Genomic DNA, 57,671 nt, shown 5'->3' on the forward strand with positions numbered 1-57,671 from the left:
ATTTAATGATAGACTCATTAACGCTTTCGCTGTTCAGTTTTCAAAGAGCATTTTGTGTCATTCGCCCGAAGGCGACTTTTCTATCTTATCAAATCGCAACCGTTTTGGCAAGAGGTTTTTTTAACCATTCCGCTTCGTTCAGTAGCGACAAGATCTAATATAACAAAATCACCAGGTATAAGTCAAGTGTTTCTCTCACTTTTTTATCAGTGATTTTTTATGTGTATTGATTGTTTCGAGCAGAATTTAAATATAAATGAAATAAGTGAAGGAGTCAATAGGAAAAACGAATAGCGATTCTCTTTTTATTTCACACTATAACCGCTAGGCGTTTAAGCTGCGTAACCGTGAAGTACCCAACAAATAAACGGCGGTGTTACTATGGATCCAAAACCAACCTATGAAGAATACGAAAACGACAATTACAGTGAATTATCTACTGTAGAGTCGCAGCGCAATGAAATCCTTCAGGAAGAATTCCCCGAGGGGCCATTTGGAGCTGCCACCAACGAAACTCGCTTAGGGAAAGCAACAGGCTGGGAGCCCGGACAACATTCCACCACCACTCGATTCACTTACGAAACACGGCAGATGCATCAAGATCTTCCTCGACAAGACCCATCCGCGCATCCCATTCACGATGATCCGAACAAAGAAGAATAAAATGAAAAAACCAAGCCCCCACTTCACACAAGCAGGGGGCTTGGTCGATCTTATCAAAGAATGTATGACTACTCCTCAACCACTACATGCGTCGTTAAGGTTCCGATCCCTTCAATAGTTACCGAGATTTCATCACCTGGAACAAGCTCACCTACACCAGATGGAGTCCCGGTTAAAATAACATCGCCAGGGCGAAGCGTCATGACCGCAGATACGGCCTCGATCAACTGCGGAATCGAAAAAATCAATTGGTCAGTGCGAGCATCCTGACGCACTTCCCCGTTTACTCGTGTCACGATACGCAAGTTATGATAATCCAGTTTGGCCGCAATAGCAGGCCCAAGCGGACAAAACGTATCAAAGCCTTTTGCCCGTGTCCATTGCCCATCGCTCATCTGCAGATCGCGCGCGGTCACATCAATCGCACAAGTGAATCCCAAAATATAATCGTCTGCATCCGCAGCCTTGATCTTCTTGGCCTCTTTCTTAATCACCACGGCGAGTTCGCCTTCATAATGAAGGTTCTGCGTCAGCTTTGGATAGACGATAGGCTCACCAGGTCCAATGACAGTGGTTGACGGCTTCAAAAACATCAACGGTTCTTTTGGCAGGTCAATCCCCATCTCAGCCGCATGGTCCCGGTAATTCAATCCGATGCATACGACCTTACTTGGATCACTTGGCGCCTTCAACGTGACCTCATCCAAAGGTAGCTCTAGACCCGTCATGATCGGTTTTGCTGTATGGATTTTGTAAATATCCCCTTCAATCACGCGTACTTTGTGATCCTCTTCCACCATCCAGCCATGCTTCACCTTACCATTGCGCTCATAACGGATTATCATGGTTCCTTCTCCCCCGTGTCGCGATTTTCTCTATACCTGTATTTAGAACAGATCGGTTGTCGTTTCTTTTGGCTTCGTTGTAATCTCTTCTATTTCAGTTCTCGCTACCGCATCCTCCACTAACGCTTCTACATCCAGCGCTTCCTCAAATTTTGCGGCGAGGCGAGGCTTCGGTCGTGTCACAGGATTTTTCGGTGTAAACACTGTGCAGCAGTCTTCATACGGCAAAATAGACAGCTCGTACGTATCGATTTGGCGAGAAATGTCCACAATGTCTACCTTGTCCATGGCGACGAGTGGTCGCAGGATCGGAATCGAAATCACCTTGTTGATCGTGTCCATGCTTTCCAAGGTTTGCGACGCGACTTGACCGAGGCTTTCTCCTGTTGCGAGTGCCTTGGCATTGGTATTTTCCGCAACACGCTCTGAAATGCGCATCATGAAGCGACGCATGATGGTGATCAAATAGTCTTCTGGACATTTTTCACGAATAGCGGTCTGAATCTCAGTAAACGGTACGACGTGGAGACGAACAGTTCCTCCCCATTTTGTCAGCTTATGAGCCAAGTCACGCACTTTTTGCAAAGCGCGCTCGCTCGTAAACGGATAGCTGTGGAAGTGGATCGCTTCAAGCGTCACACCACGCTTCAGCATCATCCAGCCAGCGACAGGACTGTCGATTCCCCCAGATAGAAGCAGCAGTACTTTTCCGCTCACCCCAACTGGCAAGCCACCTAGTCCCTTGATGGTTTCACAACTAATGTAAGTACCCTCTGTGCGAATTTCTACATTCACGATGGCATCTGGCTCGTGCAAGTCTACACTAATCGCTGGCAGTGCGCGCAAAATATGCGTTGCCACCATTCGATTCACTTCCATAGAGGGAATCGGATAGCGTTTATCAGCGCGACGAGAAACCACGCGGAATGTACGCGGTTGTGGATTCAATTGACGAACCAACTCCAGCGCTTTTTCCTTGATCGTTTCAATATCAGGATCTACTTGGATCGTCGGACTAAAGGAAGAAATACCAAAAACGCGCTTCAATCGTTCCATAACCGCATAAGCATCCTCACCGTGCAGCTCCACATACATCCGACCGTAATTGCGTCGAACTTTTACTTTAAAAAAAGAGCGCAGTACGTTTCTCACGCTTTTTACAAGTGCCTCTTCGAATTGATCGCGGTTTTTCCCTTTAAGCGCCAACTCACCATAACGAATTAAAATAACGTCGTAGTTCATGTTTATCTCCTTTTAGTTGTCCACACTATTTTCTAAGAGCGGGGGCAGGTTGTTGTTTTATATAGGTACGAAGCACACGGACGCATTCCTCTAACGCCTTCAAAAACTGCTGAATGTCCTCCGCTGTATTTTCACGACCCAGACTGACCCGCAGAGACGACAACGCGCAATCCCGCTCGATGCCAATCGCAGTCAAAACTCTGCTTGGCTCATTGACTTTGGATGAACATGCGGACTTGGTGGATATCAGAAAGCCTTTATCCTCCAAAGCATGCAACAGGACTTCTGCTTTTACTCCTGGTACTGACAAGTTCATAATATGGGGAGCCGTATTCGTTTCCGGGGTATTCACTATGCAACCTTCAATCGTTGCAACCCCTTCACGAAGCTGTTGATTCAATGTTTGTAGCCTAATCATCTCGACGCTGCCCAGTTCTTCTAGAATCCGGATTGCTTTTGCCATACCAGCGATGGCTGGGAGGTTTTCCGTTCCTGAGCGAACACCGCCTTCTTGACCGCCACCCATCATCAACGGGTGAATGATCAAGCCTTCTCGTTTATACAAAATGCCCACTCCTCTGGGGCCGTAAAACTTGTGAGCAGAGACGCTCAACAGATCAATCCCTGAATCCTTGATGCGCAAAGGAACTTTCCCAACTCCTTGGACAGCATCGACGTGAAACAAGACTTTCGGGAATTGCTTCAACCATTGTCCGATTTCCAAGATCGGTTGAATGGTTCCCAGCTCGTTGTTCACATGCATAACCGAAACGAGAATCGTATCCGGACGCATTGCTTTCTGAACAGCTTCTACCGATACGCGACCTTCGCGATCTACCGGCAGATACGTCACAGTAAACCCTAGGCCTTCCAACTGTTTGCAAACATCGTAAACAGCCGGATGCTCTACCTGCGTCGTAATAATATGTTTCCCTCTGTTTTGATATTGAAAGGCTATACCCTTGATCGCCGTATTATTGCTCTCCGTACCACCTGAAGTAAAAATAACTTCACTTTCTTTACAGCCCAAATACTGAGCGGCAACCTTTCGCGCCTGCTTCAGTACATTTTCCGCCTCTACTCCTTTTTGATGCAAAGAAGACGGGTTTCCATAGTAGCTTTCCATCGCGCGTCTAACGGTTTCAATCACTTGAGGATGAGGCCGGGTAGTCGCACTGTTGTCCAAGTAAATCACCAGTACACACCTTCCTAAGGGCAAGATGCCCGAATACTACGCTTCATCATAACATGACTTTTCGTAAAGAACATACAAAGTATTACACTTCTCGACCTTATTTTTCCCCGATTGCGTTGCTCTCAAAAGACCAAATCAGACAATCTGAACAACCGTTCACAGACTATTCACGGATAAAGCGCTTACATCCAAATATAGGCTATTTACATTGGTTTGGCCTTTCGTTAGAATAGTCAATAAATTTAGATAAAAAACGACAACAAGGAGAGAACCACCATGACAGCACAAGCTATGCAAGAAGAAATCAAGAAGATGGAAGCAGAATTGAAAAGACTGCAAGCAGAACTGGCGAAGATGAACAAAAATACCTCACAGTACGATCGCACAGACGTCGCATACCTAAATGAGGTGTACAACGCGTGACGCTCATTCGAATTCGATAGCGTGGTGACGGCATGTAGGATTCGCCGTGACCACGCTATTTTTTGTAAAAAACCGCTCCAGTCGATTTCGACGGAACGGTTTTGGCTTGCTGTTATTTAAATGGGATCTCCCCCAAATACTTACCAGAAAAAACTTCAGTAGCCGGACCCGTCATATGGACGCGGTTATCCGCTTCCTTCCATTCAATAAAGAGATCGCCTCCTGCCAGGTGAACAGTGACTTTTCTACCGGTCTTTCCACTCAAGTGGGCAGCTACTGCAGCAGCGCAAGCTCCTGTCCCACAGGCAAGCGTGACACCTGATCCCCTCTCCCATACACGGAAAAGAATTTCCTCTTGATTCAATATTTGGATAAATTCAACATTAGTTCGTTCAGGAAACCATTCATGATACTCGATCATTGGCCCGTAGTGACGAACATCTTCTTCCTTCACTTCATCCACGAAAAGGATGGCATGAGGATTGCCCATCGAAATAGCTGTCATCGTAAACGCAGTTCCACCGACTTCGATTACCTCTTCTCGCACTTGCTCTTCAGGAATGCCTGTCATCGGAATTGCTGCTCGCTCAAAACGAGGCTCTCCCATATCTATTGTTACTTGATCGACCTTACCGTCTGTTCCAAGTGATACGACAGGAGTAACCGTCCCACCCAACGTCTCCACGGTAAACGTTTTTTGCTGAGTCAAACCGTGATCGTATACGTACTTGCTCACACAGCGCAAGCCGTTTCCGCAATTTTTTGCTTCGCTGCCATCATTGTTAAATACCCGCATGCGAAAGTCTGCTCGCTCAGATGGCATAATGAGGATCAGTCCATCGCCCCCAATGCCAAAATTCCGCTCGCTCACCCTTCTAGCCAATTCGGGTAAATCTACACCCGACAAGTCTTCCTCAAAACAGTTGACGTAAACGTAATCATTACCTAAGCCATGCAGCTTTGTAAATTTCATCGTCCACTCCTCTTTCTCTTTCGTATGCTAGGTCTGACTCTTTTCTATGCATTATCTTATCACAACCTAGAGAATCGCGGTCGAATCAAAAGGTGGTATACTACCACTAGCATTGATGATGGAAAGAGGTGGAACAAACCCTTGGATTATCACATTTTCCGCTATGCGCTCGGAACGAAAAATGAAGCAAAACGTCTCGCTGTACAAAAAGCAACCGGAACGGAACCTTTCTGCTTATCTGTCCCCTCGGGCGTAGCGGCTCAGCCGATGAGTGAAGAAGAAACGATTACAGGAGCCATCAATCGAGCAAAAGCTGCACATAGTCAAACCCCAGAAGCAGACATTGGGCTAGGCTTGGAAGGCGGGCTTATGTACGATGAGCAGTTTACAAAACAGTGGTATTTGATTTCCATCTGCGCAGCCTGGAATGGAAGTGAGCTATTTATTGGAAAAGGATTGGCTTTTCCTATCCCGAATCAAGCCGTTCACCGAATCCAGCAGGAGCAAATTGAGCTCAGTACCATCATAGATGAATGGGGGAAAACCGTCGGCAGTAATCATCGCGGCGGCGCCTATTCCCTGTTAACGGATAATCGCGTACGTCGTTCCGATGTGTTTTGTGACGCCGTTATCGCAGCAATTACGCCTTTCGTCTCCTCCTTGTACAGATAGCAGTGGTGCAACACAAAAACCTCTCCGGCTGAATGAACCGGAGAGGTTTTGCGGTTTGATGCTTCTAGCGAGCCGTATAGAACGGGTAGATGACTAAAGCGCCCAAAATGGCAATAGCACCTACGATCATCGCCCAAGCTCCCAGCGTCTTCGAGTTGCGTCGATACGCCAGGTAGCCAAGCACCATACCAATTGGAGCCACCAAGTACGGCATGAGAAACAGGGACAGGATCGATAAGCCCAAGCCAGTCATCCCAATACCTGTGGCCCCATTTTCCCGGCTGTCCTCGTCTGTGTCGATCTCACTGGCAGCACGACTGGTCGGAAACGGCTCGGCGATTTCCGCCGCCGCCTCGATGTCGTCATCTCTGACTTTGGCGACCGGAGAACGGTCCTCTTTGGTCAGGACAACGCCATCCAAACGCTCCGAAAAGTCGTTACGCTCCTCATCCAGCTCACCTGTATAGCGCTCTGTCAAGGAATGGGGGTCATAGTGAATCCTGCGCCTCGACCGCTCTTCCTCTTCGTCAAAGACGGCCTGTGTCCAAGTATTCGCTGTAAACTCCCTGTCGTGCTGATCAACCGTCTCGGAAAAACCGGTATCTTCCTTCCGCTTCGCATCATTACGTTCGTGTCGATCCAACATAGCATGCTCAGCCCCTTTTTTGGTAAAGGATTAATTAAGTGAAGGAAGTAGCCTTATTGTCTGCCTACGTTGTACAATTTAAACGGGAGGCGAGAGAATGAAACCAGACAAAATCCTAACCATTGGCATTGATATTGACGGTACAGTCACATCACCTAGTAGTATTGTTCCGTTGATGAATGAAAGCTTTGGAAGAGATTTACGATATGAAGATTGTGTGGAGTACAATTTAGCCAACGTGTATCAAATCACGGACGCAGAGTTTGAGATGTGGCTGGATCAAAACGGGGAGCGCCTTTATGATGGTGCGCCTGTTCACGGAGTTGCCGATCAGGTTTTACGCGATTGGTTTACCTCCCACAAGCTGGTATATATAAGTGCTCGTGAGGATCGTCATCGCGATGTGACCTTACAATGGTTTGCTCGCTACAATATCCCTCACCATGAAGTGGATTTGATTGGGAGCCACGACAAGCTGTCAGCTGCTCGCAAATGGGGCGTGGACCTTTTTTTGGAGGATCGTCTGGAGAACGCTTTGCAATTGTCAGAAGCGCTGCAAATTCCCGTGTTCTTGTTTGACACTCCGTATAATCAAGCTTCCCTTCCCCCGCTTGTCCATCGAGTCACTTCTTGGGAAGAGGTTGCCCAAAAGGTCAACGAGCTTTTTCCGGCCACGACAAGCGTATAGGTCAATAGCAAAAAGACGTATCACCATTGAGGGATACGTCCTTTTTGCGCCGAAGCGTTATTTCTTTTCGGATGTCTTCGGCTTGAACGTCAGACAACAGGTTTCAGACGATGTCTTTGCCTGATCCTGATGCTGCGTGTTTTGACCGTACTCGCCCGCGAATTCTTCTTTCAAGTTTACGGTGGCGTGTGCGTCAATTTCTACCATGATCTCTTCGGCGTTGCAAAGGTTTCCCTGCGCCCAGTACTCACAGTTTGCTACAGAACATTTTACTGCTGGCATGTGCATTCACCCCCTAGAGGCTAGCCTTCACAACAACCCGGGGGCTTATACTTTGCCATTCACAGTGGAAATCAAAACTCTACACAAGAAAGAAGTGGATGACATGTCGACTCCCCGTATTGTCGTCATCACCGGGGCTTCTGGTGGCCTTGGTCTAGCTTTGACACGACTTCATTTGGAAAAAGGAGATTGTGTCATTGCCACGAGTCGCAAAGACATCAACGAGAAGCTCGTTTCGTTACAAAACGCTTATCCGAATCATCTCCATCATTACCCGTTAGACGTCAGCAGCAACGAAGACATTCGGCAATTCGCTGCATGGGTGCACATCCGCTTCGAACGTTGCGATTTTCTTTACAACAATGCCGGGATGGCCGTCTTTGAACCGCTGATCGAAATGCGCGTAGAGGCGTTGGAAGAAACACTGCGAACGAATATTTCCGGTGTTCTCTACACGACCCGTGCCTTTTTGCCGATGATGCTTCAACAAAAGCAAGGTCATATTATTACGGTTGCCTCCCTTGCCGGACAGGTCGCAACAGCCAAAGCTGCGGTGTATGCAGCCAGCAAGGCCGCTGTCATCCGCTTTAGTGAAGGATTGCGCCACGAACTGCAAGGCACTGGAATTGCTGTGACGTGTGCGATGCCAGGGCCGATCGACACACCCTTTTTGGATAAGGCAGACAAAACGGGTAGCTATCGCAGTAAAGTGAGTCGGTATTTGTTGACACCGGAACAAACGGCAAAGGCCATTTATCGAGCCGCGGAAGCAAAGCGTCCGGAGGTTGCCATGCCATTTCGTCTGTATGCGCTCTCCCGCATTTACTTCCTATTGCCTGCGTGGCTAAAACACCTCGTCTCACCTCTCCTCAATCGGAAGTGATGAGGAATCCTCCAAGTTTTTCAATGCTCCGAATGCAATAAGGCCGAAAATGATACATACGGCTGCTCCGGCTCCAATGATCCCTTGAACGCCCAAGAAGGGTATGAGGAAGCCAGAGACAGCCGCTCCCGCCGGCATTCCTGTCCCTGTAATCGTGCGAACACTGGTCAATACCCGCCCCAAGAGAGCATCGGGCACCTGCTTTTGCAGATAGCTCCTATACATAATGTTATAAGGAGCAAAGCAAAAGCCCGCCACAACCATCGAAGCCATCGCGATCTCTAACCTCGAGAATAATGCGATCGGCAATGTGGTCAATCCCCACGCCACGATAATCCCCGCTAGCGTCGACCCCAACGGAAGTTTCCACGTAACTGTCGAGAAAAACAGAGAGCCTAGTAATGCCCCGACTGCCAAAGAAGACCACAGCATCCCTAATGCAATAGATCCTCCTGCCAAATCCTGATTCGCATACAAGGGTAGTGCAATTTCAATGGGACCGTACGACATGTTAAACAAAAACGTAAAGAAGACAAGAATAACCAATTGCTTGCGTCCAAATATGTAGCGATACCCTGTCCGCATGTCACTCAAGAGAGAACGAAAGAACACTCCCATTTGGCCTTTTGCAATCGTTGTAGGATTCGCACTTTTCGTAAGCTCACGCGGCAGCCGGGAGAAGCAGAAGGCACATACAAAAAAGCTAGCCGCATCCATCAACAGAACATATGCTTCCCCAATCAACCCGATTAAAACACCCGCGAGTGCCGGTCCAAACATATAAACAATTTGCCATTGCGTTTCCATCACGCCATTCGCTTTGACCAATTGATTTTTGTCCGAGACGATTCTTGGCAACAAAGTCTGCGCCCCAGCTGAGCTCAGCGGAGAAAGAATTCCTGCAATCACAATCAGCACGTATATCACAAATAGCGGAACTTGATCGATTTGCAATAATACGACCAACGCTATAAAAATAAGTCCTCTCGCCACATTGTCCATCATGATGAGCTTGCGTCGATCAAACCGATCCAGCAAAACTCCCGCTACTAACCCAGCAAAAACAGCAGGGAGCATATACGCAAGAATGACCCCACCCATTGCAGCAGGTGAGCCTGTTTTATTCATGACAAACCACGTCAAGCCCATCCAGCCAAACTGATCCCCCAGACCAGATAAGAACATCCCCAGCCAATACCAGCGAAATGAACGCTGCCGCCATAATTCCTTCATGCTGCATCTTCCTTTTTCACTTTTTTCCATTCATTGTATAATTACATTCATACTTTTTCAACAATTATATTTATTAAATCTAAAAGTTTCATTTTGTATAAAAAAAGAGCCTCTGCTCCAAATAAGCAGAGGAATCTCTCCTGAGCCTCACTGTACATCCGCGATCTTTTGCAACTTACGACGGCTCCAAAGCCACAGAAGTCCTGCTGCAACCCCAAAGAAACCAAGCCACACAGAGACAGCGGCACTGCCAATCTGCTCCGCACTGAATCCGAGAATCAAACAGCTCGCAGAAAAGCTTCCCATAGTGGCCATTTCCCGAATGGAAAAAACGCGAGCCAAATAAGCAGGATCAGATAATCGTTGCAACTTCGTTACTGACAATATCGATGAGCTAAACTGAGCCGTTGATGCAAAGAGGATGGCGATTGCCAGTCCAAGTAGTGGTTTCGCATGAAACACGGCGATAATCGAGCATCCCATCGCAACGAGTGCCCAGCCTTGGACACGCCACGTTCCCTTTTCACTCAGGCTGTCAGACAGCTTATTCACGGCAATCCCAGCGATCACACCTCCGAGGCCCAACGGAATATCCAAGAGTCCGAATACGTACAAGCCCTCTCCCCGCTCCGTAAGGACATAGTACATCAGCATAATGTAATAAGCGCCACATACCCGTTCCACCATCTGATAGCCGATCACACTGCCGATTTCCCGATGTTTACCGATGTAACGGAAGCCCTCTTTTAGCCTTTCCATAAAAGATACAGCCGCTTTCGATACGACATTGTTGGCGATATACGGAAGCGGAAGCAAGATGAACAGCGACAACAAATAACAGGCGGCATCGAGTAAAAAGTTGTAACGGTAGGAGAACAAGTAAACCAGAACTGCTGCCACACCCTGACAAACAATAATGAGAAACGAAGTCGTCCCCTGCAAAAGAGAATTGGCAGCCAGCCTATCCTTTTCCTCCACGGATTGTACGATCGCTACTTGCATGGCTGGTTGAAAAAAAGCACTGCAAAAATTGACCAAAATCAATAACAAAAAAGCCACCCATAAGTAGGTCGCAGATGTGATAAAGAAAAACAAACTGACGAGAATGCCGCGAAGCAAATTGACGACAATCATGACCCGCCGTTTATCCCAATTCTCCACAAGCGTCCCTGCGAAAAAACTGGCAAATACATAAGGGATCATGCGAAACACAGTACCTGCCGCAAAAGAAAGACCCGATCCACTTAAATCATGTAAAAGTCCAACGACCGCAATAAATGTAAATTCATTTCCGATGATGTGTACAATGTGGGCCGTATACAAACGGCGAAAGACGGGATGTTGTAAGATCGCCACAGGAATACACCCTCTCACCGTTTTCAATATTGTAGCATTTGTCGAAAAATAAGCGCAAATCCATCTTGCGAAACGGATAGTTTTGTTGTTACAATACGTTCAAATAAAACTGAACGTCTAAAAATATAAAAACATTCACGTTCAGTGAAACGAGGTTGATCGACTTGAAACGATACGTAGTTGTGGAAACTTTGGAGCAATTAAAAGCTGTCAGCGATTCCTTGCGCCTACAGATCATCACAATGCTGGTCAAGGAGGAATCCACAGGTAAGCAGCTCGCGACTCTTCTCTCCCTTTCTCCCTCTAAAGTGCATTATCACCTGAAGGAATTGGAAAGTCACGGCTTCGTTGAGGTCGTGCGTACGGAAGAAAAGAACGGGATCGTGCAAAAGTTTTATCGGGCTGTTGCTTATGACTTCAAGGTTAGTGATGATTTGCTGCCTTCCCTGCGCGAAGACAGTATCCTGTTGCAGGAAACGATGATAAATCACCTGCGCTCCAGTATTAATCGCCTGTATAACGCACCAGACGAGTCATTCATGCTCTTTTCGGATCATGAGGATCGTCCTCCTGCAATTGCAGTTAGCTCCGAAGTAAGAGCACCTCGAAAAGAAATATTTGCTTGGCTCACTAAATATAAAGCTTTACTTGAGGAGCTATCCGAAATGGAAGATCGCTACTTAGAGAGAATTGCTGCTGGAGAAGTGGAGGATACGGTTGAAAACTTTTACATGGTCACAGTCGGGTTCATGACGAATGAACGTTACTACGTCGCAGAAGACGATTCCTTGCCAGATAACTATGAGCACCAACAGTCTGAATTCAAGCATTACACCAGCAAGATTGTCGTGAAGAAAAAGAAGGAGGAAAATGGAGATGAGCACTCTGGCGACAAATAATTCCCTGTGGAAAAATGGATCGTTTGTCCGGTTATGGAGCGGCACTTTATTTTCCGCAATGGCTGACGGAGCTTTCTTCATCCTGCTCAACTGGTATATCGTGAATGCCATGGGCTCAGGAGCAATCCTCGGCACGACTTTGATTTGTCTGTCCATCCCCCGTCTCCTCTTTATGCTGGCGGGCGGGGTGGCTGCTGATCGTTTGAATCGAAAATGGATTATGTTTTCCTCCCTTTTGGTTAGAGGAATTATTTTAGCCTGCTTCAGTTTGCTTATGCTTCAAGGAAATAGCGACTGGTTCCCAATGAGCCTATACGTCATGGCAGCTTTATTCGGAACAGTCGATGCATTTTTTTGGCCAGCACGCAGCTCGATTCTGCCCTCTCTTGTCTCTCGAGAACAACTTGCGCCAGCTAACAGCTTAATGGAACTATGCCATCAGATTAGCATGGTTGCCGGACCGGTAGTTACTGCCTTATTAATTGGAACCGTTAGTTATCCGATCATGTTTATGATCTTGGCATGCACCTTCTTCGTAGGAACACTCTTTGTACTCTCTCTCCATTCACACTCAAACACCAAAGATACGACTTCAGAGTCTACAACAGAATCAAGGGCAAGCTCCTATTTCAAAGATATCGTGGGAGGAATTCGTTTTACGTATTCAATCCCGATCCTCGCACTTATTTTAACAACATCACTGTTCACCAACATGATGTTCTCCGGCCCAGTTAACATGATCATTCCCATTCATGTAAATGACCTCGGATGGGACGGGAGTGCTTTTAGTTCACTCAGTACCTCAATTGGAGTGGGCATGATTGTCGGCGGTATTTTGACTGCATTGTTTAAAGGATTCCGTGGAAAATTTATGTTACTCCCTGTCATTCTCGGATGTATGGGAGTTGGAATCAGCTCGTATTATTTCATTGAGGAGCTTTCCTTTGGACTTGTCTCTCATTTTCTCATCGGAATGGCACTCAGTATGACGAATATTCCGTTTATCACCTACATTCAAAGTATCGTCCCTGCCAATATGCTCGGTCGTGTCATGTCATTGCTTTCCTTGATGTCCGTCGGCTTCGGGCCAGTCAGCTATGCACTGTGCTCCTTTCTTCTCACAAAAAACATCGCAACACCAGGGCTTCTATTATTCTTTGGCGGTATCATCTTTGTGAGTATCAGCCTTAGCCTCTTCTTTTTCCGCTCGTTCCGGCAAATGGAGCAGCACCCGAACTGGAAGCGACCTTTGGTAGAGGAGCGGCAGCTTCCTGCCACCCTTTCGTCTTAAATCTCTTCTATATATAGAAAGAACGCGCACCTCGCGAGCGTGAGCTCTTGCAGGTACGCGTTTTGCTGTATTATACAGTTTGTTCTTTTTCGGCAAGGACCTTTATCAGCTGACGAGCCCCAAAGCTCATCCGTGTTACTACTCCTGCCTCATCGCGAACGAATTGGATAAACATATCCGTTTCTCCCCGCTTCATGACGAAGCTGTCTTCTCCTACTGAACGAAGTGGAATATTCGTTCCATTAGTCTTCGCCACCAGCTCGTTCTCTTCGATTTCTACCGATACAGTAGCACCTTCGGACGAGCGGTACTCCCCTGTAAATGCAGCGAGTGCATCTACAGAAATTTCATAATCCGGATATGGGAACGGCACTGTATTCGGAGAACGGCCATTGGTTGCGTTTAAGATGCCATGCATCAAATCTGCCATTGGCCCGCCATCTGTGTTCATCAGTATGGCTCCTGTCAGGCCCCGCTCCGGTAAAACAAAAATCTGTGCCGCAACTCCCTTGATCGCTCCACCGTGCTCAATGAGTGTTCCATCATGGCAATTGGCTACAAACAATCCATAGCCGTATGCTTGAAACGGCGAAATCGAGAAATGAGGCGCCGTCATGGCCTGCACACTCTCGGGTGAGAGCAAGCGATTCTCACCCACTAATCCACCCGTTCTGAATATTTCGTTATAACGCAATAGATCGTGAATCGTCGATTTCAGAAAACCAGCTGCGCGCATCGATGGTGAATCCCACCATGAAGGGGAACGGTATACCTCACCGCCATCCTTTGGGCTTTTTCGGGTAAACAAGGTAGCTACCTCTGCTTCCTCTGGCAAATCTTCAACGAGAAAAGCACTGTTCTTCATCCCGGCAGGCTCCAAAATATGGTCATGCACAAACTGCTCGTAGGAAACCCCGCTCACTCGCTCAATAATCAGACCGAGCATGGCATAACTGTCGTTGGAGTAGCTAAACTCCGTCCCTGGCGCCCCTAGAAATTCATAATTCAGCTTGCCGATATAGTCCATGAATTCTTCTTTTGTATTGATCTCTTCCGCTTTATCGAGATCAAAAGCAAGACCGGAGCTAGAGGACAGGTCATCCCCTCCCTCCACAATGCTTCTTTTCATTGCACCCGCTAATGTATCCAAAGGGGGAACGCCGGCAGTATGTGTCATCAAATGATGGATGGTAATCTCGTGAGTATACGTTTCATTAGGCGTGCGTAGCTCTGGAAGGTACTTGATCACCGGATCATGAACCGATAGCTTTCCTGCGTCCTGAAGCTGCATAATGGCCACACACGTAAAGGACTTGGTAACAGAACCAATGCCAAACACCGTATCAGGGGTTAATGCTTTTGCATCCTCTGTGTTGTCTGCCAAACCGAAGCCATGGAAATACTTCAGCTCTCCTTGCTCCGCCAATCCGACTGCCGTTCCTGTTACTTTTACCTCTGCAAGCAGCTTTTGCGCGTACTCCTCAAATGATTGAATCCAATCCGCCATGCTCCTTCTCCCCTTTTCATTTTTGGTTAAGGCCGGAAGTTTGCCGTACGAATCACATAATTGCCGATCGCCTTTTGGTTCAGGGTATAACCGATGCCCGGGGTATCTGGAACTGCCAATTGGCCGGGAGCCATCAGCTCTACTCCATTCTCCACGATGTCTTCCTCCCAGTAACGGCTGGAGGCGGCTGTATCACCTGGGATTGTAAAATTCGGCAAAGAGGTAATCGCAATATTATGTGCGCGGCCTACACCCGACTCAATCATGCCTCCGCACCAAACCGGAATGTCGTGTGCCTGACACAAGTCGTGAATGCGTTTTGACTCTGTTAGTCCACCGACCCTCCCCACCTTGATATTAATAATGCCGCAGCTGCCTAGCTCTATCGCTTTTCTGGCATCATCCACATTGTGAATACTTTCATCGAGACAAATTGGAGTGGACAGCTCCCTTTGCAGCTTGGCATGATCAATAATGTCATCATGGGCGAGTGGCTGTTCGATCATCATCAGCCCATATTGATCCAGCTCCTTCATCACATCCAAATGTTCCATCGTGTAAGCGGAGTTCGCATCCGCCATCAGCGGGACACCCTCGCCAAAGCGTTCGCGGATTGCTCGAATCACCTCTACGTCAAAGCCTGGCTTGATTTTTACCTTGATCTTCTTGTAGCCCTCACCGAGATGGCGCTCTACTTTTGCCAAAACTTGATCGACAGTCGGTTCAATACCGATGCTGATCCCTACGTCGATGACAGATTTCTCGCCTCCTAATGCTTTGGCGAGCGAGATTCCTTTTTGCTTGCTGTAGAGATCCCAGATCGCGCCTTCTAAAGCAGCCTTCGCCATGTTATTGCGGCGAATGGGAGCAAACAGCCGATCCACATCCTCCGGGGTCTCGATTTCACTCGTGAACAGCTTCGGTATCATGAACTTTTCCATCATGTGCCATGCTGTCTCTGTCGTTTCTTCACTATAATAAGGAGCCGACATTGCCACACTTTCTGCGTGCCCTACCTCTCCCTCTCCATACACACTGACCAGAATGAGCTCCTTGATGGTCGTATGTCCAAAACTCGTTTCAAAACGGAAACGAAGTGGCATGTGTAGTTGCTGCAATTCAATTCGTTCGATTTTCAATGTACTTCATCCCTTCTGTTCCATATAAATGACAAGCAACATAATGTTGTGGCGAAGCAAGTGTAGCGACAGGACGCACTGTGCGGCAAACATCCGTAGCATATGAGCACCTGGTATGAAACGCACATCCAACAGGAACATTCGCTGGAGAGGGAACATCCCCGGAAAGAACGATTCTCTCCTTCTTCCGAAACGGATTGGCTTTGGGAACTGCTGACATGAGCGCTTCTGTGTACGGATGCAACGGGCGCGTAAACAAATCCTTTTTGCTGGCGATTTCGACGATTCGTCCGAGATACATCACCGCAATTCGGTCGCTGATGTGGCGAACGACACCTAGATCGTGTGAAATAAACAGATAGCTCAAGCCTAGACGTTGCTGCAAATCCTGCAAAAGATTCACGATCTGCGCCTGAATGGAAACGTCAAGTGCTGAAACCGGCTCATCTGCTACGATCAATGAAGGTTCTACAGCCAGTGCTCGAGCGATCCCGATCCGCTGCCGCTGCCCTCCGCTAAACTCATGGGGAAAGCGAGTAGCGTATTGAGTATTTAGTCCGACCATCTGAAGCAGTTCTTTTACTTGATCGCGCCTTTCTTTCGCAGACATCTGCGGATCTTTGACGCCTAACGCTTCCTCCAAAGTCCCTTGCACAGTCATCCGTGGATTTAACGACGCATACGGGTCCTGAAACACGATTTGCATTCGTTTGCGGAGTGGACGAAAACGTGCAGTTGACATATCCAGAATGTTTTGCCCCTCAAATTCAATCGTTCCACCCGTCGGCTCAATGAGTCGCATGATGCTGCGACCAGTCGTTGACTTGCCACAACCGCTTTCTCCTACCAACCCAAGCGTTTCGCCTTTTCGCAACTGGAAAGAAACTCCATCGACTGCCTTGATCACTTCGTCGCTATTGCGAAACATTCCTTTGCTAATGGGAAAATACGTCTTTAAATCGTTTACCGATAACAAGATATCACTCATACCGCCATCTCCTTGTTCTCGTACAGCCAGCATCGAACAGCCTGTGTGCCTGTGCCCGTTGCCTTAAGCGGCGGTTTTTCTTGGTAACATCGCTCTTCGGCCTGGGAGCAGCGGAAGCGGAATGCACACCCTTGTGTCACTTCACCCAGTAGCGGGACACTGCCTTCAATCGGATCGAGGCGCAGCTTCTCCTCCTCATCCAGATCGGGGATGCAGCGTAAAAGCCCAATCGTATACGGATGCTTCGGATTCGAAAACAGACTGGCAACGTCAGCTTCCTCTACGATCTCCCCGTAGTACATGACAAGTACACGATCAGCCATTTCAGCTACCACTCCCAAGTCATGCGTAATGAGCAGCAGGGAGGTATGGTCGTTCTCCTTCAGATCGTTCATCAGTTCCAAAATTTGCGCTTGAATGGTCACATCCAGTGCAGTCGTCGGCTCGTCCGCGATCAATAAATCCGGGTTGCAAGCCATCGCCATAGCAATCATGACACGCTGTTTCATCCCACCTGATAGCTGATGGGGATATTCCCGCATGATGTCTTCTGCCCTCGGCACGCCCACTTTTTTGAGCATCTCAATCGCTTTTGCTTGGCGTTCTTTTTTCGATAAATCGGTATGCAGCTGATACACTTCCTCCAGTTGTCGGCCGATCGTATGAACCGGATTTAGTGACGTCATCGGTTCCTGAAAAATCATCGCGATATCTTTTCCACGAATGTTGCGAAGTTCACTGGCACTCAACTGGTTCAATAAGGTATCACGAAACCGAATGCTTCCCTCCATCTGCGCATTCGCCCGGGACAAGAGCCCCATGATCGCCAAGGACGTCACGCTTTTTCCACAGCCAGACTCTCCTACCAGTGCGACCGTCTCACCTTTTTTCAGTTGAAAAGAAATGCCTTGCAGCGCTGGCAGCTCGCCCTTATCCGTCTTAAACTGCAATTGTAAATCAATTACTTCCAAGAGTACCTCTTTCATCAGCTCGTGCCCCCTTCATCCATTACCTCGTTTTCGGGTCAAATGCATCCCGTAATCCGTCACCTAACAGATTGAAGCCAAGGACAACCAGCATGATGGCCAATCCAGGAAAAATGGACATCCACCAGGCCTGACTCAAGAATGCCTTGCCGACAAAAACCATGGCTCCCCACTCTGGCATCGGCGGTTGCGCACCCAGTCCGAGAAAGCTCAAGGCAGCTGCCGCCAAAATACTCACACCGAATTGAATGGTGGAAAGCACGATGATCGGGGAGAGAATATTGGGTAAAATATGCTTCAGCAAAATCTGCCAATCCCTAATCCCCAGAGCGCGAACAGCCTCAATGTACTCTTTTTCCCTTATGGATAAGACCGCAGAGCGAACGACCCGCACATAGGACGGAATAACGGCAATGACTACCGCGATCATGGCATTCGTTAACCCAGGACCCAAGACCGCAATGACAGCGATCGCCAGAAGCAGTGCAGGAAGTGACATGAGGATATCCATGCCCTGCATGATAAACAGATCCACACGACGATAATAGCCAGCGATAATACCGAGCGTTACACCTACCAAGGTAGAAAGTACAACCGTTATCAAACCCATCAGCAAAGAAATTCGCCCCCCGTGCAACAAACGGGAAAAAATATCTCTGCCGAAATCATCCGTTCCAAGAAGATGTGTCAGACTCGGAGCGCTTAATCGGCTGTTAAAGTTCATTTGTTCGACAGGATGAGGGGCAACGACTGGAGCAAGAAGCGATCCCAGTGTAAAGACGATCAGGATGACCACACCCGCCATTGCTGTTTTATTGCGTCTCAGCCGTTTGCCCATCCCTCCCCAATACGACTCCGGACGATTACTGTTCACCATTCATCCGCTCCTTCCTTAGTCGAAATGGATTCGCGGATCAATCCGGCTGTAGATGAGATCCACGATCAAATTGGTTAAGGCAAAAATCAACGCCATGAAGAACACCATGCCCTGTATAGTCGGCATATCCCGTTTACTGATCGCCTCAATCGCCAGGCTTCCGATCCCTTGCAGAGAAAACACGGTTTCCACCACCACTGCTCCAGCCATGAGCGCACCGAACTGCAAGCCTAACATCGTGACAACAGGAATAATGGCATTCGGCAGACCGTGGCTCAAAATGATTCGGAAAAGCGCCGCCCCCTTGGCCTCGGCTGTCCGCATGTAATCCTGCTTGATGACTTCCAGCATGCTGGAGCGGGTCATACGGGCGATCATCCCCGCTTCCGCCATTCCCAAGGTGATCGCCGGCAATAACAGGGAGTGAATCCCCTCATATCCGGAAATCGGAAACAAGGCTAGCTTGTAAGCAAAAATCCAGATGAGAAACAAGGCAATCCAGAAGCCGGGTGCCGAAATACCGAGTAATGAGGTAAGCACCACAAGCCGATCGATGATGGTGTTTTGCTTGACGGCAGCAATCGTGCCTAACAAAATACCAAATATTGCGGCAATGATCACACTAAGGATGGCAAGCTGCATGGTGATCGGGAAACGGTTCATAATCTGATCCCATACCTTTTCGCCAGTGAATAACGATGTTCCCAGATCGCCAGCGAACAGGTTTCCGACAAACCGCATGTATTGCTGCCACAGTGGTTGATCAAGACCAAGCTTCGCTCTCATTTGACTGATGGCCTCTGGTGTTGCAAACTGTCCGAGTATTTGTGCTGCGGGATCGCCCGGAATGAGGTGTACCATCAAGAAGATCAGGACGGATACGCCAAGCAGTGTACCCACCAGGGAGAGTAATCTTTTTATTACATATCGGCGCATGCCTTCACCTCCGCTGTCTATTTTTCAAGCGTGACATCATGCAACGTAATGCCTTGCGTGTACGGATTGACCGTAAAGCCTTTGACACCACGTGTCGCTATCACCGTCTCGCTCACCCATAACGGAACCCACGGCATGTCATTCACCAAAATCTCCTGTGCATCTTCGTAAATCTTGAGACGCGCCTGCTCATTCATTTCCAAACGTCCTTTGTTCAGTAAAACATCCAACTCAGGGTTGTTGTAATGAGTACGGCTTGTTGAATTGCTCTTTTCAAAGATGAGGTATAAGATATCAGCATCAAACCAGCCGTAGTACATCAAAGCCATGTCATACGACTTTTTCGAAATGCGCTCTTTGATGGTTGTCATTTCTTGCACGCTAATTTTCATATCAATACCTGCTTCTTTCAGCTGGCTCTGCAAAATCTGCACCGCTCGCTGAAACGCTGGCTCTTGAGAGACGAGCATTTCTACAGACAACGGTTTTCCGTCCTTATCTACGATTCCATCCCCATTACTGTCCGTCCAGCCTGCTTCCGCTAGCAACTGCTTGGCTTTGCCTAAATCTCTCGAATACAACTGCTTCGCCTTGCTTTCAATCGCTTCACTGTAGCCATAAATCGTGGGTGCCAATGGACCATAGACCGGCTTGGCGAAGCCGTTCAACGCTACCTGAACTACTGGATCTCGATCTACGGAGAGGGCTACTGCTTTGCGCAGACGGACATCTGAAAACAGCGGGTGCTTATTGTTCAATGCGATGTATTTGTTTCCAACGTCCATCACTTTCTCAATATTGACTCCGGGCAGTGTCTCAAGCTCCGCAACCGAGTTCGGCGGCGCATCATACAACACATGGACCGTACCCTTTTTGAATTCCATCAGGCGCGTATCGTCGTCTTTCATAAACCGGAACATCATGCTGTCGAATTGCAGAGGACCTTTGTTGGCAGCGTACTCCGGTCCCCAGTTATAATCGGGATTTTTCTTGTAGGTGAGCGAAGCACCCCGCTCGCGTTTGTCAAAGATGATCGGCCCCGTTGCAGATGGGTTATCTGCGAAGCCATCCCCTAATTCTTTTGCCTTTTTGGCGTCAAGAGGCGAGACTAATCCACCGACAATGACGTTAACAAACGGGGCAAACGGTTGGCTAAAATGCACCTTGAGCGTATGCTCGTCTGTTGCTTCCACTTTTTCAATCGGACCTGCAAGCCCCTTCACAGGCGAAATGGCTAGCAAACGGTCAAACGAATCTTTTACGGATGCTGCCGTCATTGGATCGCCAGAGTGATAGCGGACATCTTTGCGGAGGATAAATGTCCACACCTTGCCATCCTGCGAGATTTCGTACTTCTCTGCCAAACCCGGATGGAGTTTGCCTGTTGCATCGCGGGTCAATAGAGGCTCGTATATTAAACTGTTTTCCATACTCATCCAGCTCGTTCTGTGCATATCAAGCGAGTCTGGGTCCGTCAAGGAAGCGATGACTAATGTGTTACCTTTGGCCGACGTGTCATTCCCCGCTTGATTGGTCGGCTGTGAGGAGCAGCCTGCAATCAACGCCGTTGCCACAAATACACTCAAGGCCCCTTGCTTCCATCTGTGAATCTTCATGTCCCGTCCCCCTTATCAATTGCCGTTACACTTCGGTCCCTTCCACAAACGGGTATATTTGTCGACTTGTCTCTTCATATTCTTTCAGTCTTTGTTGTACCTGTTCGCCATCAGCCTGAACCACACCACTGATCAAAATATTCAGCATGGAAAAGATCGCCGTCATTCCTTTTAAGGCAGTAGGAGCAGGTGCGGTGACTTTCAAAATTTGGTCGGCTACCGGCCCAATCGGAGATAGCTCATCGTCTGTAATCCCGATGATGTTGGCGCCTCTCTCTTTGGCTGCTTTTGCAAACAGGATGGTTTCACTCGTATAGCGGGGAAAGGAGAGAGCGATCACGAGCCACTCCTGATTGATCTGGGTCAACAGATAATTGACGTCATCAACTGGCCCATTGTACAGATGCGCGTTTCCTCTGACGACATTCAGTGTAAAGGCGAGCCAATGGGCCGGAGCATAGGAGCTGCGAAACCCTACGACGAGAATGTGTTTGGCTGCCATTATACTTGAAACCGCTTGCAAAAGATGGTCCTTTTGCAGCTCCCCTAACGTTTGCCGAATATACGCTACATCCTGCTCCATGTTATAAGAAATCAGGTCTTGTTTCCCCTTCATCTCCACAGCTGCTGTACGAAAACTGCGGATGGCATCAGCTTTTGGTACTTTTTCCAATAAGGAGCTGCGAATCTCGTTTTGCAATTCGCTGTACCCGGAGTAGGCGAGAGCGTAAGATAGTCGGATGATCGTGGTTTCGCTTGTGCCGCTCAAAGCCCCGACAACTTTGGCTGGTTGCAGTGCAACGGTCTTCGGCTCGGCGAGAATGTATTTGGCTGCGAGTTTTTGTTGGTTGGTCAATTCCGGATAATGCTTGCGGATGCGCTCCTGTACGGATTCCATGATCATCTACTTCCTTGTCAATTGATGTAGGTTCCACTCGGTGGCTGGGTCTAACGGATAAATCGGACGAATGGCGCGCTCGTATTTGAAGAAGCGGAAGTTGAGCGTCGTCAATCCCGGCGAATCGACGGTAATGACGCGTGCGCTGATCGGTTCGAATGATGCCCGGAAATGTGTACTTGATTTCAAGGCCACGATCTTGTATTTTGTCACGTCAATTCCGTGCAACAGAAAAATTTGCTCATCCAGCACTTGCGATTTCACGGAGCAAACCAAGACGTCAACTCCGTCGATTTGCAAGCGAACGGATTTGCCAAAATTTTCATGACCCCCTTGCCCCATCGGTGTCGTCGCAATGAATTTTCCATCTGTCAAAGCTTTGACATAGGCTGTTACTTCAAGTGGTTCTCCATGCAAGTAGTCTGTCTTTCCACCCAGTGATAGTTGTATGGTAGCGCCTACTCCAGCCTGATGGGCAATCTGGACCACTTCGGGATCGTAAATAAAACCAAAGCATGCATTTGTCAGCTGGGCTTCCAGCATTGCCCGCAGTAAATGCGTTCCGTCTCCGGGTGTGCCTCCGCCTGGATTATCTGAGGTCTCATTGATTACAATCGGCATCCCTTCCGTTTCCAGTGCCATTGCAATACCCTCGGCAGGAGCAGGCATGTTCAGCTCGAATTCATCCCGCTTTTCCCAAATCAGACTGGCTACATCCTCGCTCACTTTTTTGGCGAGCTCCTGATCGTTATTCGTAACGCTCAAAACAGAGACGCCCAGCTCAGGAATGTCCGTATACGGAAATCCGTGGAAGAATGCACAGTCGATGACGCCTTCTTCCTTTTCCCACGCCCAGCAGGCTTCGTTTATTTCGCGTGCAGGGGAATGATGAGTAGCTGATGTCGGAATCAATAGTGGCAATCGGGTCAAATGCATGGTCGGCTTAATCCCTTCCGTAACCATCTTGTGCGCCAGATCGATCGCTTCAATTCCGCGTTCATAGCAATCCACATGCGGGTAGAGGTGGACACCCAGGAGCGCATCGGCTTCATCTACCATTTTTTGTGTCATGTTTGCGTGGAGGTCGAGCGTAACAATTAAGGGAATGTCATAACCGACCAACTGACGCACTGACGCCAGAATGTCGCCTTCCAGGTCATCCATTCCTTCTACGACCCCCGCTCCGTGAAGCCCTAGACAAATGGCATCTGCACCTTCTGTGGCAGCAATCGTGTCAAGAAGCTCCTTTTTAATCCGGTCATACGCTTCTCGCAAAATCGTCCCCGCAGGATATGTAAAGGTGAGAAAGGTCGGCAGTAGCTCGATGCCCAGCTCTTCGGCGCGATCCACCATCCCACCAGGAAAGTTGCGAACGCCCCGATTGCGATTCACAATCGTTTCATGATAATCCCACTCATAGCTTTGAAACATCTCGAGCGTCGTGGGCACATTGGAAAACGTATTCGTTTCATGCGCAATCCCACCAATAATCACCTTCATTCTTAGACCCTCCATTCGATTTTGAAGTATGAACTTTAAGTTTTTGAATTTTTTGAAGTTTAAACCTTTGTGGACATTATAAATGGAGGAAAATCATTTATTCAATCGCTAAATTATGAACGTTTTATCGATTCTGCTATACTTGTTGATTCATAAATAAAAGCCCTCCCTTTACAGGGAGAGCTTCTGTGTAGTTCGTGCCATTTATGAGGTTTTCCATTTCGCCAATTCAGATGGGAACTTGTCATTCAGCACTTTGATATATGTACCCTTCATCCCTAACGAACGGGACTCCAGCACACCCGCACTTGCCAGCTTGCGAAGAGCGTTCACGATGACAGAACGTGTCAGACCTGCTTGATCTGCCAGTTGACTAGCTACCAGCAAGCCTTCGCGTGCATCCAATTGCTCCATAATTTTTTCAATCGCGATCTGTTCACTGTAGGACAACGAAGAGAGTGCGATTTTGGCAAATGTTTTGTCACGCACTTCATTTTCAATTTGTTCTGTGCGCTGACGAACGATTTTCATACCAATCACGGTAGCACCGATCTCGCCCAAAATCAGATCCTCTGTTTCAAACTGACCGTAAGCACGCAGCAGGACTAGTGTGCCAAGACGGCTTCCCCCTGCATTGATTGGAACAATCGTCGTCATCATTTGCGGGAAGATCGAATTCATCTCTTTTGGAACCAGGCTGTATGGACTGGTAATCGGCTCGTTCGCCAAGGTTTGTGTAGCTTCCAACAGCTTTTGATGTACACCTTCCTGTAGTTGCGTGGATGAACGTCCTTCTTCATGCAGGGAAATTTCCTGATTCATTCCACTTCCCAGGATCGAGCCATCTGCGGTAATGATGTAAACATTTGCAGAAATTACTTCAGATAAAAGCCTTGCGAGATCTTGGAAGCCTACTCCGCTGCCACCCATTGTTTTTTGAAGCATCACATTAATTTTTCTCGTTTTTTCTAACAAATTCATAATAATATCCTCCTCTGGATTCTTCATGCTCACAGTATTGTCAGAAAAATCCAGCCCTATACATGCAAATCGAAAAATTAAAAAGAGAGTTGTGTACAGGAATTTAGGTAGAAGCCCCGACACCGATTCATAGATCAATGACTATTCTATAGGGAATTGACTACATCTTGCGGGTGGGAGGAAAATCGATGAGCTTGTTTAACGGCGGCTTTAATGGTATTGCGCTAATTCTTGTCTTGTTCGTTCTGTTGACAATCGTAGGCGTTGGCGATGATTAAGACCTCCATAAAGAAAAAAGGCTGACAGAGTGGTCACTTTCACTCCGTCAGGCCTTTTTTGTATCATTCTCTAGCGAAGCTGCTGCTTAATGAGCGCTTCAATTGCTTCTGCAATGACATGCGTATGTTTGTTCACATCTGCATTCGTTAAGCGGAAACGGATATAGCGTTCATCGAGATTAAACGCTTCTTCAAAAGCTCCCATAAAGCCTCGCGCGCGTTTATCCAGTTCCAATAAAACTTCTAATTCGCCATCGCGAAGGTAGAAGACTACTTCGAGCTCCTCCAATTGGCTACGGTATGGCCCTGTTGGACGGAATTCAAATTCCTGTACAAACGGATGATTTCGACCAAGGTGGCGATTGTATTCGCAGTCTACCTTATACAGCTGGAATCCGATCTGTTGAACAGCATCCAACACTTTGGACATTAACGGATGTGGGCGAACCTCAATGAAATCGGAATCCCCCGGGTCAATCGCATTTTTAATATCGAGACCTGTCCGTAGGTAAACGGGTTGACGCCCCATCGTCAATGGCGTCTCATACGGCAATTGAAAAGCGAATGGCAGAACGGTTTCTTCTTTCGGTTTCAATTGTACCCGCTCAGACAGACGATATTTTACAAGTGTGCATTCTTCCTTCGTCTTAGAGTCGTTGACTTCTCTTTCATAGTGTGTGACGACATACATGTAGATTTCGTCGATTTCCTGGGCGACATCTCCTCCCTTGATATGGACCTCACCTCTGACCATATCTCCGGGAATGAGTGAATCCTGCTCAAGACGTGCATCTACTTGCGCAGACCCAATACCTACACTAGCCAACAATTTTTTGAACATGGACATGTGTTCGCCTCTCCTTTATACCGACCCAGACCTACATGATCTGGCTATCAGATATTCTATATTGAAATATACGGCGGAAGAAATAGAAAGTTTCGCGCAATCTTTTGCCAAACATCATCGGGTATAACGTCCGCTGTCACGAACACATGCAGCGTTCTACTGATTACGACCGTTTTGATTCGTACCTCCACTGTCGTTCGATCAGACAAAATGTATTCGCGGCGTCGCAGCATTTCATGCAAGACCTGATGGACCTCCGCAACCTGCTCAACCTTCTTCCCTTTTAACGAAGCGAGATCCTTCTCCACACGATCGACTACTTGTACCACAATGGTGGCATGAAGTGGCTGCTTCTGATCCGCAGTGAGTACAGACGCGCGTACGTCTTCGATGACGGTCTCTTGCTTTTTGCGATAGACCCGCTGATTTTGCTTCAGCTCCAGATTTTCCTCGTACAGTTTTTTGTTTTGCAGCTCCAAGCTTTTTTTGATCAGCATCATCTGTTCCATTTCGCGTCCGTATGTAAATAAAATAACGGTACCACCCAACACGCACCCCATGAGCAAAAGAGCGAGGTAACGTTTCCAAAGAATCACCTTCATGAGCGCACCTGTACCAGCCAATGCACACAGATCGTTCCGATATGGGCACCCAAGAATGCGACGACGATCATCACAAGCTGTTTAAAGACAGGTGTCAAATTTCCCATCAGTATTTTTTCGATTTGCAAAAACGAATCAAACGTTCCACCCAATGCCCCAACCAATCCCCATATTTTGAGCTGGTCAGCCAATTGGGCCATGGATAACAGCGGAGGCTTTTCGGTGAGAAATGCGCCCACCCCACCTGAAAGAGCACCGCCAACCACAATGCCATAAGCCACGAAAAACGTCAAAATGACTTGTGCCATGTTGTGCTTCATCCTTTCTTCGAACAAGCAGCCTATGCTTATCCCTACGCTCGTCATCCCGGTTTTATAACAGGACCCGTCAGCGTTCCAAATAAAAAGCGGCATGCTCTATTTGGCAGCATGCCGGATCGGTCAGCGTCGGTTCCTTCTCCATTTCTTCAGTTTCTTTTCAATACGCGGCGAGTTCATGATCATGAGATCTGTAAACAAGTTGACCATTTTCGGATTGCGCAGCATCTGGTTAAAAACCTCTGGATTTTGCTTGAACCATTGCTCATTGGCCTTTATCCATTTCTTGAAAGCGTCGTTTGATTTGTAATAGTGATTCAATTGTCTAACCGGCCGATATCCACTCATCTTAATCTATCCCTTCGTCAAAAAATATAACGAGGAGAAAAACGATCACGATGATCCAGATGATCACTTCGAAACCTTCCTCGTTGAAGAAACCAAATCCTCTCACGTCAGATCCCCCCTTCATCCTGCCGCGCTCCTCGCACCATTCCATATCGCCCATGGTACCTTTCCCTATAGGTATATGTGGTTCCACGCTTGTTGGATTGGACACTTGCCTGCCTTCATATCGATTTTGTGTGCTGGCCTACTTTGGGTTTGTGAAAAACGACTAGACGTTTTTCATAAAAACAGGATGAGCATACTAGAGAGGAATGAATCAAAGAGGAGACGAACATGACAGCCTCTACTGGATCTCTGTTACACAACAAGCCTTACTTGCTGTTACTGACAGTCGTCTTTTTCATGCACATGGCCTCTTATCTGGTCATTCCCGTCTTTCCAGTCTTTTTGCAAAAGGTACGGATTCTTTCTCTCTCCCAAGTCGGCATCATTTTGGCAGCGGGAAGCATCACATACCAAATCGGAAGCTTGGCAGGCGGCTTGATGTCAGATCGCTGGGGCAAACGCTCCATCCTAGCCTTGGGGGCATTCCTTCAAGGTTGTGCCATGGCAGGCTATCACTTCAGCCATTCCTATGGTCTCTTCTTGTTATTCTCCTCTGTCAACGGTTTGGGTCTTGGCCTGCTCGCTCCTACCATTAAAGCCATGATCGCGGATGAAGTGGATGAGAGCCAAAGAACCGCTGCCTTCTCATGGAGAGGGATACTCGCTCATAGCGGGATCATTGTCGCAGGCTTGATCATTACGTGGATGACTGCGGGTGGGAAACAACCGTTTCTCGTAGCTGCCATTGTTTACGGAGCACTTGCTGTCTTTTCCCGCTTCATCCTTCCCGATGATCGCTGTGTGGGAGCTGATTGTAAGCAAACGCCGATCAAGGAGTATCGTCACATCTTGACCCATCGCAGCTTTCTGCTTTTTTCCGTGATCTCGCTCTTAATCTGGGCGGTCTACGCTCAATTCGCCATGATCCTGCCGCTGCGCGGAGAGCATGTCCTGCATTCTGCTACGATGATTGGTCTCATTTGGACGATCAACTCGCTCAGTGTCGTCATCTTGCAAGGGGTTATCTCACGTTTTGTTCTACAGCGCATCAATCCGTACTTGTCTGTCACGATGGGAACGATCTTGTTGGGTGCAGGGCTTACACTCATGGGTTGGGCGAACCACTTCCTCACACTGTGCGGGGCAGCGATTCTTTTCATTTTGGGTGAGATGCTGTTTATGCCGATGCTGGACAGTCTCGTCACTCATTTCGCAAAGGAAGAATGGCTGGGAGCGTACTTTGGCTTTTCCAATTTCGTATCTGGTCTTGGGACGGCTCTTGGTACGGGATTGGGTGGAGCGATGGTTGAAAAGCTAGGGGGAGTCGGCAGCAAATATCCGTGGATTGGCTATGGAGTGATTACGCTGTTTTTGGCGGCCATTCTTGGTCTGTTTGCCGTATATGCAATTCCTCGCCACAAAAACGCTCTACCTGACTCGCCCTTAAAAAATCGCAGAAAGGAAGGGGCCACATGAACGCAGAGGAACACACACAGCATCAACCCGAAAAGCAAATGGAAGTGCTTAGGCGAGTGCCGCTTACCTCCCTATTCATCCAATTGGAGGACCATGTATCCTCCCTCATTCGTCAAAAAACAAATTCGCCTTGGCAACCATGACTCTGAGAAAGGGGTAGTTATATGACCAAGCAAAACAAGGATTCCTCTGTACAGCAAAATCGACCAGACGAGCGCAATCGCCAGCCCAAAAGCGTTCAAAACGATGCACCGGGATATGGTGACAAAAAACTGGAGGGGCCAAATCGTCCTTCCACCTAACCCTCAGGCAATCAATAAAAAAGTCATTTTGCGCCTCATGCAAGGGCAAAATGACTTTTTTCATTTCATTTACGCAATAGGTACGAGCTTGTACGGCAAGCTAAATGCTTCCAATCTGTCCAAAAATGCTTGGCGAGACTTTTCATCAGGCACAATCAGTTGGAGATAGCGTGTGAAATAAAACACGATGCGATCTTCTTTTCCCTCTTTCAAGCGATAGTGTGACAGCTGTGCGATGTCCGTCAAGTTGTAGAAGTATTCATAGCGCTCCTGTGTAAGAGGCGCTTGAAAGGTCCGGCTGACGACTACATCATTGCTCAAATTTTCCCGCATGTTCTCTTTTGTTGCCCCGAGAAAACGAAGCAGCTCCCCGGCACGCTTCGCCCCGACCTTTTCCACCAGTATGCTGTCGTTGTACTCCACTTCCAGATCGGTCAAGTTGTTCTGAACGGCTGCAAGCATTGCCATCAACACCTTGCGCACTGCCAGATTCTCTGTAGCGAATTGATTGTCAAACACATTAAATTCAAAGGACGTAGCTTCGCCCTGACGTCGTGTATACAATATGATCCCGTTCAAAAGCACTCCTCCACTTTCTCTTTCCTCGAGGATATTCTCCAGACCTTTTATCTAGGCAAAATGGATTCCCACGTCGCACGGTCCAGCTTGCGAATGACACTGAACAGCAGACGCTTGGCTGCCTCGTAATCCTCGCGATCAATGATCGAAGCATGGCTGTGAATGTAACGGGAAGGAATTCCAATTACGGCAGACGGCACTCCCTTGCCATGGTACTGAACGACACCTGCATCCGTCCCGCCTTTTGCCACATAAATTTGGTACGGAATGTTCTCTTCTTCGCACGTGGAGATAAGAAGCTCACGCAATCCTACCGGCATGACGTACATCGGATCGTAGATGCGCATCAAAAGTCCACCGCCGAGCTTGCCGCCGTCATCTTTTACACCTGGTATGTCTGTGGCTGGACTCGCATCCAAGGCCAAGAACAAATCCGGATCGATGGACGCAGCGGCAGTTTTCGCGCCGCGCTGTCCGGACAATTCTTCCTGTACAGTGGCCCCGACGTAGACGACATTCGGATGATCGGGTTTTTCGTGCAGCTCTTTTGCGAGCTCCACTGCCAAACTGCAACCATAGCGATTATCCCATGCTTTAGCCATGATGCGGCGCGGATTGGCCATGACCTGCAACGGGCAAACCGGAACGATTTGCTGGCCAGCCCGTATCCCTACCTGTTCTGCTTCCTCACGTGAATCCACGCCGATATCAATGTACATGTTGCGTACATCCATCGGCCGATTGCGCTGATCGTCGCTCAAGACATGCGGCGGGATCGAGCTGATTACGCCTTCGACTGGTCCATTGTCCGTAATAATTTGTACACGTTGCGCAAGCAGGACCTGCCCCCACCAGCCTCCCAATGTCTGAAATGAAATAAATCCTTTATCAGAAATTCGGGAGACCATGAAGCCCACTTCGTCCATGTGACCCGCTACCATAATTTTCGGACCGTTCTCGTCACCACGCATAACGCCAAAAATACTGCCCAAATTGTCGTACATGAGTTCACTCGTATAGCTGCTTATGTATTCCCGCATAATCTCGCGTACCGGACCTTCGAAGCCAGGCGCTCCTGGTGCCTGCGTCAAACGGTTCCACAATTCAACTTGAAATTTATTTTCCATTGCCAAAAATCCTCCTCGACCCTAGTTTCATGCCTATTATCCTTCTCTATTATCAGCGAGAGAGAATTCAGACGCAACTACTCCCAAGCAGGAATGCAAGAGCTTGTCCCGAATCAAGAAAAAAACACGAATTGTTTGAGGAGGAAAAGTAGATGGCAATTACGTTACGAAAGTTGGCCGAATTCAGTGAGATTGAGCAATTAGAAGCAATGGAGGGGAAAATATGGGACCCTTCTAGTGCTATTCCCCACCATATGACACTCACCATGCAAAAGTTTGGCGGACTGTTTTTAGGGGCATTCGATGGCGAGGAAATGATCGGCTTTTTGTACAGCTTCCCGGGCTTCACCAACGGAGAACCCCATCTTTGTTCGCACATGCTCGGCTTTTTGCCAGAGTATCGCAAGCAAGGGTTAGGTGTACAAATGAAATGGCTGCAAAAAGATGAAGCGGTAGCAGCGGGCTTTTCCAAAATCACATGGACGTACGATCCGCTTGAGACTGTAAACGGTGTTCTGAACATCGCCAAGCTGGGAGGTATCGTTCGAACTTATTTGCCAAACTGCTACGGACAGCTTGATGACGACTTCAATCGTGGACTGCCGACAGACCGTTTCCTCGTGGAATGGTTTATTGGAAGCGATCGTGTGGAATCACGTCAGGCAGGGAAGAACTCAACTCCCTCTTTTGAACAGGCGCCAGACCTGTTGCGTGTAGAAATCAAGGATGGTATCCCACATCCCATAGAAATAGATTTGTCACGCGAAGAGCCTATCGTGTTGCTCCCTGTCCCTGCCTTCTTCCAGGATGTAAAACGAGCAGATATGAGCGTCGCTTCCTTGTGGAGAGAGATGACGTGCGAATTGTTCACGGCTTATTTTGCCAAAGGATATGTCGTCACGAATATCCTCCGTGGCCAATCCACCGTTCGCTACGTCTTAGAAAAGCAGCCGTTGACTGATATTTTAGGTGCCTCGTCCTCTCTATCCTAGCTAGAATTGCGCGATGGGTGGGCGGTATGTGGTAAAATGAGTGTTGCCCAACCCTACACAACAAAGGACGAGAATGAAATGAATCGATCACAATACAATTATGACGTTATCATCATTGGCGGCGGCCCCTCTGGGCTGATGTCTGCTATTGCTGCTTCTGGCCAAGGGGCAAGAGTTTGTCTCGTGGAAAAAGGCTCGAAACTCGGACGCAAGCTCATCATATCTGGCGGCGGTCGCTGTAATGTAACCAATGCCAAGGAACAAGATGAATTAATCAAACAAATGCCAGGAAATGGCCGCTTTATGTACAGCGCTCTCACCCAATTCGGCAACCGAGAGATTATCCAGTTTTTTGAGGAGATGGGTGTCGCGTTAAAAGAAGAGGATCGGGGCCGTATGTTTCCCGTCACAGATAAAGCAGTGACAGTTGCCCAAGCGTTGATTGATTTATTAAAGCGCCGAGGTACCACCCTCCATTTAAATGCCGCTGTAAAAGAAGTTCTCTATTCGGAAGGGAGAGTCGGTGGTATCATGCTTCAGTCCGGTGAGAAAATCACCGCGCCTTGTGTGATTATTGCTGCCGGAGGCTGTTCTGTACCACAAACAGGGTCTACAGGCGATGGTTATGCATGGGCGAAAGCAGCCGGGCACACGATCACAGAGCTGTATCCTACTGAAGTACCGCTTACAGCCAATGACTCTTTCATTCGCGATAAATCAATTCAGGGTTTGTCGCTGCGTGACATCACGATGACCCTGTATGCGCCCAATGGGAAAAAGATCAACACCCAAGAAGGCGATATGATCTTCACTCATTTCGGAATATCAGGCCCCGCCTCCCTGCGCATGGGGCACTATGTCTCTGTGTCGCAACGAAAATATGGAGCGGTTCCTCTATCTCTAACAATCGATCTCATGCCTGACAGAACGACCGATGAAATCACGACGGAAAGCTGGCAGCTGATTGAGGAGCAGCCAAAAAAGGCAGTTAAAAATGCAATCAAAGGCTTCCTTCCCGAACGGATTATCCCACTCTTGCTTTCGTTGGCAGGAATTTCGGAAGAAACGACCTACAGCCATATGAAAAAACAAGAGTGGAGCAAGTTCACGAGCTTGATCAAAGCTTTTCCACTCACGATTACGGGCACGCTCTCCCTTGAGGAAGCGTTCATTACAGGGGGCGGCGTGAGCGTGAAAGAGATCGATCCACGCTCGATGAGATCCAAGCTCATGGATGGGTTGTATTTTGCTGGCGAGGTCATGGACGTCCACGCCCATACTGGTGGCTACAACATCACCATCGCCTTTTCATCCGGCTATTCCGCGGGTACGCATAGTGCGCAGGAAGCATTTGAATTTTTTTACGAGAATGACGTTTAGATCAAGAGGGATTGGGGAAACTATGAATCAGGTTCTCTTTTCATGAAAAGAGAAATCAGCACATTACTCCCCCCTAGTTGTAATGTGCTGGTTTAACAGACCTTACTCCCTTTATCTTCCTAGATGGGGCATCGCCTGCGTGAGCGATGCTTCTTTTTTTTGCCCAACAAAAAGCACCTGCTACTATAGAAGGCAAGTCCTTCTTTCCTAGCAGGTGCTTTACTATTCGTTATTGGTTTATCCGACAAGGCGGAACAAATACGCAAATCCAGCGAACAAAAAGGCTAAGCCCAACAGAAAAAACGTGTTGGCGCGCTGCTTGACGCGCTTTTCGTCTCCTTGAAAATAGGCGTTCATTCGCGACTGCCAACGTTTTGTCCGCGGTTGTACCATGACGAGAATGCCAGCTGCCAGTAAGAAGAGAGGAAAGACCATCATCGGACTCATCCCTTTTTCTTACGGCGGAGAAGCCAACGGTTGTCCTCTTCGGCTGGTGCGCCTTCGATTACCAGACGGGCCTCCTCGGCAAGTTGATAGGCTTCTGCGAAAGCCAGTTGGCGAAATGATATCTCTGCCTTCGTCAACAACTCATTAACCTGGCGATTTTGGCGGCGATAACGGTTTGTATACTGAATGGCACCCTCTGCCATCTGACAAGTTGTGATAATGCGTTCTGCCATCCGCTCTGTTTCGCCGACCAAATCACTCGCGTCCTGAACCAGCATGGCCACCTCTTCCAGATCATAGCGGTATTGCTCCATGATCGTTTGCACGCGGCCCAACGTTTGCACGACTTCTTCAAACATGTATTTCAATTGATCCGGAATCCCCGGCAAGTAGCTGCGCTTGATTTGCTGACGGACGCGGACTAATGTGTTCGAAATTCGCTCCAATTCATCCAGCGCATCGTCTTCCGTTTCGATGACCAAATACGTTTGCTCTTCTTCTTCCGGAATCATCTCTTCCTGTTCAGGCTGATTCTTCGGCATGACCAGTTCATACTCTTCTTCTTCTTCGTAAGCAGGCTCCTCAGCTTTGACTGCTGGAGCAGGCTTTTGTGCTTTTTTATTGAAAAGCTGAGGAATGGCTTGCAACAAAACGGAACGTTCAGCTTCACTCAGCTCTGAGGATTTTCCTCGCACCGTTCTCTCTTCTTCCACTTTCGTCTGCTGGAGAGGAGTCGGCTTTTCAGGCTCTGCTTCGCTGGTAGAGTACTCGGTCTCGCTAGCAAGAGTCGGCTCAGGTATACGAATCTCCCGCTCCACAGGCGCGGATGTCGCAGCTACTTGCTGTAGCGAATCATCCTGTTCCACCTCTCCTACTTCTGCTTTCTTTTCTACCTGCACAAATTCTGTTTCATCTTTGCCTTGATTCACTTCTGCTTGCGGTTCCGCTTCTGCATATACAGTCGCTGCTACTTCATCACGAGCAAGAACGCCATCTTCTATCGCTTGATACGTCGCATCAAGGAGCACCTCGAACGCTTTGACATGGGTCAACACCATTTCCAGGCTGCCCTCTTCCAAAGCGCTTTTCGCGGACATGACCAATTGCTTCGCCTGCATGAGGGCATTGTCCAAGGAATCCTGCTTTAAATCAAAGCCGTCACGAACGGCCTGCTCAATTCCATCTTCCAGATGCTTGAATTCTTCCGGCATTTCTTTTTTCACACGTTGCACAAGCTTCGGAATGAGCTCCATCGCTTGTCCCACCTGCTCCAGTACTTGCTGAGCTTTTTGTGTGGTTTCATAAGCCGCAATGTCGTCCCCTGCCGCCCGCGCAGTTTTCACGAGTTTTCGCATCGTGTCTACTTCATCGAGCGATGCTTTCAGCTCATGGAAAGACAATCCGTACTCCAAACGCAAATCGGACAAGCGTCGTTCCATCTGCTCCACTTGCTTTCCAATCTCAGGAACAACAACCTTGTTTTCTTGCTTGGTAACTGCCACTTTGGAAGTGTCTGTTTTTAGCTCATTCAGCTCTTCCTCAATTTTTGAAATGGCCTCTCTCGCCTCATTCAGCATGCCAAGCGCCAACGTAAAACGGAAGCGATCGCAAGCCTCTTCCGCATCGAGAATCATCATTTCCACATCTGGGATGCGAATACGCAACAGATTTTCTTTTTTATCAGCCAAGTGGTGGTAACGTACTTCTGTCATGCCGCTGGAACGGCGAAGCGGTTTTTCCACCTCGATGACATTGATCTTCTCAACGAGCTCTTCCTTCCAATCCTCTACATCGTCTACTTGAGCAAAAATAGCACGGCGTCTGATCATCGCGTAAATCAAGCCGATCGATAGTCCAGCAAATACCGCCCCAACCAGATAGATCCACCATGGAATGCCTCCGAGTCCGCTACTGCTTTCGCTCTCTTCCACTTTACTAGCGTCGGTCGCACCCGGTTTTGCTGTTGCTTGTTTGCTTTCAATGCGGCTAAGCTCTTGGTTTACTTCCGCAATTAACGTCTGAATCCCGGTCAAATACTGCTTTTGTGTACGGAATGGTTCATAGAAAGACGCGATCTTGTCATGCAGCAATGCCATAGTGGCACCTTTTGCTTGCAAATTAGTTCCAGCATAAATCCCCAACTGCTCGGTGTTCATGTCGAGTACGATCATTAGTGCATCGTCGGCTAAATTGTAATTGTCGAACAGTTTTTGCGCGTAGATATCCGGAGATTCTGCTTCCGGTGCAGTGCTTTCCACGACCACGACTTTGTAGCTGCCCGGTATGCCGTTCAATGAATTTGCAAAGGTCGTCCTGTCTTCTTTTTTCAAATAGTTGTCAGCGTCCTGAACAACTTCGTCTTTTTTATCTGGAAACGGCGTCGCATAAGCCGGATTCGTATATAACAACATGCCTGCCAAGCAGAGCATGAATAGTTTTCGTTTCACTTGTCATACATCCCCTTACTAGAATCATTCATTGGGAGAGGCCACGCCTAAGCGGGCAGCAAAGAACCTCGCAGATAACACATAATCGAGGTTTGCAGCCATTGGACGAACTCCTCGGAAGATGGCTCCAGATCATAGACCTGGCGAACCATTTGTGGTTGCAAAAATGGATATATCATCTGGCTCGTCATAGCCAGTACTGTACGATCAATAGAGACGGGCAAAAACTCACCCGAGATGACACCGCCCTCGATCACACGCGAAAGCCCGTGCTTCCATCGGCTCATATATAGCGTCATCACTTCACGTGCAAGCATGGATTCTACGCTCAGCTCACGATGAATTAAACGCGTGATAGGCGCATGCTCACATTGAAATTGCAAATACAGCTGCACAACTTGTTCCAATCGTTGATAGGCAGGGATGTTTTCCTGCTCGTTTTCCAGTTCTTCCAAAAGGCGAAACAACGTCTCAAAGTAAGAAGCAATCAACGTCTCCAGGACTCCCTGCTTCCCTTCAAAGTGATAGGAAATCAGCGCGGAATTTACTTGAGCAACAGAGGCAATTTGTCTTACGGAGGTCCCTTTGTAGCCATGAACATCAAAAAGCTTCGCTGCTGCGGATAAAATACGCATTTTCGTCTGATCCATCAGGCATCTTTCCCATTGTACAGATTATTCGACGAAAAAAGATAGTCATGTTGTATGTTCGACAATGTTTTCCGGTATTCCTTCTCGAAATGCTGATACCATCGAAAAAAACCGCTATCGCATAGATTTTCTTCCACATAAGAAGTACGTAAAAAGTATCGAGCACGTTACCTCAATTTTAAATTTTCCCTGACAAAAAAAAGACGCTCCTGTCTTTTTTGCAAGAGGAACGTCTCACTTGATTACTCTTACTCCCTATTTGCTTTTTTCCTCTGGAGCTGTGATGGGGGCTACTGCTCCGTATTGCTGCAAATATGTTTCTACTTGCGTATGCTCTTTTACACGCTGATCGTTCAAATCGTACGCAGATCGAATGGACATCGTCATGTTGGTGGGGAGCATCGTTTTTTTGTTGTAGTGAATCGTATACTCTGCCTCCACTTCCATCTGGTTCACGAGCTCGTTTACGTCCACCTTTTTCTTGGACTGAATCGTGGGCCCAGAATGATGTGCAGGCGTCCCTCTCCAATTGCCTTCCGAGAGTGACATCGCTATCTTTAGCTTCGGTATGTAGGGTTTCTCTCGCCCTGCTATCGATTGGACTTTTGCTCCCGACTTTGTTTGTTCTTGCATTTGGGTAACAAGCCAGCTCTTTAGTTTGGCAGAATCCAATACGACTCCGAACGCCTCAAAATCGTCTTTTGGATTCTCATCAGGCAGCATTCGAACGTTTCTTTTCATGTTGTCGATTTGCTGAAAGGAAGCGATGGGGTTCCAGTTGTTCATTTCTTGATGCAGGGCCGGACTATCCCCTGCGACATGTTTCCAGCTTTCGTTTTGATCATGCTTGGTATACAGCTTGTCCCCTTGGCTGAGCAAGGATAAGTTGTCCACTCTGTTTTCTTCTGGGACAGAGAGCTTCACGTTCATGTACACAGCCTCTCCGTCTTTTCTGCCCGAAAAGTTAACCATGTTCGCATTGGCACTATTCGCCGTTAACAGCTTGGTTTGCCCGTAGAACGCATACGATTTCTGCGCATCGAACTTGTCACGTACCTGCTCAAACGTTGTATTCGCATCCTGCTTCACACTCATTTGATTACAGCCACCTACAACAACTGTACACACTAGAGCCATCACGCAAATGGGCAAATACTTCTGCATAGATGCTACCCTCCCTCGGCTACCCTGGGTCAGCCTCATGTGGGTCCCAGGGTAATAGTCCCTTTTAGCGTTTCCGGGGAGGAATAGGCTTATTCTACTTACAAGCCTCTCTTGTACGATCAGGTTTTACAGGTGGTAATACAAGATACGATCCTGCTCTCTCACTTCAATCTGATGGAGGATCATCAACAAATCAATGTGCCCCAACGTTTCGGATAGCGTCAATGGCAATTCTTTTTGGTACAAGCCCGGAAATAAGAGAGCATTCAGTTCAAAAGCTGTCTTTTCTCCATCTGCAAGAAGCCTGCGGAGCGTGTCTGTCCTCTCCCAGTTCTTTTGCAGACGAGCGAGTATGAGCTCTCGATGGTTGTAAACCGGTTCACCGTGTCCACTGAGGACCTGTTCGATCTCCATATCCGCACACATTTGCAACGCTGTGCGGTATTGAATTAAGGTCAGTGGTCTTGAACTCGAACGATTCCGAGGTGGTTCAATGAAGGCATTGGATGAAATTCGCTTGATGATATGGTCTCCACCAATCATGACTTGATCCTTTGCCCGATACAACGAAAGATGGCTTTGGCTGTGTCCTGGCGTATACAGTACCTGCCAGTCCTCCAAGTACGGTACCTTTTGCTCATGCTTCAGATGAAAATCAATCTGGCTTGGCGCAGAAAACGTCTTCATCAGCTTGTGAAATTTCGAGATAATGACCATCATTTTTTCTGGTACACCGCTCTGGATGTACAGCTCTTCGAAAAACTGATCATGAAAAGTCATAAACTGCTCATCCTGCTGTACATAAGGGGTTGCCTGCGGATGGGCAAACGTCTTCGCTCCCGATCGTTCCCGTACTTTTTCTAACTGCCCGCAATGATCCACATGATGATGCGTCAGTATGACTTGCTCGATATCTTGCACGCCTATCCCAATCGATTCTAAGCCTTCTGTTAAGGCCGCCCACGCATCGTCGGTCAATGGACCCACATCAACCAACGTCAAGCGTTCCCCTTTTAGCAAGTAGACGTTTACTGCCCCCACATCAAAAGGCGTAGGTATTTCCAGACAAAAAATATCAGGTGCTACTTGCCTCGCGATCCTTTGCTTGTCATCGTTCGTTGTCATTTTTTATCTACCCCTCAAGTTTTTTGCCTTTTTTTCCGAAAAGAGAAAAGAGCCTTTGTTTTGGCTCTAGGCGAGAACAACTTGATTTCTACCTGAATTTTTGGCTTCATACAAAGCAATGTCTGCTTGATGGAACAGCGCTTCTACACTCAGGTTTACATCCATCTCCCTGCTCCATTTCGCTAGCCCACACGAGATCGTGACCTGTGGAGACGTCTCCTGCTCGACGCATTCCCGTATGCGCTCTGCCACGGAATGCGCGGTGTTTTTGTCCACACGAGGCAAATAAACAGCGAGTTCCTCTCCGCCCCATCTTGCCGCGATATCACTGTCTCGGATGCTATGTCGAATCAGATTGGAGACCTGAATCAGTACCTCGTCCCCTACCTGATGGCCAAATGTATCATTCACGGTTTTAAAATAATCAATATCGATCAAGATCAACGAGCCATAGTTGTCTTTTTGTAATGATCCTCTTACTCGTTCATTCAAATGTCTTCTCGTGTACAGACCTGTCAAATTATCCGTAATGACCATTCGTTCCATTTCATTATGCAGGACGGCGTTGGTCATTGCCAAGCTCGCATGTTGTCCGAATATTTCGAGGAGTTTGTAGTCGTCAAAACTAAAAAAATGATAACGGGAATCTGCGACTAAAAGGACTCCACTAATCTCACCCTCAACAACGAGCGGAACCCCCATGAAGGAACAGCACGAAAAGAGCGAAAAAGGAAGCGGTCCTGCACCTGGTTGAGCCAGCAACAACGCCTGCTTGTTTTGCAAGATTTGCTGAAATGGCTTTTCTGTAGAATCGATAGCCATGCCATTGAACGCTGGAATGGAGGAAGAAAGCACATCGAAGCAATCCTCACCCGGCGTTTTTCGCAAGATGGCACAAAACTCCGCATCAAAGGTAGCCCGCATCATCGTCGTAACAAAATCGAGAATTTCCTTTAAATCAAGACTTCTGTTCAACTGGCGCGCCATCTCATTAATCAAACGCAATTCTCGAATCAAATTGCGCGATTGCTGATAGAGCTGTGCGTTTTCAAACGCAGTGCCAGCAGTATCTGCCAAGATCGAGATGTAGTCCTTTTCATGCTGATTCAAGTTGATTCGCTGATCGGACGTCACTTGCAATACTCCGTAGATGCCCTGCTTGCCCAAGAGTGGCGCTGCGATCACCGTCACCTGTTGCTCCCCTTCTCCCACTTCTTCGGCAATGAGACGTCCTTCCAAATAGGCTTTGGTACTGGTAGACGGCTCTACTTCTTGAAAAGAAAGCTGTTTGACCGGGGTGGTTGCATTGGGTTCAACCGTCAGGAAAAGCTCTGCCGACAAGTACGGATAAAGGCTGGGAATGCTCGTCACGATTTCATGCAAAACATCATTCACATCAATCGATGCCTGAATCTTTGACATCAACTGATACAACAAATCTTTTTTACTCGCTTCACGACGCAGGTCGTCCGACATGATCGAACGCCAAAGCGCACAGCTTGCCTTCGCGCCTACTTCCTGCAAAAAAGCAACATCCCGTTCATCGTACACGCAATCTGTCTCTTCGGGTGGCAGATGCAAAAACAGTGCGTAGAGCGGCGTTTGGTTCAAGGAGACAGGAACGACAACAAGCCTGTGGTCATCTAAAATGGAAGGCATGATTTGCGTCGTACCGAATCTTGAAACCAGTTGGGCAATGTGGGTTTGTCCGACTTCGGCCTCTTGCGTTGTTACGCTCTCCTGCGGAATCAACGTGGCATTGTCCGCGAGCTTCACGGCAGAACAATAGCCTTTTTGGATAATGTTACTGATCTGACCCGTCAATCTTTGCAGCAGCTCTCTGGTCGTATCATGTAGTGTCAAATCCATGACAATCTGGCTTGTGACGTGTTGAATATAAGCATCATATCCCATGCGAATCAACGGCTCTAGCCCGCGCATGTAGGATGACAAATCGAAATGGATCTGGTCTTCGGGCGCTATCATGCCAATGACAGCTCGAACCCTTCCATCTTCTTCACACAAAGGAAAGGCTCCACACACATTGTTCGTTTCACTTCTCGTTTTGACTACGATCTCTTTGGAGGAAAGTGCCTCTAAAATAAAATCAAAGACTTTGCCAATCGATACATCGTGTTGCAGGGTAAGCCCTTGAGAATTCCGAGATGGACCAACCTGCATTTCCATGAAGTTGATTACGCGGCCCCCGGAATCTGTCAAGAAAAGGATGCCTGGGCGCTTTTCCGGCCAAGATTGTAAGATAAAATGGGCCGTGTAGGAAAAGACCGTCTCTAACTTCCCCAACATTTTACTTGACACGAGAAACTCCCTCTCTCAGCATTTTCTCAAGCTTTCAAATGGTCTGTATCATTAACGGATAGAACTTCCCACCTGCGATCTACATACCGAAATATCGTAATACCGGTATTATCGATACGTGTGATACCCGTTCCTTGTTCTCCTACCGTCACATAATGCAAGAAGCTATTAATAAGACCGCCATGCGAGACAACGACAATCGCCTCACCTGGATGGCTCCCTGCTATTTCTGTCATGGCAGCTACAGCTCGACGCTGCATGTCTTCAAATGTCTCGATTCCACAGGAGGCTTCATCCTGATTTTCAAATCGCTCACGTATTTCTTCATAGGTGAGTCCCTCCCACTCCCCATAGCAGCGCTCCCGCAAGGTTGGCCGCGTAGAAACAGAGGATTGGAAGTTACCAGCAATCTTGGCAGCCGTATCGTGTGCCCGACTGAGATCACTCGAATAAAAAGCGTGAATCTTCTCGCCTTGGAACCTGTCTGCTACTTGCTCGGCCTGACGTACCCCGAGCTCGTTCAATGCGATGTCACTGTGGCCTTGTATACGACGAATCTGGTTCCACTCCGTCTCTCCATGACGAATGAGATACATGATGGTTTCCAAAACGAATTATCTCCTTACCGTTCTGTATTCTGTGGATAGTATTTCTTATTATATAAGATGCATGTTCACAATTCTAGATTGATAAAAAAACATTTGGTACAAAATTCCTATATTTCATTCCTTTCTGCAAATACCAGGCACTTTCTTTTCATGAATTTGAACTGAAACGAACCTTTACTTCCTCTCGTCAGAGGTGATAAGAAGAATATGACATCGTTGGAGGGGTTCCTATGAAACCGTGGATCATTCGGTCTAGCTCATTTGTTCTATCTGCCAGTCTGTTGCTGCCTGTAGCACAAGCGCATGCACAATCACCTCATGTGAGTACCAATAAAATAGCGACTACTGTGGCACAAGCCAAAGCAAAGCTATCCAAGGAAGCAGCCTTGGCACTCGCTACAAAAATAGTGCCTACCGCTGGGATGACAGTGCAGAATGTATCATTTCGTTCAGCGGACAGCTGGCGCCCATTTCCAGAATGGTCGTTTAGTTGGGTGAAGAAAGATCCAGAAAACGGCAAAGTCCTACTATCATATAGCGTCAGCATCCACGCTAATACAGGCGAGCTGACTTCCTATTCACATCAAGAGCAGGACGCATCTTCGCTTCCCTATGCAAAGCGAATTTCCTATACAGAGGCGCAAGAGCAGGCGAAGCGCTTTTTCGAGAAAAACAATGCAGGAAAAGCAGCGGAAACAAGACTGTATACCCGCGATATGCCAGAGCCAAAAACTCCGTTGAACTCGGAAGTCTACTATAATTTTCGCTTTGTTCGTGAAGTGGACGGCATTCTCTTTCCTGACAACGGCGCAGATATCACAGTAGATGCTTCTGGCAAAGTGACCAACTATTCTCTGTCGTGGAACGACGTGACCTTCGAGGACACGGATATGACAATCTCAGAAGAAGAAGCTGAGAAACTGTTTAAAGAACAAGCGAATCCAAAACCAGTTTACCTGCTGCCGTGGGAGCGGATGGAGACTCAAAATAACAAGCCGTCTCTCGGGTATATGAATCCTTTCACATTCTACATTGATGCGGAGACTGGGAAAGCATTGACACAATCGTTGACCCCGTATCAACCGTCGAAAGATCCTGAGCCTGTAAGCAGCAAAGTCCTTCCTGCACGACGAAGCGGACAACCGCTCTCCCAAGAGGAAGCTGTACAATGGGCATCGAAATCAATGAATTTGTCCAACTATGAGCTTCGTTCTGCCAATTACAATGAAAGAGACTACCGTGGCAATCGTCCTGTCTGGGATCTCGAATTTGGCGAAAAAGGCAATAGCGAAGACGGATTTGCGTATGTCTCCGTGGATGCTGTAACCGGGGACATCTACCGATTGAACAAGGACTTCCGTAGCCATAAAGAAAAAACAACCGTTTCTAAAAAACCAGATATGGAAAAATTCAAGGCAAAAGCGATGGAAACGATTCGTGATTTGGCGCCAACCATGGCCCACCAGCTTTACTGGACAGAGCGTTTTGAAGAGGAAATCCAAAACCAACCTGTTGATTCCGAGCGGACGCAGATCCGATTTGAGCGTTTTATCAATGGAATAGCAGCAGCTAGCGGCTCTGCCTACTTCACGTTTGACACAGAAACGGGCGAGCTAATGAGTTACAGTACTGAATTGGGCAGCGAAACATACCCGGCACAAGTTCCCAAGCACCTGCCTGCTGCCGAAGCGAGCGAGAAGTGGTGGACCGAGACAAAAGCGGAGGCAGTATACGCCCTTGTCCCTCTTACTCCTGAGGATGCCAAACGCGTAAAAGAGCAGCCATCCTACACACCGAAACGAACCGCCAAGATCGTTTATCGGGCGACCATTACGCCATTTGAGCAGCCGTATTATCTAGACGCTGTAACAGGCGAGTGGAGCTCCAGCTCTACTGGCAAAACGCTTGTGCTACATCGTCCCGCTCCTGCCGATTTGAAGGGGCATCCAGCAGAGAAGGAACTCTCGCTGATGTATGAATACGAGGCACTAACGCTTGAAAACGGCAATATCATGCCGCAAAAACCGATCACACGTGGCGAAATGATTGAAATGCTCATGATCAGTCTCAACCAAGGCAGACACTATCCACAGTACTCTCTGGAACGCAAGGCCACTTATAGCGATGTGGCAAACGGTTCGCGCTTCTTCTCAGCCGTGGAAGGTGCTGTTGATCGTGGACTTCTCGATAAAAATGCTTCCAAGCTGAACCCAAATGAGACGATTACACGTGAAGAGCTCGCTGATATGATTGTTCGTGCACTCGGTTACAAAAAACTGACGGACTTCCCTGGCATGTTCCAGTCCCAGCTCTCAGACATTGCCAATTCGAAGTACCGCGGTTCGATCATCATCGCGACTACACTCGATATCGTGCCGACCGACAAGCAGAAGTTCCAGCCGCAAAGCCTTGTCCCTCGTGCCGATGCAGCCATTACCTTTACCCGTTTCCTCGAAAAACGGGATACTTCAGACGGCCCGGTTACTTTGTTGCGAAAATAATACCCAAAAAGCGCCATCCAGCCCACTTCTTGCGGCGGATGGCGCGCTTCTTTTCCCTTGACTTTACTATATCGCGCCTATTATTATTGAATGTATGTGTACAGGGTAGCATTGATTGTAGGTAAAAACGGAAGGATGTACCCTCTTAGTTCCCTCCCTTTACAGACTGCGGCTGATCATCTGTGAGGAGCACGATGCGGAAACGCTACCGTCCGAAGTTCGTGTAGATAAAGTAGGAACTAACCTGCCGGAAGTAAACACCTGCGAATCCATATTAAAGGAGAATGAAAACATGTCACGTTACACAGGACCTCGTCACAAACTTGCTCGTCGTCTGGGTATCTCCCTCGATGGTACAGGAAAAGACATCAAACGCAACTTCCCTCCAGGTCAACACGGTCAAAACAACCGTCGTAAACTGAGCGAGTACGGAATCCAGTTGCAAGAAAAGCAAAAACTGCGCCACATGTTTGGCCTTAACGAAAAACAATTCCGCCGCACTTTCGACAATGCTAGCAAAATGGCTGGCGTAGTGGGCGAAAACTTCATGAAATTGCTGGAATCCCGTCTGGATAACCTGGTATACCGCATGGGCTTTGCTCCAACTCGCCCAGCTGCTCGTCAGTTGGTAAACCATGGTCACTTCCTGGTAAACGGCAAAAAAGTAAACATCCCATCCTACCGCGTACAACCGGGTGATGTAATCTCCATTCGTGAAAAGTCCCGTGGTCTGCAACTGATCAAGGACGCTCTGGAAGGTCGCACTTTCCTACCGAACTACGTTACATTCAACGATGCTGCTGCTGAAGGTACCTTCACTCGTCTGCCAGACCGTGAAGAAATGCCAGCTGAAATCAACGAAGTTCTGATCGTTGAGTTCTACAGCCGTTAATCGTCTGAGGATAAAAAGAAAAAGAGTAGAGCCGCTTGTCGGCCTGCTCTTTTTTTATGTATGTGCCTTATGCCACGCTTTCGCCCGCGCCAACACCTCGCGGACGAATTCATTTTTCTGATTGGAATAGTCCAGCAGTGTTTGTGCCCCTTTTTGCACAATCAGCTTCTTGAACTCCCCATAACGAACGACCTCTTCTTTATGTGCCCGCAAATAATTTCGCAGGATGAGATTGTCATTCCACAGTGCTCCCTCATAAGAGACGACATGAGCATTAAAGGAGCGCTGACCTCTTTTTCGAAAATACAGCCTTCCAATGATTCCTGCTTCCCCCAGGAATTCATACCCACACTCCTGAATCTTGCCAATCACGACCTTGACTCGATCCATATGCCCGACTCCTATCAAGATATCGATGATCGGCTTCGCTGTCATCCCATCAATAGCCGTGCTCCCAAAATGCTCAATCCCTTCCACCCAGTCAGCCAGATGCACGGAGAGTAGCTGCTGCTCCTCTGTAAACATCCGCGACCAGTTTTCTGTGAAGCCTTCGAGATGAATCGGCTCGTCTATGTTCATTTGTCTCCTCCTATGAAATCTATTTCCTGATCCCACTCTGTAAGCTTAACAATGTCTGTGAAACGCATTCAAACACATGCCGTTGACAACTTTCAACGGTTTTTGACACATTTTGCTATCTCCCCCGCATTTTCTATCCTCTAGGTTCCTCGTATGGTATAATCAGGTGGTATGCTAGGGGGTCGTAGAACTATGTCGAATAACCACACATCTTCCTCTGAACCGACGAAGAAAAAGCGACGCAGAAGCCGTGGTAGAACGTTTTGGATCATCTTCCAAATCGTCTTCGTACTAGGGCTAATGGGAGCTGCAGTTGCGGGAGGAATCGTGACAGGTTATGTTGCCGCACTCGTGAAGGACGAGCCTGTGCGCAGCAAGGAGGAACTGGAGAATAAAATCTTCACCAACTATCTGACTGGATTCGCCTACTACAACGACGGCTCTCTGATCGGCCAATTGCGGGCCGAAGAAGGCGATCGACGTTTGGTGAAGAAAGCAGACGTTTCTCCCTATTTAATTAATGCCATCATCGCAACTGAAGACAAAACCTACTACCACCACTCCGGAGTTTCGCTGCAATCTACCATGCGCGGAGCGATTCAGGAAATTACCAACCAGCCTGTCGTAACAGGTGGTAGTACGATTACACAGCAGCTTGTAAAAAATACAATCCTTTCTGCTGAAGTTAGCCACACCCGTAAGGCCCGTGAAATCTTTACCGCGATTCGGATCGAGCGCATGTTTTCCAAAGATCAGATTCTGGAAGCCTACATGAACGAAATTTACTTCGGAAAAAACGCCAACGGATCAAACGTATACGGCGTTCAGGCTGCCGCGAAAGGGATTTTTGGCAAAGATGTAAAAGAGCTCGGGCTCGCTGAGGGCTCCTATCTTGCAGGCATGATTCAAAACCCAGGTGCCTACTCTCCATTCCGTGCAGAAAGCTATCAGCGCGGGAAGGAACGCCAAAAAATGGTGTTGGATCGCATGCTGGAAAATGGCTACATCACACAAACACAATACGATGGAGCTCTCGCCAGTGAATTGAAGGCACAGCTAGCAAAACCGACGCAGCAAGCTTATCGAGAAGTACCTTTCTTGATGATGGAGATTGAAGATCGTGCCGCACGTCAACTTGTGGATGCAGACCTCTTGGAAAAAGGACGAGACAAATCAACCATCGGCCGCAACGAATACCGACAGCTGGTTGAAGAGAAACGTCGCGACATACTGCGAAAAGGGTACAAGATACATACCACTATCGACAAGAGCGTATATGACATCATGCAGGCTGTTGCAGCCGACCCGAAAAACTTCGGTAAGAATCGTACCTATACGATTCGTCGCTCTAACGGCAAAACAGAAAAAATCGAAAATGCTCTGGAAGAAGTCGGCGCAATGCTGATTCACAACAAAACAGGAGCCATCCTCGGCATGATCGGGGGACGTGACTTCAAGGTGGAACAGACGAACCACGCCACTGTACCACGCCAGCCTGGTTCTGCCATGAAGCCACTTGCCGCTTATGCTCCTGCTTTTGAACTGGGATTGCTCCAGCCAGCATCCCCAATCGATGACGCTCCGGTACTACTCGCTGACGGCCAGAACGGTTCCCATTTACCTAAGAACTGGAACAACAAATGGCAAGGGATGATGAGTGCCCGCGAAGCGCTGCGGATGTCCTGGAACATTCCGGCGATCAAGACGTATTTGAAAGTTGGCATTCCAACGGCTCTCGAATACGTAAAGAAAATGGGAATCACAACATTGGTGGATGCTGACAACTATGCAGCCACTGGCGTAATTGGCGGTCTTACCTACGGAACAACTGTCGAGGAAATTACAAACGCCTATGGGACATTCGCAAATCACGGTTCTTTCGTGGATGCCTATCTGATTGACCGAATTGAGGATAACACCGGAAAAGCCATTTATCGCCACGAAACCAAGCCTGTGCAAGTGTACAGCGAGCAAACCTCATACCTGATCACTGATATGATGCGTTCCGTTGTCAATAACGGTACAGGTACACACATCCGCAAATACGTGCCGCGCAAAGTCGATGTGGCAGGTAAAACCGGAACAACGAACAACAGCAACGACCTCTATTTCGTCGGTTACACGCCAGAGCTGTCCATGGGCGTATGGGTTGGCTTTGACGAGCCATATCCAATGCCAGACGCGGACAAATATGTTCCGATGGTCGTATGGGGTAAGGTCATGAAGGATGTCATTGCGAAACATCCGAACCTTTCACCTCCTGACTCCACCTTTAAAAAGCCGGCAGGAATTGTCAGCGCGACTGTTGACTCGAAATCGGGTCTTTTACCAAGTGAGCTTTCAAAAGAAGCTGGTCATTTGATCACTGATATATTCAACAGCAAATTCGTTCCGACGAAGGTGGACGACTCCCACCAAAAAGCACGACTCATTACGTATAATGGCGAACGGTATTTGGCGAAGGAAGGGACACCTGAAGATTTTGTTACCGAAAGCGTCTTCTACCGCTCACCTGATCCGCTCCCTACCAAGGAGCAAATTCAAGCGAAAAACAGTAGGGTCGCCACCCAACCACCAGATTGGGAGGACCGCCTGCCTGACAAGGAAGACCCTCGCACAGAGGCAGGTGGAGCACCAGCTTCGCCAAGCAGTGTAACCGCTACGGGCTCAGGCAAGCAAATTACGCTTACCTGGCAATCAGCCAAAGAAGCTGACTTGGTCGGTTATCGCATCTACCGCGCCGATGTGCAGAACGGCTTTGTCAAAGTAGCGACTGTGAAAGATCCATCGGAATTGACTTTTGCCGATACGACTGCAGCCCATCGAGATTTAGGCTATTATGTCACTTCTGTGGATATCGCTGGCAATGAATCGCAGCCTTCCGCAATCGCTTCTGTCGGTTCTACACAGACATGGCAGTTGCCTGATCCAAATCAAGGTACGGAAACAGGCATCCCGAATCCAACGGACGATAACGGGAATGGTCAAACAGATCCAGATGGAACTGCGACTAACCCGCCAGATGGATCAGGAGGCACGAACACAAACACTGATTCCACTTCACCACCTGCTGCTCCGAAATCCTTGTCCATCAAGAATACGCCAAACGGTTGGCAGCTACAGTGGAAAGGAAGCAGCTCGTCTGAGCAGATGTACAACGTATATTTTAGCCCAGACTCAGCAAGCGGCTATTTGCTGCTCGGTACAGTCTCTAGCACAAGCTTTACACATGCAGCAGAAGTACCGAATGGCAGTAACTATTACATTACCGCAGTCAACAGTTACGGAGAATCGCCACATTCTAACATCGTAACTGCCAACACCACAGAATAAACTGGAATGACAACTGACAGAGATGGTTAGACGCCATCTCTGTTTTTCTACAATCGTAAGGGGGGGAACTGATGGAGCACGTCAAACGCTATCATTCATTGAGTCTAATGGTGAACAACAAGGAGCTGCTCGTCGAAGGACCGATTACAGGAAGTCATCTGGCCTCATTACGCTTTGATGAGGGACTGAAAGCTTTTCGTATCCCTGAACAGCAGCATGAAGCTCTCATCGAAATCGCTGATTTGCCTGAAGGACGCATCATTATTGCACGCGAAGGAGACCTCGTCCTCGGCTACGTAACCTTTCTGCACCCCGATCCACTAGAGCGATGGTCGCAAGCCCAACTGCCCGATTTGCTGGAGCTGGGCGCGATTGAAATCAGTCATAAAGTGAGAGCGGGTGGCGTAGGTAAAAAGCTGCTGGAAGTCGCCTTCTTGGACGACGCCCTGGAAGACTACGTCATTATTACAACTGAGTATTACTGGCATTGGGATCTGAAAGGAACAGGACTCGATGTATGGCAATACAGAAAGGTCATGGAAAAGGTCATGGGCAGCGCAGGCCTGAGCTGGATGGCGACAGATGATCCAGAAATATGCTCACATCCCGCCAACTGTCTAATGGCAAAAATCGGCAAGCGTGTACCGCCAGAAACAGTCGTTGCCTTTGATGCTATGCGGTTTCAAAATCGTTTTCTGTACTAGTTTGGATGCCTTTTGATTCCAGGAGGTCACTCTTATGCGTATTGAAGAGATTATGCGGAAAAAAATTGTTACAATCCAGCCATCCACTACAATCGGAGAAGCGCTTCTCCTCCTCCGTGCAAACAGAATCAGGCATTTGCCTGTCATTGAAAACGACTCACTCGTAGGCATTATTTCGGACCGTGACCTGCGAGACGCTCTCCCCTCTCGCCTGCTGACACATGACGATGACGACACCGTCCTGCACAAGCCTGTAGCCGATATCATGAATCAACAAGTTATCACTGCCCACCCACTGGATTTCATCGAAGACGCAGCCCTCCAACTATACGAGCACAAAATCGGCTCACTACCCATCGTCGAAGGGAATCGGCTCGTAGGATTAATCACAGAATCGGATCTTTTCTCTAGCCTGATCGAACTTTTCGGCGTTAACAAACCTAGCTCTCATATCGAAGTCGAAGTAGATGACCGCGTTGGCATGCTGGCAGAAGTCAGTCAAGTCTTTCGCGATGCACAAGTAAATGTCACGAGCGTCGTGGTCTTTCCTGGGAAACAGCCCGCAAAAAAGAACCTTGTTTTTCGGGTACAAACAATTGATCCGCGTATCGTGAAGCAATTGCTTCTTGAAAAGGGCTTTTCCGTAATCGGACCTACGGAAGGAGGGATACCCCAGTGAGCCGAAATGCTCGTCTGATCTACTCTCCAGACTACACGCAATATTATTTTCATGATGATCATCCGTTCAACCAGCGTCGTCTGCTCCTCACACACGATCTGATGAGCAGTTACGGTATACTCAAAGACTCAGACATCCTGACTCCCCGACCGGCGACAGATGAAGAGCTCGCCCTGGTGCATGACCCACGTTATATCCAATTTGTTCGCGATCAGGGCCATAGTGAACACGAGCTTCCGCAGGCAGCCAGTTATGGCTTGGGTACAGAGGATGTTCCCTGTTTTTCGAACATGCATGAAGCGTCCTCGCTGATCGTCGGAGGTACGTTAAACGCAGTGGACGCAGTTATGAGTGGACAGGCAGAACACGCCTTCAATCCCGCCGGTGGACTGCATCATGCCTTTCGTGGACGCGCCTCTGGATTTTGTATCTACAACGATTGCTCCGTCGCGATCGCTTATTTGCGAAAAAACTGGAATGCGCGTGTGCTGTATATCGACACAGATGCCCATCATGGAGATGGGGTACAGTGGGCGTTTTATGATGACCCTCATGTACTGACTGTATCCATTCACGAAACAGGAAAGTATCTCTTCCCAGGAACAGGGAATTTGTCTGAACGTGGAGATGGAAGCGGTTACGGTTATTCTGTCAACGTTCCTCTCGATGCCTTCACGGAAGACGATTCTTTTCTGGAAGTATATGAAGAGCTAGTGTCAAAGCTAGCGGCTGGCTTCAAGCCTGATGTCATCCTGACCCAAAATGGATGTGACGCTCATGCGTACGATCCCCTCACCCATTTGTCTTGCTCGATGAAGATTTATCAAGCGATCCCTCGTCTTGCCCACCGTCTCGCTCATAAATATTGCGACGGTCGTTGGATTGCTGTAGGCGGCGGGGGCTACGATATTTGGCGGGTGGTGCCACGGGCGTGGACCCTGGTATGGAGTGAGATGAGCGATCAGCCACTTACGGACAGTGATCTTCCCGAAGCCTGGCTCAAGCGCTGGCAACCCGAGACGGATTTGCCCTTGCCACCTCGGCTTTTTGACGAATCATTCCCAACAATCCCACGACGAGCAGAGATCACGGAAAAAAATCGGCTTACGTTAGAACGTGCGATGCTGTACGCACCTATTGGATCAGAAAAGTAAAAAAAAAAAGCGTCCTGCCCTCGTACCTTTTTGGTACTGGTCAGCACGCTTTTTCTGTTCCTAAACTTATTTCACAAGCTCTTCTAGCTCAGAAGGTGCAAAGCCTTTTACCGCTTTATCGCCTACGACTGTTACAGGCACACCCATGAAGCCAAAGCGCTCCACTTCCTCTTGATAGGCACGACTCGTCATGACATCGCGCACTTCAAAGGAAACACCTTTTGCTGTCAGCCAATTCTTAACCATGTCGCAATCCACACAGTTTTTCGTCGAGTAGACGATCACTCCCGCAGCTGTCGATGCTTGAGAAGCTGTCAGCATGTTACGAACAATCGCGTAGGAGCGCTGGGAAGCCAGCTTGGTAAATTCCACGAAGTTTACATGCGCGGAGCCGTCTGCTTTATCCGACATCGAACGAACTACGACAAACGGCACGTCATTCATCGCACATACTTGTCCTACAGATGCCCCTTCCATTTCGGTACAATGTGCTGCAAATTGCTCATACAGCCATTGCACCTTTTCCCGACTGGCAACGAACTGGTCGCCGGACAAGATACGCCCGCTCACTACTTGAACTCCCGCTTCCAGCTCCTTACCCGCATCGACCGCTTGCTGCATCAGCCCAGCATCTGCTTGCCAAGTCCATTGCTCTGTAAACGGAATCTGTCCTGGTTCAAAGCCAAGCGGTGTCACATCAATGTCATGTTGGATGCAATCCGTCGATACCACAATGTCACCAATATTTAATTCAGGATGAACAGCTCCTGCCACACCTGTGAAAATGACACGTTCTACTTGGAATGAATCGATGAGGATTTGTGTCGTCACGGCAGCATTCACCTTGCCGACACCTGATTTGCACAGCACGACATCCTTGCCTTCCATTTTACCTGTGTAATAGGTAATGCCTGCTTTGGTGGCAGTAGTCGTGTCTTGCATCGCTTCCAAGTAAAGCGCGATTTCTTCATCCATCGCGCCGATAATTCCGTAACGCATTTCCCATCCCCCTCTTGCTATCAATTGCCTACGTCCCTTTTCGATCAAGCTTGCTCGGACTTTGTGCTCTCCCGATACTCAATTCGATGCGGCAGCAGCACGACATGCTCTTCGACATTCTCGTTATTCATGTACTTGGTCAACAGGCGCATCGCCACCGCACCAATATCATACATTGGCTGTACGACAGAAGTCAGTCGTGGACGTACCATTTCAACCAGACGAATATTATCGTGACCAATGACTTCGATGTCACCTGGCACGTTTAGGCCGGAATCTTGAATGGCGTGGATCGCACCAATGGCCATCTCATCATTTGCTGCGAAAATCGCCGTCGGCGGATTTTTAAGGGCAAGAAACGCTTTTGTAGTGGACAAGCCTGATTCATAAAAGTAATTGCCTGTCGCAATCAGCTCTTCATCCAGCTCGATACCTGCATCTTTCAATGCCTTTTTATAGCCTTCATAGCGCATCAACCCTGCCAATGGATCGTTTGCAGGACCCGCGATCATCGCAATGCGCTTGTGTCCGCGTGCAACCAATGCTTCCGTCGCATCGTATGCGGCTTGGAAATGGTCAATGCTAACCGACGGCAGTACGTTGTCCGCATCACGAGTCGCGGCGAGTACAGTCGGTACAGACGTGCTTGTTAATGCCTGCAAATGATCTTCTTTGATTTCTGCGCCCAGGAACAGAAGCCCGTCCACCTGCTTTTCGAGCAAGGTATTAATGAGCTGCAATTCCTTTTCCATCCGTTGGTCAGAGTTACACAGGATGATGTTGTATTTGTACATGGTAGCGATATCTTCAATCCCTCGCGCCAATTCGGAGAAAAACAAACTGGAGATATCCGGGATAATGACACCAACTGTTGTCGTTTTTTTGCTAGCGAGTCCACGAGCAACCGCATTTGGTCGATATCCCAAGCGCTCAATCGCAGCCAATACCTTTTTTCGGGTCAAAGGCTTAACGTTGGGATTCCCGTTGACTACACGGGAAACTGTCGCCATCGACACCCCCGCTTCTCTTGCTACGTCGTATATAGTAACCGGCATCATGCACCCTCATTTCCCTATTTTTTGGTTTTCATAAGCGTTTTCATAAATATATGCACCTATGATACGACAAGCCGTATGCCGATGCAATCGTTTTTGACGGCTTACGCACCCGTTACTTCATGAGTTTGTTCATCGTTTTCAATAGCTCATCAATCACTTCATGATCGCCTTGTTGAATGCGATCCATTACACAGCTTTTCATATGTCCTTCGAGGAGCATTTTCCCAACCGCATTCAGTGCAGACTGCACAGCCGCAATTTGATTGAGAATGTCGTCGCAGTAGACATCCTTTTCTACCATTCCGCGAATTCCGCGAACTTGTCCCTCTACCCGATTCAGACGGGAGATGAGATTAGACTTGATTTTATCCGGCCTTTCGGTGGACCGATCAGTCGAGCAGCATTGATGGTTGTCTTCCATATGGCTTATCCTCCTTCACCAATATCAGCACGTAATTCTAGCTTACTTGGTCGCCAATGGTTCGTCAAATGAGAAAGGTCCTTCCGCGCGCAGGAAGGACCCTCAAATCGTATTCGAAAGGTATTCTTATGCTCTCGTTGCCACAATCTCGCCTTTGTACAAGCCAGAAGCGAGCAGTTCATCAACGAACTCGTTGAACTGTGGAATGTTCAACTGTTGCTTCGCATCAGACAGTGCCACATCTGGATCTGGGTGAACCTCTACCATGATTCCATCAGAACCGACTGCGAAACCTGCTTTCGCGCAAGGCAAGAGCAGATCACGACGACCGGTAGAGTGCGTCACGTCTACAAACACTGGCAAGTGCGTCTCTTGCTTGAGGAGTGGTACTGCAGAAATATCGAGCGTATTGCGTGTCGCTTTTTCATACGTGCGGATTCCACGCTCGCACAGCATAACTTGTGTGTTACCTTCGGACAGGATGTACTCTGCCGCGTAGATGAATTCTTCAATCGTAGCAGAGAGGCCACGCTTCAAGAGGATCGGCTTGTTCACACGACCTGCCGCCTTCAGCAGCTCGAAGTTTTGCATATTGCGAGCACCGATTTGGATGACATCGATGTATTTCGTCGCCATCTCAAGGTCTGCTGGCGTCACGATTTCACTGATCGTTACGAGGTTGAATTCATCCCCGATACGCTTGAGGATTTGCAAGCCCTCTTCACCCAGACCTTGGAAGTCGTATGGCGAAGTACGAGGCTTGTATGCGCCGCCGCGCAGTGTGCGCAGTCCGCGTTTTGCGTGGTTTTCTGCTACTGCTCTTACTTGCTCGTAGCTTTCCACGGAGCAAGGACCTGAGATGAGAATCGGATTTTTTCCACCGAACTCTACGCCTTTTACCGTGATAACAGTATCCTCTGCCTTTTTCTTACGGCTAACGAGGAGTACTTTTTTCTTATCGTCGTCTTGCAGATCTAAGGAAACTTGGAAAATTTGTTTGAACAAATGACGAATAGCATTGTCATTGAAAGGACCTTTATTGTTTTCAACGAGCAGATTGAGCATTTGGCGCTCACGCTCTGGGTCAAAACGGTTGCTGCCCTGTTTTTCTTTTTCTTTGCCGAGCTCTTGAACCAAGGTAGCTCGTTTGTTGACCAATTCAAGAATTTGCAGGTTGATCTCGTCTATCTGCTTGCGCATGGTTTCGATTTGATCGTGTGCCATCTCTCTCCACTCTCCTCTTTTTATATAGGGATTTATCGATAAATTAGGGTAATTATAATCGATTCAAACACCCTTGTCAGCAGTTTAGCGCCAAAAAGCGCGAAAGTAAATTTTTTCTGTTTTTTTATCTTTTTCAATTATTCGTCAAAACCAAGAAGATTCCTTGATTCGACAGGATTCTTTCCCTTGCAAATCGAATAGTTTTGGATATATGTTCTAGCTAAAAGTGAATGTTCCTTTCCGATACAGTCCAAAATCACCGATAAGTATTGTAAAGACTTTTTGAACAACCTCTTACAAGGAGTGACCTACTTTTGTCTGACATCACAGCCCCTGAGCTTATTTTTTCATTAGATATTGGAACACGCAGCGTCGTCGGCCTGATCGTGGAAACGACCGGCGAGCAGTACCGCGTATTGGACTGTGCAATTCGAGAGCACGATGAACGCTCCATGCTCGATGGACAAATTCACGATATTGTCGCAGTAGCTAAGGTGATTCAACAAATAAAAGAAGACCTGGAAGGAAAATATGGCAAACTGCATCAGGTAGCGGTCGCTGCTGCCGGTCGGTCATTGCGCACCCGCCGAGTTCGTGTGGACATGCCGTTAGCCAGACATGCCTTCATCTCGCGTGAAGATGTTGTCGCTTTGGAGTTTTCCGCTGTACAGGAGGCCCAATCCGCATTAGCCCAAGAACTAAAGGATCAAGACGTCACCCGCTATTATTGCGTCGGTTACAGCGTCGTCAATTACCATCTGGATGGAGAGTTGATTGGGAGTCTGATTGACCAGCGGGGTGACATAGCAAGCGCAGATGTGATCGCAACTTTCCTTCCACGCGTGGTTGTCGACTCGCTGATCGCTGCTCTGAAACGATGCGATCTGGAAATGCAGGCATTGACGCTTGAGCCGATTGCGGCGATTAACGTCCTGATTCCTGTGACCATGCGCCGACTGAATATCGCATTGGTGGACATCGGGGCAGGTACTTCTGACGTAGCGCTGACTGAGGAAGGGGCCATTACCGCTTACGGCATGGTGCCTGTTGCAGGCGATGAAATCACAGATGCGCTCATGAACGCCTTTCTCATGGATTTTCCGATGGCAGAAGAAGTAAAGCGTCTCTTATCCACTGAGGAATCTGTCACCTTCACCGACATTCTCGGCATGGAGCATACGATGAGCGCTGCCGAGGTAACGAGTGCGATTGTAGCAGACATCCAGCAACTTGCTGATAAAATTGCCTTCAAAATATTGGAGCTCAACGGAAAAGCTCCGCAAGCGGTGATGCTGATCGGCGGCGGCAGTCTCACCCCTGGGCTTACTGGAAAAGTCGCTCAGGTCTTGAATATTCCTGCCGCCCGCGTTGCTGTCAGAGGCGGCGATGCGATCAAACAGTACGTCGGAGACAATCCTACGCTCAGTGGACCTGAGTTCGTAACGCCAGTCGGTATTGCTGTTGCCGCGCGCCGTCATCCGTTGCGCTATGTAACAGTCACGGTCAATGACGCTCCTGTGCGCATTTTCGATTTACGAAAAATGACGTTGGGTGATGCGCTCATTGCATCCGGACTGGATATCCGCCGTCTGTATGGTCGCCCCGGAATGGCGATGACAGTCACCGTAAACGGACGGATGAAAATGATTCCGGGTGGTCATGGTACAGCGCCGGTGATTGAGCGCAACGGAGAGAGCGTCAGTCTCGACACGCCAATCAAAGACGGGGACCAAATCACCGTGGTGGCAGGTACAAATGGCGATGATGCACGTGTGTTTGCCAAAGATTTATTCGATGAGCTGGACACGCTTGAAGTCATCTGCAATGATCGTCCCTACTCGCTCGGACCAGTCGTACATGTTAACGGAGCGGTTGCTACTCTCGATACGTTGATCACTGATCGTGCCGAGGTGGATATCCGCCTTCCCCGCACTGTCTATGAAGTTCTGGAGCTCGCAGAACTGAAAACGTCAGCGGAATCAGACCTGCGTTTTTCTGTGAATGGACAAGATTATTCGATTCCGTCCCGTATCGAGGTGATCGAGCTGAACGGAAGACCAGCAGCTTTGACAGATATCGTCCGGCAAGGTGATGTCCTCGTATATCGGCTGGATGAAGTCCCCGCTCCTTCCATACAAGATGTCATCCCCTTGGAAGAATGGGTACAGGAGACAATGATCGTACACTTCAATGGTGAACGGGTCGTATTGCCCGTTGCACAGGTAACGATTACCATAGACGGAAAAGCGGCGAATGCCTCCGATCCCGTGAGCGAAGGTGCCGACATCACGGTAA

General features: G+C 48.2%; 56 protein-coding genes (1 of these 56 running past the window's edge). 19 read left to right on the forward strand and 37 right to left on the reverse strand.

Going from position 1 to position 57,671, the window contains the following annotated elements; genetic code table 11:
* The first annotated feature begins 381 nt into the window (after window positions 1–381).
* Window positions 382–663, forward strand: a complete 282-nt coding sequence (locus tag PMI05_RS10185; RefSeq protein ID WP_007720859.1) for a hypothetical protein — start codon at window positions 382–384, stop codon at window positions 661–663.
* A 68-nt stretch (window positions 664–731) separates the two neighbouring features.
* Here the strand turns inward: PMI05_RS10185 and PMI05_RS10190 are convergent, their stop codons facing one another.
* The 3 genes from PMI05_RS10190 to PMI05_RS10200 are packed head-to-tail and all read right to left on the reverse strand — an operon-like array spanning window position 732 to window position 3,945.
* Window positions 732–1,508, reverse strand: coding sequence for a fumarylacetoacetate hydrolase family protein (locus tag PMI05_RS10190; protein ID WP_007720860.1), 777 nt, complete (start codon window positions 1,506–1,508; stop codon window positions 732–734).
* Window positions 1,509–1,550: 42 nt separating this feature from the next.
* Window positions 1,551–2,750 (reverse strand): tRNA uracil 4-sulfurtransferase ThiI, encoded by a 1,200-nt coding sequence (gene thiI / locus PMI05_RS10195; RefSeq protein WP_007720861.1) that lies wholly within the window; start codon window positions 2,748–2,750, stop codon window positions 1,551–1,553.
* Window positions 2,751–2,775: 25 nt separating this feature from the next.
* Complete coding sequence (locus PMI05_RS10200; RefSeq protein WP_007720862.1) at window positions 2,776–3,945, reverse strand: cysteine desulfurase family protein; 1,170 nt, start codon at window positions 3,943–3,945, stop codon at window positions 2,776–2,778.
* 276 nt (window positions 3,946–4,221) lie between these two features.
* Between PMI05_RS10200 and PMI05_RS31040 the strand changes: the two genes are divergently transcribed.
* On the forward strand, window positions 4,222–4,368 hold the full coding sequence (locus PMI05_RS31040; protein WP_007720863.1) for a hypothetical protein: 147 nt from the start codon (window positions 4,222–4,224) through the stop codon (window positions 4,366–4,368).
* Window positions 4,369–4,480: 112 nt separating this feature from the next.
* Here the strand turns inward: PMI05_RS31040 and dapF are convergent, their stop codons facing one another.
* The gene (gene dapF, locus PMI05_RS10205; RefSeq protein ID WP_007720864.1) at window positions 4,481–5,341 is read right to left on the reverse strand and encodes a diaminopimelate epimerase; all 861 of its coding nucleotides are present in this window, start codon (window positions 5,339–5,341) and stop codon (window positions 4,481–4,483) included.
* A 141-nt stretch (window positions 5,342–5,482) separates the two neighbouring features.
* On the opposite strand from dapF, the gene PMI05_RS10210 reads away from it, so the two are divergent.
* Window positions 5,483–6,013, forward strand: a complete 531-nt coding sequence (locus PMI05_RS10210; RefSeq protein ID WP_007720865.1) for an inosine/xanthosine triphosphatase — start codon at window positions 5,483–5,485, stop codon at window positions 6,011–6,013.
* Between the two features lie 64 nt (window positions 6,014–6,077).
* On the opposite strand, the gene PMI05_RS10215 is transcribed toward PMI05_RS10210, so the two are convergent.
* Entirely contained in the window at window positions 6,078–6,659 is a 582-nt protein-coding gene (locus tag PMI05_RS10215) for a hypothetical protein (RefSeq protein ID WP_007720866.1), read from the reverse strand.
* A gap of 97 nt (window positions 6,660–6,756) precedes the next feature.
* Here PMI05_RS10215 and PMI05_RS10220 point away from each other — a divergent pair, with 97 nt between their 5' ends.
* Complete coding sequence (locus PMI05_RS10220; protein WP_007720867.1) at window positions 6,757–7,347, forward strand: nucleotidase; 591 nt, start codon at window positions 6,757–6,759, stop codon at window positions 7,345–7,347.
* Window positions 7,348–7,404: 57 nt separating this feature from the next.
* Here the strand turns inward: PMI05_RS10220 and PMI05_RS10225 are convergent, their stop codons facing one another.
* Complete coding sequence (locus tag PMI05_RS10225) at window positions 7,405–7,629, reverse strand: DUF1540 domain-containing protein (protein ID WP_007720868.1); 225 nt, start codon at window positions 7,627–7,629, stop codon at window positions 7,405–7,407.
* A 52-nt stretch (window positions 7,630–7,681) separates the two neighbouring features.
* Between PMI05_RS10225 and PMI05_RS10230 the strand changes: the two genes are divergently transcribed.
* Window positions 7,682–8,512, forward strand: a complete 831-nt coding sequence (locus PMI05_RS10230; RefSeq protein ID WP_007720869.1) for an SDR family oxidoreductase — start codon at window positions 7,682–7,684, stop codon at window positions 8,510–8,512.
* On the opposite strand, the gene PMI05_RS10235 is transcribed toward PMI05_RS10230, so the two are convergent.
* Window positions 8,489–9,745: an MFS transporter gene (locus PMI05_RS10235; protein ID WP_007720870.1), complete on the reverse strand. Its 1,257-nt coding sequence runs from the start codon at window positions 9,743–9,745 to the stop codon at window positions 8,489–8,491. The genes PMI05_RS10230 and PMI05_RS10235 overlap by 24 nt on opposite strands.
* Window positions 9,746–9,892: 147 nt before the next feature.
* Window positions 9,893–11,101, reverse strand: a complete 1,209-nt coding sequence (locus tag PMI05_RS29955) for an MFS transporter (RefSeq protein ID WP_007720871.1) — start codon at window positions 11,099–11,101, stop codon at window positions 9,893–9,895.
* Window positions 11,102–11,265: 164 nt separating this feature from the next.
* Between PMI05_RS29955 and PMI05_RS10245 the strand changes: the two genes are divergently transcribed.
* On the forward strand, window positions 11,266–12,000 hold the full coding sequence (locus PMI05_RS10245; protein ID WP_007720872.1) for a winged helix-turn-helix domain-containing protein: 735 nt from the start codon (window positions 11,266–11,268) through the stop codon (window positions 11,998–12,000).
* Window positions 11,972–13,291 carry an MFS transporter gene (locus PMI05_RS10250; RefSeq protein ID WP_039960559.1) on the forward strand — a complete coding sequence of 440 codons (1,320 nt, stop codon included), beginning with the start codon at window positions 11,972–11,974 and terminating at the stop codon, window positions 13,289–13,291. Before PMI05_RS10245 ends, PMI05_RS10250 begins: the two co-directional genes overlap by 29 nt.
* Window positions 13,292–13,361: 70 nt before the next feature.
* On the opposite strand, the gene PMI05_RS10255 is transcribed toward PMI05_RS10250, so the two are convergent.
* From PMI05_RS10255 to codY, 10 genes are all read right to left on the reverse strand, one after another.
* Complete coding sequence (locus PMI05_RS10255) at window positions 13,362–14,798, reverse strand: serine hydrolase (protein WP_007720876.1); 1,437 nt, start codon at window positions 14,796–14,798, stop codon at window positions 13,362–13,364.
* Window positions 14,799–14,824: 26 nt separating this feature from the next.
* Complete coding sequence (gene menC / locus PMI05_RS10260; protein WP_007720878.1) at window positions 14,825–15,937, reverse strand: o-succinylbenzoate synthase; 1,113 nt, start codon at window positions 15,935–15,937, stop codon at window positions 14,825–14,827.
* Window positions 15,918–16,925 (reverse strand): ABC transporter ATP-binding protein, encoded by a 1,008-nt coding sequence (locus tag PMI05_RS10265; RefSeq protein ID WP_007720879.1) that lies wholly within the window; start codon window positions 16,923–16,925, stop codon window positions 15,918–15,920. Before PMI05_RS10265 ends, menC begins: the two co-directional genes overlap by 20 nt.
* Window positions 16,922–17,911, reverse strand: a complete 990-nt coding sequence (locus PMI05_RS10270) for an ABC transporter ATP-binding protein (RefSeq protein ID WP_007720880.1) — start codon at window positions 17,909–17,911, stop codon at window positions 16,922–16,924. The genes PMI05_RS10265 and PMI05_RS10270 overlap by 4 nt, the downstream gene beginning before the upstream one ends.
* Window positions 17,912–17,933: 22 nt before the next feature.
* Window positions 17,934–18,788, reverse strand: a complete 855-nt coding sequence (locus tag PMI05_RS10275) for an ABC transporter permease (RefSeq protein ID WP_007720881.1) — start codon at window positions 18,786–18,788, stop codon at window positions 17,934–17,936.
* A gap of 15 nt (window positions 18,789–18,803) precedes the next feature.
* On the reverse strand, window positions 18,804–19,724 hold the full coding sequence (locus tag PMI05_RS10280; RefSeq protein WP_007720882.1) for an ABC transporter permease: 921 nt from the start codon (window positions 19,722–19,724) through the stop codon (window positions 18,804–18,806).
* A gap of 17 nt (window positions 19,725–19,741) precedes the next feature.
* Window positions 19,742–21,340 carry an ABC transporter substrate-binding protein gene (locus PMI05_RS10285; protein ID WP_007720883.1) on the reverse strand — a complete coding sequence of 533 codons (1,599 nt, stop codon included), beginning with the start codon at window positions 21,338–21,340 and terminating at the stop codon, window positions 19,742–19,744.
* A 25-nt stretch (window positions 21,341–21,365) separates the two neighbouring features.
* Window positions 21,366–22,244, reverse strand: a complete 879-nt coding sequence (locus tag PMI05_RS10290) for a MurR/RpiR family transcriptional regulator (RefSeq protein ID WP_052006424.1) — start codon at window positions 22,242–22,244, stop codon at window positions 21,366–21,368.
* Window positions 22,245–23,738, reverse strand: coding sequence for a M81 family metallopeptidase (locus PMI05_RS10295; RefSeq protein ID WP_007720885.1), 1,494 nt, complete (start codon window positions 23,736–23,738; stop codon window positions 22,245–22,247).
* Window positions 23,739–23,942: 204 nt separating this feature from the next.
* On the reverse strand, window positions 23,943–24,719 hold the full coding sequence (gene codY / locus PMI05_RS10300) for a GTP-sensing pleiotropic transcriptional regulator CodY (RefSeq protein WP_007720886.1): 777 nt from the start codon (window positions 24,717–24,719) through the stop codon (window positions 23,943–23,945).
* Between the two features lie 188 nt (window positions 24,720–24,907).
* Here codY and yjcZ point away from each other — a divergent pair, with 188 nt between their 5' ends.
* The gene (gene yjcZ, locus PMI05_RS29960; protein ID WP_007720887.1) at window positions 24,908–24,997 is read left to right on the forward strand and encodes a sporulation protein YjcZ; all 90 of its coding nucleotides are present in this window, start codon (window positions 24,908–24,910) and stop codon (window positions 24,995–24,997) included.
* 70 nt (window positions 24,998–25,067) lie between these two features.
* Here the strand turns inward: yjcZ and PMI05_RS10310 are convergent, their stop codons facing one another.
* From PMI05_RS10310 to PMI05_RS10330, 5 genes are all read right to left on the reverse strand, one after another.
* The gene (locus tag PMI05_RS10310; RefSeq protein ID WP_007720888.1) at window positions 25,068–25,844 is read right to left on the reverse strand and encodes a sporulation protein; all 777 of its coding nucleotides are present in this window, start codon (window positions 25,842–25,844) and stop codon (window positions 25,068–25,070) included.
* A 56-nt stretch (window positions 25,845–25,900) separates the two neighbouring features.
* A complete protein-coding gene (locus PMI05_RS10315; RefSeq protein ID WP_007720889.1) occupies window positions 25,901–26,446 on the reverse strand; it encodes a hypothetical protein in 546 nt (181 codons plus the stop codon).
* Window positions 26,443–26,754, reverse strand: coding sequence for a YtrH family sporulation protein (locus PMI05_RS10320; RefSeq protein WP_007720892.1), 312 nt, complete (start codon window positions 26,752–26,754; stop codon window positions 26,443–26,445). The genes PMI05_RS10315 and PMI05_RS10320 overlap by 4 nt, the downstream gene beginning before the upstream one ends.
* 132 nt (window positions 26,755–26,886) lie before the next feature.
* Complete coding sequence (locus PMI05_RS10325) at window positions 26,887–27,111, reverse strand: hypothetical protein (RefSeq protein WP_007720895.1); 225 nt, start codon at window positions 27,109–27,111, stop codon at window positions 26,887–26,889.
* 1 nt (window position 27,112) lies between these two features.
* Window positions 27,113–27,271, reverse strand: a complete 159-nt coding sequence (locus PMI05_RS10330) for a hypothetical protein (protein ID WP_238543277.1) — start codon at window positions 27,269–27,271, stop codon at window positions 27,113–27,115.
* Window positions 27,272–27,444: 173 nt separating this feature from the next.
* On the opposite strand from PMI05_RS10330, the gene PMI05_RS10335 reads away from it, so the two are divergent.
* Together PMI05_RS10335 and PMI05_RS31045 are read left to right on the forward strand one after the other, a co-directional pair.
* Window positions 27,445–28,692 (forward strand): MFS transporter, encoded by a 1,248-nt coding sequence (locus PMI05_RS10335; RefSeq protein WP_007720900.1) that lies wholly within the window; start codon window positions 27,445–27,447, stop codon window positions 28,690–28,692.
* 164 nt (window positions 28,693–28,856) lie between these two features.
* Complete coding sequence (locus PMI05_RS31045) at window positions 28,857–28,994, forward strand: hypothetical protein (RefSeq protein WP_173618473.1); 138 nt, start codon at window positions 28,857–28,859, stop codon at window positions 28,992–28,994.
* Between the two features lie 69 nt (window positions 28,995–29,063).
* Here PMI05_RS31045 and PMI05_RS10340 read toward each other — a convergent pair whose 3' ends face one another.
* Together PMI05_RS10340 and PMI05_RS10345 are read right to left on the reverse strand one after the other, a co-directional pair.
* Window positions 29,064–29,579, reverse strand: a complete 516-nt coding sequence (locus PMI05_RS10340) for a hypothetical protein (protein ID WP_081496810.1) — start codon at window positions 29,577–29,579, stop codon at window positions 29,064–29,066.
* Between the two features lie 41 nt (window positions 29,580–29,620).
* Complete coding sequence (locus PMI05_RS10345) at window positions 29,621–30,700, reverse strand: M42 family metallopeptidase (RefSeq protein ID WP_007720907.1); 1,080 nt, start codon at window positions 30,698–30,700, stop codon at window positions 29,621–29,623.
* 152 nt (window positions 30,701–30,852) lie between these two features.
* Here PMI05_RS10345 and PMI05_RS10350 point away from each other — a divergent pair, with 152 nt between their 5' ends.
* Both PMI05_RS10350 and PMI05_RS10355 read left to right on the forward strand, forming a co-directional pair.
* Window positions 30,853–31,692, forward strand: a complete 840-nt coding sequence (locus PMI05_RS10350; protein WP_007720909.1) for a GNAT family N-acetyltransferase — start codon at window positions 30,853–30,855, stop codon at window positions 31,690–31,692.
* Window positions 31,693–31,770: 78 nt separating this feature from the next.
* Entirely contained in the window at window positions 31,771–33,072 is a 1,302-nt protein-coding gene (locus PMI05_RS10355) for an NAD(P)/FAD-dependent oxidoreductase (protein WP_039960572.1), read from the forward strand.
* Window positions 33,073–33,309: 237 nt separating this feature from the next.
* On the opposite strand, the gene PMI05_RS10360 is transcribed toward PMI05_RS10355, so the two are convergent.
* The 7 genes from PMI05_RS10360 to PMI05_RS10390 form a co-directional block, all read right to left on the reverse strand.
* A complete protein-coding gene (locus PMI05_RS10360) occupies window positions 33,310–33,519 on the reverse strand; it encodes a hypothetical protein (RefSeq protein WP_007720915.1) in 210 nt (69 codons plus the stop codon).
* On the reverse strand, window positions 33,516–35,966 hold the full coding sequence (locus PMI05_RS10365) for a septation ring formation regulator EzrA (RefSeq protein ID WP_007720917.1): 2,451 nt from the start codon (window positions 35,964–35,966) through the stop codon (window positions 33,516–33,518). The genes PMI05_RS10360 and PMI05_RS10365 overlap by 4 nt, the downstream gene beginning before the upstream one ends.
* Window positions 35,967–36,013: 47 nt before the next feature.
* A complete protein-coding gene (refZ, locus tag PMI05_RS10370) occupies window positions 36,014–36,616 on the reverse strand; it encodes a forespore capture DNA-binding protein RefZ (RefSeq protein WP_007720919.1) in 603 nt (200 codons plus the stop codon).
* 255 nt (window positions 36,617–36,871) lie between these two features.
* Window positions 36,872–37,780, reverse strand: a complete 909-nt coding sequence (locus PMI05_RS10375; RefSeq protein WP_007720922.1) for a DUF6612 family protein — start codon at window positions 37,778–37,780, stop codon at window positions 36,872–36,874.
* Between the two features lie 126 nt (window positions 37,781–37,906).
* Window positions 37,907–38,905 carry an MBL fold metallo-hydrolase gene (locus tag PMI05_RS10380; protein WP_007720925.1) on the reverse strand — a complete coding sequence of 333 codons (999 nt, stop codon included), beginning with the start codon at window positions 38,903–38,905 and terminating at the stop codon, window positions 37,907–37,909.
* Between the two features lie 66 nt (window positions 38,906–38,971).
* Window positions 38,972–41,212: a sensor domain-containing diguanylate cyclase gene (locus PMI05_RS10385; protein ID WP_039960562.1), complete on the reverse strand. Its 2,241-nt coding sequence runs from the start codon at window positions 41,210–41,212 to the stop codon at window positions 38,972–38,974.
* 38 nt (window positions 41,213–41,250) lie between these two features.
* The gene (locus PMI05_RS10390; protein WP_007720935.1) at window positions 41,251–41,832 is read right to left on the reverse strand and encodes a histidine phosphatase family protein; all 582 of its coding nucleotides are present in this window, start codon (window positions 41,830–41,832) and stop codon (window positions 41,251–41,253) included.
* A gap of 230 nt (window positions 41,833–42,062) precedes the next feature.
* Here PMI05_RS10390 and PMI05_RS10395 point away from each other — a divergent pair, with 230 nt between their 5' ends.
* Together PMI05_RS10395 and rpsD are read left to right on the forward strand one after the other, a co-directional pair.
* Window positions 42,063–44,333: a YcdB/YcdC domain-containing protein gene (locus tag PMI05_RS10395; RefSeq protein WP_007720938.1), complete on the forward strand. Its 2,271-nt coding sequence runs from the start codon at window positions 42,063–42,065 to the stop codon at window positions 44,331–44,333.
* Between the two features lie 292 nt (window positions 44,334–44,625).
* Complete coding sequence (gene rpsD / locus PMI05_RS10400; protein WP_007720941.1) at window positions 44,626–45,225, forward strand: 30S ribosomal protein S4; 600 nt, start codon at window positions 44,626–44,628, stop codon at window positions 45,223–45,225.
* A 54-nt stretch (window positions 45,226–45,279) separates the two neighbouring features.
* Here rpsD and PMI05_RS10405 read toward each other — a convergent pair whose 3' ends face one another.
* Window positions 45,280–45,804, reverse strand: a complete 525-nt coding sequence (locus PMI05_RS10405; protein ID WP_007720944.1) for a GrpB family protein — start codon at window positions 45,802–45,804, stop codon at window positions 45,280–45,282.
* A 192-nt stretch (window positions 45,805–45,996) separates the two neighbouring features.
* On the opposite strand from PMI05_RS10405, the gene PMI05_RS10410 reads away from it, so the two are divergent.
* The 4 genes from PMI05_RS10410 to PMI05_RS10425 all read left to right on the forward strand — a co-directional run bounded on the left by PMI05_RS10410 (window position 45,997) and on the right by PMI05_RS10425 (window position 51,674).
* Window positions 45,997–49,137 (forward strand): penicillin-binding protein 1A, encoded by a 3,141-nt coding sequence (locus PMI05_RS10410; protein ID WP_007720947.1) that lies wholly within the window; start codon window positions 45,997–45,999, stop codon window positions 49,135–49,137.
* 71 nt (window positions 49,138–49,208) lie between these two features.
* Window positions 49,209–49,841 (forward strand): hypothetical protein, encoded by a 633-nt coding sequence (locus PMI05_RS10415; protein ID WP_007720950.1) that lies wholly within the window; start codon window positions 49,209–49,211, stop codon window positions 49,839–49,841.
* Between the two features lie 34 nt (window positions 49,842–49,875).
* Window positions 49,876–50,520, forward strand: a complete 645-nt coding sequence (locus PMI05_RS10420; protein ID WP_007720953.1) for a CBS and ACT domain-containing protein — start codon at window positions 49,876–49,878, stop codon at window positions 50,518–50,520.
* The gene (locus PMI05_RS10425; RefSeq protein WP_007720955.1) at window positions 50,517–51,674 is read left to right on the forward strand and encodes an acetoin utilization protein AcuC; all 1,158 of its coding nucleotides are present in this window, start codon (window positions 50,517–50,519) and stop codon (window positions 51,672–51,674) included. The genes PMI05_RS10420 and PMI05_RS10425 overlap by 4 nt, the downstream gene beginning before the upstream one ends.
* A gap of 66 nt (window positions 51,675–51,740) precedes the next feature.
* Here the strand turns inward: PMI05_RS10425 and PMI05_RS10430 are convergent, their stop codons facing one another.
* The 4 genes from PMI05_RS10430 to PMI05_RS10445 form a co-directional block, all read right to left on the reverse strand.
* Window positions 51,741–52,673: a 5'-methylthioadenosine/adenosylhomocysteine nucleosidase gene (locus PMI05_RS10430; RefSeq protein ID WP_007720957.1), complete on the reverse strand. Its 933-nt coding sequence runs from the start codon at window positions 52,671–52,673 to the stop codon at window positions 51,741–51,743.
* A 44-nt stretch (window positions 52,674–52,717) separates the two neighbouring features.
* Entirely contained in the window at window positions 52,718–53,728 is a 1,011-nt protein-coding gene (ccpA, locus tag PMI05_RS10435; protein WP_007720959.1) for a catabolite control protein A, read from the reverse strand.
* A gap of 115 nt (window positions 53,729–53,843) precedes the next feature.
* Window positions 53,844–54,152, reverse strand: coding sequence for a metal-sensitive transcriptional regulator (locus PMI05_RS10440; RefSeq protein WP_007720961.1), 309 nt, complete (start codon window positions 54,150–54,152; stop codon window positions 53,844–53,846).
* Window positions 54,153–54,278: 126 nt separating this feature from the next.
* Window positions 54,279–55,376 carry a bifunctional 3-deoxy-7-phosphoheptulonate synthase/chorismate mutase gene (locus PMI05_RS10445; RefSeq protein WP_007720963.1) on the reverse strand — a complete coding sequence of 366 codons (1,098 nt, stop codon included), beginning with the start codon at window positions 55,374–55,376 and terminating at the stop codon, window positions 54,279–54,281.
* Window positions 55,377–55,690: 314 nt separating this feature from the next.
* Here PMI05_RS10445 and PMI05_RS10450 point away from each other — a divergent pair, with 314 nt between their 5' ends.
* Window positions 55,691–57,671 carry the 5' portion of a cell division protein FtsA gene (locus PMI05_RS10450; RefSeq protein WP_007720966.1) on the forward strand. 176 nt of this gene lie beyond the right edge of the window, so 1,981 of the gene's 2,157 nt are visible here — the first part of the coding sequence; the start codon lies at window positions 55,691–55,693; its stop codon lies beyond the right edge, outside the window.

It is taken from the genome of Brevibacillus sp. BC25 (genome assembly GCF_000282075.1).
Classification (GTDB): Bacteria; Bacillota; Bacilli; order Brevibacillales; family Brevibacillaceae; genus Brevibacillus.

Excerpts from the sequence above, each read along its gene's own strand:
- PMI05_RS10430 (WP_007720957.1), bottom strand. The coding sequence starts at position 52,673 with ATGCGTTACGGAATTATCGGCGCGATGGATGAAGAAATCGCGCTTTAC.
- PMI05_RS10330 (WP_238543277.1), bottom strand. The coding sequence starts at position 27,271 with ATGGGCGATATGGAATGGTGCGAGGAGCGCGGCAGGATGAAGGGGGGA.
- PMI05_RS10310 (WP_007720888.1), bottom strand. The coding sequence starts at position 25,844 with ATGTCCATGTTCAAAAAATTGTTGGCTAGTGTAGGTATTGGGTCTGCG.
- PMI05_RS10255 (WP_007720876.1), bottom strand. The coding sequence starts at position 14,798 with ATGGCGGATTGGATTCAATCATTTGAGGAGTACGCGCAAAAGCTGCTT.
- PMI05_RS10275 (WP_007720881.1), bottom strand. The coding sequence starts at position 18,788 with ATGGTGAACAGTAATCGTCCGGAGTCGTATTGGGGAGGGATGGGCAAA.
- PMI05_RS10285 (WP_007720883.1), bottom strand. The coding sequence starts at position 21,340 with ATGAAGATTCACAGATGGAAGCAAGGGGCCTTGAGTGTATTTGTGGCA.
- PMI05_RS10440 (WP_007720961.1), bottom strand. The coding sequence starts at position 54,152 with ATGGAAGACAACCATCAATGCTGCTCGACTGATCGGTCCACCGAAAGG.
- PMI05_RS10380 (WP_007720925.1), bottom strand. The coding sequence starts at position 38,905 with ATGACAACGAACGATGACAAGCAAAGGATCGCGAGGCAAGTAGCACCT.
- PMI05_RS10290 (WP_052006424.1), bottom strand. The coding sequence starts at position 22,244 with ATGATCATGGAATCCGTACAGGAGCGCATCCGCAAGCATTATCCGGAA.
- PMI05_RS10395 (WP_007720938.1), top strand. The coding sequence starts at position 42,063 with ATGAAACCGTGGATCATTCGGTCTAGCTCATTTGTTCTATCTGCCAGT.
- PMI05_RS10225 (WP_007720868.1), bottom strand. The coding sequence starts at position 7,629 with ATGCCAGCAGTAAAATGTTCTGTAGCAAACTGTGAGTACTGGGCGCAG.
- PMI05_RS10350 (WP_007720909.1), top strand. The coding sequence starts at position 30,853 with ATGGCAATTACGTTACGAAAGTTGGCCGAATTCAGTGAGATTGAGCAA.
- PMI05_RS10295 (WP_007720885.1), bottom strand. The coding sequence starts at position 23,738 with ATGAAGGTGATTATTGGTGGGATTGCGCATGAAACGAATACGTTTTCC.
- PMI05_RS10235 (WP_007720870.1), bottom strand. The coding sequence starts at position 9,745 with ATGAAGGAATTATGGCGGCAGCGTTCATTTCGCTGGTATTGGCTGGGG.
- PMI05_RS10355 (WP_039960572.1), top strand. The coding sequence starts at position 31,771 with ATGAATCGATCACAATACAATTATGACGTTATCATCATTGGCGGCGGC.
- PMI05_RS31045 (WP_173618473.1), top strand. The coding sequence starts at position 28,857 with ATGACCAAGCAAAACAAGGATTCCTCTGTACAGCAAAATCGACCAGAC.
- PMI05_RS10325 (WP_007720895.1), bottom strand. The coding sequence starts at position 27,111 with ATGAGTGGATATCGGCCGGTTAGACAATTGAATCACTATTACAAATCA.
- PMI05_RS10385 (WP_039960562.1), bottom strand. The coding sequence starts at position 41,212 with ATGTTGGGGAAGTTAGAGACGGTCTTTTCCTACACGGCCCATTTTATC.
- PMI05_RS10280 (WP_007720882.1), bottom strand. The coding sequence starts at position 19,724 with ATGCGCCGATATGTAATAAAAAGATTACTCTCCCTGGTGGGTACACTG.
- dapF (WP_007720864.1), bottom strand. The coding sequence starts at position 5,341 with ATGAAATTTACAAAGCTGCATGGCTTAGGTAATGATTACGTTTACGTC.
- PMI05_RS10360 (WP_007720915.1), bottom strand. The coding sequence starts at position 33,519 with ATGAGTCCGATGATGGTCTTTCCTCTCTTCTTACTGGCAGCTGGCATT.
- PMI05_RS10315 (WP_007720889.1), bottom strand. The coding sequence starts at position 26,446 with ATGAAGGTGATTCTTTGGAAACGTTACCTCGCTCTTTTGCTCATGGGG.
- rpsD (WP_007720941.1), top strand. The coding sequence starts at position 44,626 with ATGTCACGTTACACAGGACCTCGTCACAAACTTGCTCGTCGTCTGGGT.
- PMI05_RS10410 (WP_007720947.1), top strand. The coding sequence starts at position 45,997 with ATGTCGAATAACCACACATCTTCCTCTGAACCGACGAAGAAAAAGCGA.
- refZ (WP_007720919.1), bottom strand. The coding sequence starts at position 36,616 with ATGGATCAGACGAAAATGCGTATTTTATCCGCAGCAGCGAAGCTTTTT.
- PMI05_RS10405 (WP_007720944.1), bottom strand. The coding sequence starts at position 45,804 with ATGAACATAGACGAGCCGATTCATCTCGAAGGCTTCACAGAAAACTGG.
- PMI05_RS10270 (WP_007720880.1), bottom strand. The coding sequence starts at position 17,911 with ATGAAAGAGGTACTCTTGGAAGTAATTGATTTACAATTGCAGTTTAAG.
- PMI05_RS10420 (WP_007720953.1), top strand. The coding sequence starts at position 49,876 with ATGCGTATTGAAGAGATTATGCGGAAAAAAATTGTTACAATCCAGCCA.
- PMI05_RS10445 (WP_007720963.1), bottom strand. The coding sequence starts at position 55,376 with ATGGCACACGATCAAATCGAAACCATGCGCAAGCAGATAGACGAGATC.
- PMI05_RS10375 (WP_007720922.1), bottom strand. The coding sequence starts at position 37,780 with ATGCAGAAGTATTTGCCCATTTGCGTGATGGCTCTAGTGTGTACAGTT.
- ccpA (WP_007720959.1), bottom strand. The coding sequence starts at position 53,728 with ATGCCGGTTACTATATACGACGTAGCAAGAGAAGCGGGGGTGTCGATG.
- PMI05_RS10345 (WP_007720907.1), bottom strand. The coding sequence starts at position 30,700 with ATGGAAAATAAATTTCAAGTTGAATTGTGGAACCGTTTGACGCAGGCA.
- PMI05_RS10250 (WP_039960559.1), top strand. The coding sequence starts at position 11,972 with ATGGAGATGAGCACTCTGGCGACAAATAATTCCCTGTGGAAAAATGGA.
- codY (WP_007720886.1), bottom strand. The coding sequence starts at position 24,719 with ATGAATTTGTTAGAAAAAACGAGAAAAATTAATGTGATGCTTCAAAAA.
- PMI05_RS10320 (WP_007720892.1), bottom strand. The coding sequence starts at position 26,754 with ATGGCACAAGTCATTTTGACGTTTTTCGTGGCTTATGGCATTGTGGTT.
- PMI05_RS10335 (WP_007720900.1), top strand. The coding sequence starts at position 27,445 with ATGACAGCCTCTACTGGATCTCTGTTACACAACAAGCCTTACTTGCTG.
- PMI05_RS10220 (WP_007720867.1), top strand. The coding sequence starts at position 6,757 with ATGAAACCAGACAAAATCCTAACCATTGGCATTGATATTGACGGTACA.
- PMI05_RS10415 (WP_007720950.1), top strand. The coding sequence starts at position 49,209 with ATGGAGCACGTCAAACGCTATCATTCATTGAGTCTAATGGTGAACAAC.
- PMI05_RS10190 (WP_007720860.1), bottom strand. The coding sequence starts at position 1,508 with ATGATAATCCGTTATGAGCGCAATGGTAAGGTGAAGCATGGCTGGATG.
- PMI05_RS31040 (WP_007720863.1), top strand. The coding sequence starts at position 4,222 with ATGACAGCACAAGCTATGCAAGAAGAAATCAAGAAGATGGAAGCAGAA.
- yjcZ (WP_007720887.1), top strand. The coding sequence starts at position 24,908 with ATGAGCTTGTTTAACGGCGGCTTTAATGGTATTGCGCTAATTCTTGTC.
- PMI05_RS10185 (WP_007720859.1), top strand. The coding sequence starts at position 382 with ATGGATCCAAAACCAACCTATGAAGAATACGAAAACGACAATTACAGT.
- thiI (WP_007720861.1), bottom strand. The coding sequence starts at position 2,750 with ATGAACTACGACGTTATTTTAATTCGTTATGGTGAGTTGGCGCTTAAA.
- PMI05_RS10265 (WP_007720879.1), bottom strand. The coding sequence starts at position 16,925 with ATGAGTGATATCTTGTTATCGGTAAACGATTTAAAGACGTATTTTCCC.
- PMI05_RS10215 (WP_007720866.1), bottom strand. The coding sequence starts at position 6,659 with ATGTTGGATCGACACGAACGTAATGATGCGAAGCGGAAGGAAGATACC.